The organism is Actinoplanes sp. NPDC024001 (assembly GCF_040638955.1).
Taxonomy (GTDB): Bacteria; Actinomycetota; Actinomycetes; order Mycobacteriales; family Micromonosporaceae; genus Actinoplanes.
This window is the reverse complement of sequence record NZ_JBEZZB010000048.1, coordinates 1-57,671: the sequence shown is the minus strand read 5'-3', so window position 1 is coordinate 57,671 and position 57,671 is coordinate 1. Positions and strand designations below refer to the sequence as shown.

The following is a 57,671-nucleotide window of genomic DNA, read 5'->3' as shown; positions in this document are numbered from 1 at the left end:
TACCCGCCCACCCATACCGGACACATCCTCGAATCCGCGGCTCACACAATGCAGCCATTCCCGACATCGGCAAGACTCGACGAGGCGGTCGAACAAGGCCGCACCTTACCGCCCAATATTCACCTATTTCCGCCAGATCGCGGCAGGGCCGAAGGTCCCGTCAAAGCGAACCGCTGGCCCCACCCGCGAAGGCGAGGCAGCCTCCGATGACTGCCGACGACGACGCCGCTGCCGCTTGCGCTCGATCCTGACGGACCGGGCCACGGACAGACAGCGCGTCACCGCGGAGACAAGCCTTGACGGTGCCCGCCTACGGATCTCGAGCCAGCAAGGATCTGCGCGTCGATCAGCTTGGTAACGGTGTCGTTATTGACGGCTTGACCTGCGATATGCATCCTGTCCGGTTCAGAACTCCTTCGCGGCGGACGCCGCTATCCGGCGACGGCTCCCATGCGTGGGTGCAGCTGGTTGCGGTCGTCGTACTGGTAGTCGAGCTTGTTGACGACCTCGACGACCCCGGGGATGAGCCGGGTGAGCCGGTCCGCGATGTCCGCGGTCGACCAGCGGTCGACCTGCCCGGTAAATGTGACGACGCCGGCGTCAACTACCGTCCGTACGGCGATGCCGCCGTCAAGGATGATCGGCTTCAGCACGGACGCCTGCACGTCGGCGTGGATGTCTTCGTCCGAGCGCAGATGCACCTTTAACAGGTCACTGCGGGACACGATGCCGATCAGACGGCCGAGATCATCGACCACCGGCAGCCTCTTGACCTTTTCCTGATCCATTCGGCGCGCCGCAGCCGCGATCGTCGTGCCCCGCATCGCCTCGACGACCGGAGCGGTCATCAGGTCCGCAGCGGTCTGGGCGGACGCTTTGATCCGCTCACCGCGGCGCCGCCGGCCTTCGAACGGGCGCGGCTCGTCCGCACCCGCATACTCGATTTTGCGGAGCAGGTCCGCCTCGGAGACCATGCCGATCACGCGGCCGAAGTAGTCGACGACCGGGACTGCGCTGCACCGGTGCCGGGTCAGCAGATCCACGATCTCCCGGTAAGGCGCGCTCTCGGCAACCGAGATCACCTCAGTAGTCATCACATCGTCCACACGCCAGGTCTTCATTGCCGGCCTCCTTCCACGCCGAGAGTAGGCAGCGGTTCGGTCGGCGGGTCAGGGCCGAAATACCTCCTCAGCCGGGACGGTCGGAACGCGTGCCCGACCCCGTAGGAGCTGGTAGCGCCGTTTCCGGGCCTCGTTTGCGGCCCTGCCTTGAGAGCGGTGCCGCAGGGCCGGGGACCTGAACGGCCGGGACCTTCTACCCTGCCACGAAGACATCGACCGGCATGACGATGAGAGGAGACAACGAAGTCAGGGAGGAGCCATGAGCGAGCGTCCGATCATCATCGGCGTCGACGGCACCGACATGAGTACCGCGGCACTGAGGTGGGCAGCCCGGGAGGCTGAACATCGGGGTGTGCCGCTGCGCATCGTTCACGTCCTGGACTGGGACTGGAACAGCAACCGTTACGACTTCGGCGGCACGCGGTTCGAGACCGCTCGCCGGCTCGCCGAACGTGTGCCAGCGTCCGCTGCGCGCACGGCCCTCGACGTCGCGCCGGGCATCGGGATCGAAACGGATGTGTTGATCGGCAACCCGGCGGCCCGGCTGATCGACATCGAGGACGCGGACCTGCTGGTGGTCGGCCATCGGGGACGCGGCGGATTCGCCGGGCTGCTGCTGGGCTCCGTCAGCCAACGGGCAGCCACCCACGCCTCCTGCCCGGTCGTCGTAGTCCGCGGCCGCGCTGACGTGGCCGAGGGACCGATCGTGGCCGGTGTCGACGACTCGGACTCCGCCGATGCGGCCCTGGAGACCGCCTTCGACGCGGCGGCCACCGCCGGATGCGGCCTGACCGTGATCCGAACCTACCTGCCGGCGGCCGCACTGTACCTCGCGCCCATCGCGGCGACGCAGGTGCACAGCCCAGAACAGGATGCCGAGGAACGGGACCGGCTACTGGCTCAGGTGGCGCCGTGGCGCGACAAGTACCCCGGCGTGCCGGTCGAAACGCTGCTGTCGCACGACAGCGCTGCCGCGGTCCTGACCGGGGTGTCGCACAGCGCCCGGTTGGTCATCGTCGGCAGCCATGGGCATGGCGCGCTTGCCGGCACGCTGCTCGGCTCCACCGGTCTGCAACTGCTGCACCACGCCGACTGCCCGGTCCACATCGTTCGTCGCCGACGCCAACGGTAACGACAGAACGGGTTCGATCGGGGCTCGGCCGTGCTACCGGTCCTACCAGAGGCCGCCCTCACAGATAGCCGAGGCCGGCCTCACCGCGGAACTCGCCGGCCTCAGCAAAGCAGTTGCGATCGACGGTCCGCCGTGTTCCGGCGCTCGAGTCGGACCCGGCACTGCATCGGCTTGACGGGTTGACGGCATCGCAGAGGAGTACGCCATGAACGCCAAGAAGATCGTTGTTGGTTATGACCACTCGGACGACGCCCGCGCCGCCACCGTGTGGGCGTTCGACGAGGCCGCCCGTACCGGCGTACCGGTCGAGATCGTGTACGCCCACGAACTGCCTGGCTGGCTCCCGTCGGACTACGTGAAGACGGCACCGGACGTATGGCCCGGCGGGGACTGGGAGCGAACGGTCGCCACCGCGCTCGACACGTTGCTGACGCAGGCCAAGCAGACCCATCCGACGGTGCCTGCCGAGGTCGTCACCCTGCACGCCCATCCGGCGCAGGCACTGCTCGACCGATCCTCCGACGCCGGGCTGGTCGTGGTCGGCAGTCGCGGACACAGTGCAGTGGCTGGGTTGCTCGGCTCGGTCAGCGTCGCGATCAGCGCCCACGCCCGCTGCCCTGTCGTCGTAGTCCGCGGCTCCACCACCGCGACCGCACCGGTAGTCGCCGGCGCAGACGACTCAGCAGACGCGTGGCCGGTGGTGCGTTTCGCCGCGCAGCAAGCCGCGTCCCGTGAGGCGCCGCTGCGGATAATCCGGGCCTGGCGCCCCGTGATCGGCCTGTGGGAGGACACGCCCCTGGTGACCCGGGCCGTCACCGACGAGGAACGGCGCCCGTTCGACGAACTCGTCGACCAGTGCCGCACCGAGTTCACCGCGCTGCATATTCAGTCGGAGGCCGTCGTCGCGCACCCCGCGGCCGTCCTGACAACGGCCAGCACCACCGCGCAGCTGCTGGTCGTCGGCAGCCGCGGACGCGGCGCCCTGCGCAGCCTGCTGCTCGGCTCGGTCAGCCAGCACCTGCTGCGCCACAGCGCCTGCACCGTGGCCGTCGTACACGCCGCCCAACCGTGAATCCGATCGGGCCACGCCGGTAGTAAGTCCTGGTAACCAGGCCAGCGGCGTTTCCTCACCGCGGTCCACGGAGCCGGCCCGGTGCCTTATCACCGATGGCAGCCGCCGACCTGTGCAGGCCCCTGTCCACCCGGGTGGACAGGGGCCTGCACAGGTGGGCGACCCGGCTCGCCGGACCGGGGTGTCGATCGCCGCCGTTACCACATCACTCGGCGCGCTGCTGATCGCTCGGCACCACCAGCACCGGCGAGTGAGCATGGTGCAACGTCGCCATCGCCACACTGCCGAGAGCCTTGGTTCCACCGAGCCCGCGGGATCCGACCAGCACCAGGTCCGGATGGAACTTGGCGGCCAGTTCAGCGAACCTCAGCCCATCCCCGCCGTAGGTGCGTTCCACCAGCGGCTCAGCCGTCCACCCGGCGGCCTGCGCGAGCGTCACACCCATCGCGGCGATCCGGTCCGCCTCCGCCGCTCCCTCACGTTCGGTCGCCTCGACGAACTCGTTGACCCCACCGGCCCCCTTCCACAGCCGGCGGCGCAGCGCCTCGTCCGCCATCGGCGGCGCCCACAGGTGCGTGATCCAGGCCCGCCCGGCCGGTAGCAACGCCGCGCCCACCTCAATCGCCGCGCCGGCCGGCACCGACCCGTCGTAGCCGACCATCGCCCGGGCCACTCCAGTGCCATCCATGACCGACACCTCCTTCTGCTCCGTGGTCTGGCCACCGTCACACCGCAACCAGCGGGATAGACGTCGGCGCGCAGACCGGCACGCGATCTCGCAGCCGCCGGCGATCACAAGGATCGGCCGAATACAGGCCGCCCACGCAGCGTTCACAAGTGAATCTCTGGCATTCATGTCACCACCTGCGTCACCGGCGCCACCAGGGCTGATGGGCCTGACGGACGTGCCAGTGCGCCCCAGGCCAGCAAGCAAGAATGAACCGTTCGCGGCATCCGCCCGGCAGGCCGCTGATTCCGTGGCTTCGCGCTCGACTCACCACATCCACTACGGGACACCGCGCAGCATTCGGCCTTGCCGCGCCAGACGCAGCTTTACGCGCCCCCGGTCACGCTCGGCCGATCCGCCGACGACAGGCCTTTCGGCCCTAACCACTGAACCGAGCTCCAGGCACCGTGAAGAGAAGCATTCGCAGACCGACGGGCCGGCCCGACCGCCCAAATCATCAACCTCAGGGCGTACCGGTCACTCGGACGCCCCGGCACGGGACTGCACGCCGACGCGACCAGACCCCGATATACGCCGCAACCCACCGCCACGGCCGGACCAGCCCGGCCACCGACCACCAGCAGGCGCAGCCCCGCATCCGGTTGCCGGCCCCGCTGAAGGGAGTACGAGCATGAACGGCTATGACGACACCGACCTGCTCCGAGCCGCTTCGGCGGGTGTCCGCGCCCCGTCGATGCACAACAGCCAGCCGTGGCGGTTCCGGCTCAACAGCGGCGCCATCGAGATCCTCGCCGACCCGTCACGCCAACTGCAGGTCGCCGACTCCGGCGGGTGGGCCATGCGGCTGGCATGCGGCGCGGCAACCTACAACGCACGTCTGGCACTGACCGCCGCAGGCCGCCCCGCCGACGTGCTGATGGCCCCGGACTCGGAACGGCCCGACCTGATCGCCCGTCTCACCCCCGGCCACGAACGGCCACCCACCTACACCGAACGGGACCTGTTCGCCGCCATCGAGCGCCGGCACAGTCACCGGGCACCGTTCTGGCCGGATCCGGTACCTGCCGACGTGCGGGTCCGCCTGATCGAAGCCGCCCGCAGCGAACACGCCTGGCTGGACCTGCTCGTCGGGATGACCGCGCTGGCCGGGTTCTCGCAAATCGCCCACAGCGCCGACCGGGTCCTGCGACGCGACCTGAACTACCAGGCCGAAATGATCACGTGGACTGACGCGGACGCCGCCCCGGACGGTATCCCGTCACACGCCGGCGCACCCGTCACCGAACCTCAGGATCTGCTCCCGCAACGCGCTTTCGCCGATCGGCACCGCGCTCCTGGCCGTGACTACGAGCCCGAACCCCTGGTCGGCATCCTCGGCGTCCCGAGCGATCGGCGCCTCGACCAGATCGTCGCCGGCCAGGCCCTGCAGAAGGTCCTGCTCACCGCCACCGACGCCGGCCTGTCAGCGTCGATGATCTCCCAGCCGATCGAGGTGCCAGCCGCCCGCGACCAGCTACGCCGTTCCCTGGGCCGCACAGGGTATCCGCAGATCGCCCTACGCATCGGTTACGGGCAGACGACCCGGCCGACGGCCCGCCGTGACGTCACCGAGGCCCTGGATAGGGCCGTCGACTACCAGTCCTGCTGAATCCGTCCGGCACCGCCCCTGATCCGCGCCAGTCACCACGGCGCGGGCAGGGGCGATGCATTCCCCCGCTCCTGCCCGGACGCCTCGGTTGGAGGGTGGACACAACCCGACCTCGGCTTCGGTAGCGAGTGCCATCCACGACGCCTACCGGGCATCCAGCAGCACCGTGTCGGCACCCATTCCGACTACCGGCGTCATGCCCGCCGTAGCAAGCGGTATCGGTTTCGGGCGACGGGCGATCCGCAAGCGCTTGGGACGGCGTTCTCACCGCAGGGAGCGATGCGGCCCTCGCGCGGCACCGGGTCGCGCGCAGCACACCCGCGTCGTCCGCTGGGCCGCCATGTCCGTGTGACACCGCCAGCAGTTCGAGCTCCCACCGCGAGATGCCGGCTCCCGCTCATCACAGCCCGCCGGAATCGGTGGGCCGTGGCCGTCACCGTCTCCAGATCGAAGGGACTTTGGTCCCGCCGCGACAGGCGATTGAGCACGGGCGCCGTCGCCAGCGTAAGCGCAATCTAGAACTGTAGGTATCGATGAAGGAGGCAGTGATGACAACCGTCGGCCGGAACCCTGTGGTTCACCCCGAAACCGTCGAGGCGCCCGGCCCTATGATCACTAAGAGTGCCGCGAAGGCTCTCGCCGTGCTGCGCATTAGCACCGGGTTCGTGTTCCTGTGGGCGTTCTTCGACAAGATGTTCGGGCTCGGATACGCCACCCCGACCGAACGGGCATGGATCAACGGCGGCTCTCCCACCAAGGGCTTCCTTTCCTCGGTGGAGATGGGCCCGTTCCAGGACTTCTTCCACTCGATCGCCGGGCAGACCTGGACGAACTGGCTGTTCATGCTCGGCCTGCTCGGCATCGGCCTGGCCCTGATCCTCGGCATCGGCCTGCGGATCGCAGCCGTCGCGGCAATGCTGATGATGGCCATGATGTGGCTCGCTGAACTGCCGCTGGCTCAGACCACCGCCTCCGGCGAACCGAGCGGCTCGACCAACCCGCTCGTCGACTACCACGTCGTCTACGCACTTGCCGCCATCACCGCCGCTTTTACCTACGCCGGCCACGTCTGGGGTCTCGGCCGCTGGTGGAGCAGCCTGCCTGTCGTGCGCAAGAACCGCTGGCTCATCTGAACAGCCATGCGGAGCAAGCCGGGTCGCCGATCGGCGACCCGGCCGCTCGTACAGCTGACCGCCCTGACGGAACCCGCTGTGCGGAACCGACCCGCTCGAACAGTCGCGCAGTTGCCCAGCCCCATCAAGCGAACGGCCGACGACCAAACACCCGCCAGACGCGCTATCTGTCGCCCTCGCCGGGATGCGCCTACCGCGGCCTTGATGAGCGTGGCCCGGGTTCGAGCCGCTCCGAACAGTGACGCGGCATACCCCCCGACAACGAGCCGAGCCCTCTGTCGGCCCGCTCAAGCTTCTGTAAACAGTGCTGCGCGGCCGGACTGTCGCCGACCGCGCAGCTTCGAACCATTCACGCACCGTGGCCGGTGGCTCTTGGGTCACTGGGCAGACCGATCGACGCCTGCCCTCCGCTGGTCAGGAATCACGAAGCTCGAGATCGGAGACCTTGTGCCGGACGACGGCGCATGTGACGCAGACGCGAGCGCAGCCGCTCTTGCAGCAGGTCAGTGGCTTCCTGCATCGTCTCGCCGACAGCGTGAACGTGGATACCGACTCCGTTGACATCGGCGTGTACGTCGATGCGGGGTCCGGGCGCCGCAGCGTCCAGGTTCAGCCGGATTCGCAGCAACGGAGCCGGGGCGTGGTGCAACGCCGATATCACCTTCTCTCGGGCGTAGTCCTCGGCTTCCGGCGTGACGTCGCCGTGAGTGTGCACCTGCGGCTCGATGACCAGATCGCTGACGGTCATGGTCGCCTCCTCGAGGTCGTCGTCCGTTTCCGATTCGACGGGCGTACCTCCAATATGATCGGAAGCAGCGCCGAGCAGTAGGGGCCGATGGCCCTGGTAGGTGCTGGTATCGGCACCTCGGTCCACGGCCGGCGAGGAGCCCGGTCGCTGACGGTGACGAGCGGCTCACAGTTGATCTCCTAGCCGCGATTCTGGGGCGGCCCGACAGGCGAAGAGCATGCAGGCGCGGCACCGCCGCGCTGGCTCAAGGGCCGTCAGGCGAAACGCCGCAAGCCTGCCTAAGCGATCGCGTCGATCCGATGACATCGCCCTGCCGCAGGAGCCAGCGACGGCGTGTGCCTCGGTGAGCAGGCTTTACACATGCTCATGTAACAGGCAGATCACGAGGTTCTTGAACTGACCTTTAGTTGATCATGAGCGTCTGTCAAGCTCCCGCACGGCCGCCGAATAGTGCACGAGCCGCGCTCGACCGCCACCGTTACCGGTCCACAGCGCGGAGTGATCTTGGCTGACCCGTCCGGTTGAATGACTTCCCGGCCGGGCTTCGGACTGGGGCCCGCCACCAACAGTCCAACCAGACCAGTCCATGGAGCCACCTGTGACAACCCCTCAGCACGACCAGTTCCCGCCGGCCGGTCCGAACGGCCCTGCGGCCCCCCAATACGTGGTGATGCAAGCCCCGCCGCCCAAGAAGAAGAAGTGGCCGTGGATCGTGGGCGGCATCTTCCTCGTCATGGTCCTCGGATGTGTCGGCATTTTCGCCGCCCTCGGAACCGCGGCGAATGAGGTCGTGGAAACCCTCGATGAGAACGCCGCCGGCAAGAACGCCGTCCCGGGCGAGATGGGCAAGCCCGCCCGCGACGGCAAGTTCGAGTTCACCGTCACGAAGCTGGACTGCTCCAAGTCCAGCGTCGGCAAGTCGGTCCTCGCCCAGAAGGCTCAGGGCACCTACTGCATCGTTAGCCTCACGGTGAAGAACATCGGCGAGGAGGCCCAGACGTTCGACGGCACCAGCCAGAAGGCCTACGACGCGGCGGGCACGCAGTACTCCAACGACAGCGCAGCCGAGTTGGCACTCGCCGGTGACGCGAGCACTTTCCTGGAGCAGATCAATCCCGGGAACCAGGTCAAGGGCCAGCTTGTCTACGACGTACCCAAGGGCACCGAGCTCACCGCGATCGAACTGCACGACTCGTTCCTGTCGGGCGGAGTCAAGATCCCGCTGAGCTGAGGTTCATCACACACGGCGATGCCGCCCAAGGCGAGCAGTGCCTCCGGGCGGCATCGCTACACGCCCAAGGCCCTTGCTACCGGTCGCCGGCGAGCACCCGCTGGGCTACGCGCCGATTCTCGGCACGTCATCCAGGCGGTAGCAGAACACGGCTACGGTGATCGGTCGCCGCGCCGCCGCGCTCACGCACCGGCTGGTGTTTGATCAGCCTGCGGCGCCGTACGCGGCGAGGACACGATTGACGACACTCTCGGCATAGGCGACATCGACCACAGCCCCGGAGATCGCTCTGCGGTGGAACAGGGGGCCGGCGAGCATGTCCAGGACCTCGGCCGGGTCGGTGCCGGCGGGTAGTTCCCCTCGTGCGATGCCGCGTCGGATGACCGCGACGATCACACTGTGTCGGGTGTCGGCTTCCCGGCGGTGCAGGGCGGCGAACGCGGGGTCGCGTTCGGCGGCGTCGATGAGCGCGAACATCAGGCCGGCGGCGGGCCCGGTGGACAACGATCGGGCGAGGCCGGTGAGTAGCTCCATCAGGTCGCCGTGCAGGGAGCCGGTGTCTGGGTCGGAGGGGGTTTGCAGGATGCTGCCGAACGCGTCCAGGACCAGGGCGGGCTGACTATCCCATTGGCGGTAGATGGTGGTCTTCGCGACTCCGGACTGTTCGGCGATCGCCTCTATGGTCGTGGCCGCGATGCCGCGCTCGGCGAGCAGCCGCAGCGTCGTGTTCAGCAATGTGGCGCGGCTACGCAGCACCCGTGGGTCCGTACGCCCGGTCACTATGCCCTCCTCGAGCTATCGCGGCGGCCACGATGTCCGGTGGTCGCTCACATACTGTGCCAGGGTCCTCGGCGCCCGGCCGAGCAACCGCGCCAGGGCCGGATCGACGCGTTCTGCCTGCCCGCGACGCAGGCCGGTGTGCAGGACGGTCTGCACCAGGCATTGGGCGATCGGCAGCCGCTGCCGGCGAAGATGCCGCAGGTAGCCCGCGATCGTGGCCGGCTGATAGCGGATGATGCGGCCAAGGGTCCCGGTCAGCAACCCCGCCACCGTGTCGAAATCGACGGCCTCCGGACCCGTCAAGGTATATGCGGCACCCCGGTGCACGTCGGGCGCGGCGAAGATCACCGCAGCGGCGTCGCCGATGTCGCGGGTATCAACGAAGGCGACCTTTCCGCGTCCCGCCGGCAGGTAGATCCGGTCCTGCGTGCGGATGTCGTCGGCGTACGCGTCAGCGAGGTTCTGGGCGAAGAAACCGGGCCGCAGGATCGTCCAGGCAAGGCCGCACGCGCGCAGATGCTGCTCCACCCGGTGATGCGGGACGATCCGGTTGGTGTCCGCCCCGGCGACCGATACGAACACCACGTGCACACGGGAATAGCGGGCGGCGGCATCGAGCAGCGCATTGAGCGTGGGACCGACCCGCGAGATCGCCGGTGGACGGACGAGAAACAAGCCGCTGGTACCTGCCACCGCGGCATCGAACGTCTGCGCGTCGAAGAAGTCGAGGCGTACCGTCTCGGCGCCGGGGAACCGTTCGCGGAGCCCCTCCAAGTTGGTGCCGGCCACACGAACAGGTAGGCCGGCGGCCAGCAGCGACCGAGCGGCTCCACCGCCGACGTTGCCGGTCGCGCCGGTAACCAGGATCGGACCGGTCATCGCGGGCCGTCTACGGTGAGATAGATCAGCGAGAGACCGTCGCGGCGAGCGGCCTCCTCCAGCTCGGCGAGCGTCGGGAGACGAGGCACGTTGATCCGGATGCCCAGGCGGCGGCCAGCCTTCTCGTGGCCCACCTCTTCGATGAGGTACAGGTATGTGGAGGCGACCTTCTGCGGGTCCTCCGCCAGGTCGGCCCGCGCCTGGCGGCGCTCGCCAAACATGGTGACGCCGACGTCAGTGCCGCCGCGCAGGTTGGCACGCCAGCCGGAGCTGGTCAGCACCAGCAGGCGACCGTCGGCGATGGCGCGGTAGGCCACCGGCAGGATGAATCGACGGCCGCTCTTACGGCCGACGACGTGCAATAGCAGCAGGTGCCGGCCGACGCCCTGAGCACGTCGCGGCGAGGACAACAACCACCGCATGACGCGATTGACAACACGGTACGGAGCCTTGGGTGGCTGGACGCGCTCGACGGCCGGCCTCGACGTAGTGGTCACCGTTCGAGACTACGCTACGCTTCCGTAGCGAAACTACGGTCGTTGGTCACGCCAATGCTCTCGGCCATAACCGCAGTCGCCTGCTCCCCGCCGCCCGTTCTCAACTCGCCACACGGGGGACACCGCGCAGCCCTCAGGAGGGACGAAAGACGGCGCCCGCCGATTGCCGGGCGCCGTCTGATGGACTCAGCAAAGCGCAGATGCTCGGTGTCAGGCTGCCGCCTCCGGTGCTGCAGCGAGGCTGCGAGCGAGCAGGAACTGGGCGTAGCCGATCAGGGCGATGACGACCCCGAGCCCCATCGCCATGGCGGCGATACCGAAGGAGACCACCGACGTGAACAGCGAGGCTCGCAGGAAGGAGCCGTTCATCACGGTCTGCCGGGCCGGGTCCTCACGGTCGAGTTCGGCGTACGTCTTGCCGCCGCTGGACTCCAGCGCGTGCTTCTCGATGATCTGCGCCTCCGCATACGCGGTAAGCGGGCCATCGATCTTCTCCCCGGCGAACCAGTCCGCGTCCTCGGAGACGGTGATTCGCTCGTCGGCAAGCTGAGATTGCACGGTGAACCACGTGGTGGCTCCGGCAACCACCATGACCAGGCCGGCGAGCATCAGCAGTATGGCGATCACACGGACGGGCTTGGCCGGACCAGTCCGGTTGACCTTGGCGGCCGCGGTGCTCATCTGTACTCCTCTGTGGCAGGGATTCGAGCCTCTTAAACAGGGCTTCGACCAGCGCCCGGCTTACCCCCAATCGGTGAGCACAATCCTCACCGGCTTGGAATCGACCGTTCACTTGCTTACTAAGCGTGCCCGCCTACGGACCTTGCGGATAGGGCCGACAAGGCCGGGTCGAAAGTCCCGTACTTGCATCCCTGGACGGGGCCGAATGGCCCTGCACGGCTGAGGTGCCGGCGTCGCACCATGACGGATGAGCTCAGTAGCGGGCGGTCGCACAGGGCAATGCCGCTGCCGGCCGAGAGGAGGACGACATGAGGCCACTGATTGTCGGCGTCATCCTGCTTCTACTGGCGGTCCTGATGGTTGCCGGACCTCTCTTGGAGAGCTTGCTCGACCGCATCCTGCTCCGGCATGCGCATGACGGCCCACGTCAGGGTCATCGGCACGCGGTCCGGCAGCGCCAGCGGTAACGACACCGGGGGCCTCTTGGCCTGGGCACGCCCGACCGCGATGGTGTCCGAGATGCTTCGCGAAGCCTTCACAGTGTCGCCCCGGACTTCGACGCCGGCCCGGATTCCGCGTAGGGCCACGACTCTCCGGTGGCGAAACCCTGGCCGGTGTCGTGTCTCGAGCAGAGTTCAGTCGCGTAGCTCGATTACCTGCTCAGCAGGCAGACGAGGGGTCCTGCCGGGACCGCCGGACTCCGGGTTGGGAGTGCCCAGACGCATGACGAGGTACGGCAGACCGATTTCGCCGAGCATGCGATCCAGCTGATGGCGGGTGAACGACACCTCGATCGGGCTGCTCATCGGCAGTAGAGCGGCACCGAGCTCGGTGGCGGTCAGCCACACCGCGCTGAGGGCTTCACCGGCACGGAGCCAGTCGATCGGTTCGTCGCCTGTTCCGTAGAGCACCGCGTAGTTGGCGGCGTTGTCATGCCCTGAGCCGGGCGCGAGGGTGCCGGTAGTGCCGAAATCGCGTTCAGCGACCGTGGTCTGCGGCATCGCCGCCGGCAGGTTTGCGTCGGGGATGCCGGAGCCGTCGGACCGATCACCACCGACCCAGACCGCTGTCTCGCCCCGCAGCCGCTCGTCGGCGCTCTCCGTCTTCTGGGCACGTTCCACCAAGACAGCGAGGTCGATTTCCTGGTCCCGGGTCAGCAGATGCAACCGGACGCCGACTCCTTCAGCGGCCGCGATCAGCGCATCCAGAACGGCGGGAGCGACCGGTTCGTCGCTGACCGTCCGCCGATCCGTGTGCCGCACCGGCAACTGCTCCAGCAGCCGGATCGCTGCCGGATCGGCAACAGTCCGCCCCTCGATGCGGACCACGGCCAGCGGGCCAGGAACGGTCTTGTCGACCACGCACTGCCAGCCGCCGGCGCTCAACGCAACTTGCGCGTGATGCAGGGCGGTTCCGCAGCTGATCAACAGCATCTGCCCGTCACGGTCCTGGAACTGCAACTGCCGGCGGTGCACCGGGTGCAGTTCCATCCGGTCGGCGTGAACGACCCACCGCCAGGGCTGGGTGTTGTGGATCGACGGCGCGAACCGGGCTGCGTGGGCTGCGTTCAACAGCACCTGACGGGTGTCCACATCTTCCTTCATCGGGTGTCCTCCCGTACAAGCGACAGCGTCGCGGGCCCCTGCCGGCTCCGAGCTGGCAGATACTGGCACGTCCAACCGGTCCCGGCGCGTCAGCGCAGGAGAGCCTTCGCGGCGCACCACCGTGATCACGAGTGCCCTGTAGGACGGCGGCAAAACCGGCAGATATTCCGACGGCATTGTCCGCTCGGCAAGACGCCTGCCGGTGTAACCGGCGCCAGCCGGTCGGACAGCGCTGTTCGGACGCACACCATGTCACCTAAGCAGGTTCCAGACCGGCAGGAGCGCTGATCGTGACTAACGGCCCGACCAGCGTTGACAGGCTCCCCGTACCCCGTAGGCGCCTTCCTGCGATGTCACAACCGACAGCTCTGATCACAACGCAACCACGTCGCTCGACCGGCGGGCGAGGAGCCGACGCAGACCATCTCCGGTAATCGTTGCGGTGGTAGCTGCCATCAGCAGACCGCCTACGATTCCGATTAGGGTGATCACGGCGACGGATTGTCCCGGGCGCCACAACAGCGTCGTGAAGCCGAGGAACACGCCGAGGCCCACCGTCCAGGCGACCGCGGTGATCACGATCCAACTCGCCGACCGGCGTACCACCCGCCTCAGCACAAACCACTGCCCGAACCCGATCGACGCCAGAAGCACGGTTCCGAGTACGGCCACGGCAACGGCCAGCAGCCCTGGCGGCACCTGCGACAGGCGGCCGGCGAGCATGCTGGGCAGCATCCCGATCGCGTACGCGACGACCGCGGCGGCCGCCGTCACGCCGACCCACCGCCGCGAGCTGATACCGGATATCGCTCGGCGCAACACGATCGCGTGCGACCCGCCCAGCAGCGCACCCTCCACCGCACCTGCTGCCAACACGGCGGGCAGCATCACCGCCGCAGATGCCCGCGCGGTGAAAGCTCCGACCATGGCCGAAACCGCAAAGCCGACGAACTCGCCGACGGTTACAACAGCGATTAACCGGCGCTGTAGCCGGGTACCCCGCAGCGGCACCGGATCAGGTGGCGGGCTGAATGAAGCGCAACTCCACCAGAACCCACGTACCGTCCGGACGCGCGCGGGAAAAACGCCGCCAATACACATCGAAAGCCGCAGCAGAGTCCTTCACCTGACCGATCGCAGGGTGCCAGGTGCCAGACAGCCACACCTGCACTTGCGCCGGCCGACGGAAGTGCCGCCACCACCGCTTCGTTGACGCCTGCCCGACGGCCACCACGAAAAGTGAGACCGTGAGGTGTCGTAGCGGCAGCCTGGACCGGCAGCGTGATCAGCGCCCCGGCCGACGACGTGTAGCGCAACACCACCAGCCCATCCGGCAGCAGCCCACTGAACGGCGACATCAACAGGCGTGGGATCAGACCGACACCCGCGGGCCGGGCCGGGTCCCGTGGCACTCCACCGGTATTGGTCATGCTGCGAGCATCACTGCTCGCATCGCTGGGTAGAAGAGCAACCACTACTCGATACCGGGACTTTCGTCCCGGTCGGACAACGCAGGTCGCTGCAGCAGCGACCTCGTCAAGGTCGCACGCCAGCGGGGCGCTGCTCGGCCGCTCCGAGTCCTCAGCCAGCCGGGATCGTTCCCTTCGAGCGGAAACGACCCACGGTCTATCCGCCGACTTGGAACTCCACTCCGCCGAACGCTGCCAGCCTCCGGTTGTACAAGACGGCCACCCGAGAGACCCCCCGACTCTCCGGGTGACCGTCTTGTACGCCGGCATGACTGGCTCTCCGGCTGACGCCGATCAGAGCGCAACCATGGGGTTCGCGAGGAGCCACCCGACGTTCAACCACAACAGCGTCGCATAGCAACAGCGAATCCGGGGGACGTCCAGCGGACTCGGCGGTCGCTGTCCGCCCTGCGGCCGCCGAACTCACCGACATGATCTACAGGTCCCGGATTACGGGTCTATCGGCCCTGACCGGCTGGGACACGCCGGACGACGATGGATACGCAAGCGCAAGGAAGGAGCACATCATGCGTGCCGCCGTGGTCACCGCGTTCAACCAGCCTCTGGAGATCAAGGAGGTGCCTATCCCGGAGCCGGGACCCGGCAAGATCCGTGTGCGGCTCGAAGCAAGCGGCCTGTGCCACACCGACATCCACGCCGCCCGCGGTGACTGGCCGGTCAAGCCGGCTCTGCCGTTCACCCCCGGCCACGAAGGTGTGGGCATAGTCGAGAGGGCCGGCGAAGGTGTCACCGCACCGGCCGTCGGAGACCGAGTCGCCGTGCCCTGGCTCGGCTTCGCGTGCGGAACTTGCGAGTACTGCATCACCGGCTGGGAGACGCTGTGCGAGGCACAGCTCAACACCGGCTACGCGATCGACGGCGGACACGCCGAATACCTGGTCGCCGATGCCCGCTACGTCGTCCGGGTACCCGACGGCATCGCCCCCGCCGAAGCCGCGCCGCTGACCTGCGCAGGCGTGACCACCTACAAAGCGGTCAAGGTCGGCGGGGTCACCCCCGGCGACCGGGTCGCGATCTTCGGCATCGGTGGACTCGGCCACCTTGCCCAGCAGTACGCGCAGATCTTCGGCGGGGAAACCATCGCCGTGGACGTCACGGAGGAGAAACTCGCCCTCGCCCGGCAGCTCGGCGCCGCGCACACCGTGAACGCCGCCGACACCGACCCGGTCGCGGCGATCGAAGCGCTCGGCGGCGCTGACGTCGCAGTCGTCCTCGCCGCCGACCCGCGGGTTATCGAACAGGCTCACGCGTCGCTGCGCCGCGGTGGCCGGCTCATCCTGGTGTCGCTGCCCAAGGACAACGCGATGTCGCTGCCGATCTTCCAGACCGTGCTCAAGGGCATCCGGGTCATCGGCTCGATCGTCGGCACCCGCGCCGACGTGGCCGAGGTGTTCCGGCTGCACGCCGCCGGCCGCACCGAGGTGCTGTACGAGACCCGCAAACTCGAGGACATCAACGCCTCGATCGAGGACGTGCTGGCCAGCCGCGTCCCTGCCCGCCTGGTGCTGCTCCCCTAAGCCGCAAGCCCAGGCGGCCCCGGTGTGCCGAACACAAACCCCCAGGTGTCGGGCACACCACCCCCTACGCGGGCCCTACCCGTAGTGGCCCCTCGGCGGGCCCGCGTAGGTGCGGCTGAAATGTCCCGCGACCCCCAGATCAGTTGACATAGCACCGAGCAATGTTATCCACAGCTGCACCGCCGTTATCCACAGCTGCACGCAACCGGAGGGGCGGTGTCCGGGCATGCCGGGTTCGCCGTAACGAACCACACCGGTCATCCCGCTCGGCACGGGAGTTGAGTCGTTCCTCGATCTTCCGCATCTGTCGAGGCGCCACAGCGGAGTCGGACACCGCTGCCAAAGTGAAGACCGGGCACTCTACGGCTTTCGATCAACGGCATCAGCCGTGTCAGTCGTCGTTGACGAGGAGCGATCCGATGGATCTGGTCTGGTAGCGGAGGTGAGGGTGAAAAGGAAAGTCTTCATCGTCGCCGCAACGGTGTCCGCGCTGCTGTTGGCCGGTTGCGTGACGGCCGACGATCCCGTGACCGCACCGAGCGCCGTACCCTCCGCCGCAACCTCAGCGAGCAGACAGGCCGATGGGCTTCTCGCAACCCATGGCCTTGCAGGCAAGAACACCGTCGAACTCATCGACCACCTCGACCGGCTGAGCATCGCGGAACGGCCGACCGCGCTGACAGCCTCAGTTCGATCCCACGAACTGGTGATCTCCAGCGGGACACACGAATACCAACTCGACATACCCGATGGCCAGTTCTACCTGTCCGTGGCGCCGTACGCGAACCAGACGCACCAGTGCTTCCATCACTCCCTCACCACTTGCAAGGGCGAACTCGCCGGCCAAGACGTGCAGGTGAAGATCGTGGACGAAACGAACAGCAAAGTACTGGTTGACGAGGCCCGGACCACCTTCGACAACGGGTTCGTGGGGTTCTGGCTACCCCAGGGCATCACAGCCACGCTGCGGATCACCTATGACGGCAAAACCGGGCAGACGAAAATCGCCACCGGCGAGCAGGCGCCGACCTGCCTGACCGAACTCCGACTCACGTAGGCGGCAACAAGGCCCCTCGATACGCCGCCATCGCCGGTCATCGACTCGCTATGGACCCGAGCTGACGCCTTCCGGCTTGCTCTCTTTCCGAGAACGACGACGAGTGACGCCATAACGCAGGAGACGCGTCAACCCGGCCGAGGCGCTAACCAAACGCTCGAGCCCAACACCGATTGATCCGGGCCGCGTTGCTCTGCTCGGTCATGCGCCGTCCAAGTGCTTGCACACATCGCCGGCCGCACGTTCACCGCTGACCACACACGCCGGGATGCCGACCCCGTCGAACGCTGCCCCGGCCAGCGCCAGCCCCGGCGGCAGCCCGGCCCGGACCTGCAAGATCCGGTCCCCGTGGCCGGGGGCGTATTGCGGCAGGGCGCCGCCCCAGCGCCGGAGCCAGAACTCGGCCGGCGCCGGCAGCTTGACACCGACCAGCTCGCACAACTCCGCGTGAGTCTGGAGGAAGAGCGTCTCGTCGTCGTGTTGGAGACGCTGTTCCTCACCGGCGTGGCCCAGTGAGGCCCGCACGATCACCGGTCCGTCCGGGTCGGTGAGATGCGGCCATTTACGAGTGAAGAACGTCGCGGCTTTGACTAGTGTGCCCTCGCCCGGCGGCACCAGGAAACCTGACAGGTCCGGCAAGGCGGTCCCGGGTGGCAGGGCCATCGCCATCAGCGCGACACTCGCGTACTGCAGCGCGCCGACCGCCTGCGCGGTCTCCGGCGCGGCCTCGGCCAGCAACCGGGCGGCCGGCTTCGCCGGCACCGCCAGAATCACGGCATCCACGTCGTCGGTCTGCGGAGCCGGCGCAGGCCCGAACGTCAGACGCCAACCCTTCGGGGTACGCGTGAGCTCACGCACCGGCTGCCCGAGGCAGATCCGGGCGTCACTGGCCGACGCGGCGGCCGCCACCAGACGGCTCATCCCTCCCCGGACAGCGGCGAAGACCGGCCTGCCTGGCGTTCGTTTCGACTGCGCCTGAGCGGCCCGGACGGCGTCGCGAAGGGTGTGTTCGGCTTCCGCGGTGCGGGCGAGCTGCGGCATCGTGACCCGCAGGGACAGCCGGTCGGCGCGCCCGGCGTACACCCCGCCGAGCATCGGGTCGACCAGCCGGTCCACCACCTGGTCACCGTACCGGGCGCGGACCAGCTCGCCGACCGTGATGTCCTCGCCCGGGGCGAGCAGCGGGCGGCCGGTGTCGCGGTCCGCGTCGGCCTCCGGCGACGCCGTCCCGTCCAGCGTTGCCAGGTCGCCGGGGATACCGAACATGGTCCCGGGCGGAATCGGGGTCAGTCGGCCGCCGATCGCCAGGGCGGCCGGGCGTGGCGCTGGATGCACCAGGTCGTCGCCGAGTCCGAGTCGCCGGGTCAGGGACACCGCCGCGGACTCGGCGCCGTCCGGGGCGCTGAACAGGAACGACTCGGCGCCCTGCTCGACCGCCAGTCCGGCCAGCTCACCGGTACGGAGTTTGCCGCCCAGGGCAGCGTCTCGCTCGTACAGAATGATCTCGGTGTCCGCCGGCGCTCGCTGCTGCAGCCGCACGGTGGCCGCTAGGCCAGCGATGCCGCCGCCGATGACCGCGATCCGCTTCCCCACGTAGATCACCCTCCCAGCTCGCCGCCGCGCCGTCCCACCGGGGTCCAGGTCTGTGACGCCGACCCAAGGACACCGGCCTGTGAAACGGCGCCGGCTCGCGCCTACCGCGCCGGGCTGTTTTGCTTGGCATAGCCGGCCTAGCTCGGTGGCGGAGCCAGTGCTGGCGCTGACGCTGCGCCAGGTTCCGTCGAACAGCATCAGCCCCGCCGCCAGGCTGGTGATTTGCTCAGCGAGGTGAACTGCGCGGTGCGCGTGTCAGCGATGGTTTGCAGCGTGAAGGTTCTTCACTTGCACCTCCACACCCTGCCCGTTCAGCCGGGTACACGCGTGCACGACAGCGCCGACACCGGCGGAGTCACAGACACCCACACCAGTCAGGTCGACGACGACCTGGGCGGCGCCCTGCGCCGCGTGGACGATGACGTCGTGCAGGTGGTCTGCAGCGGATTCGTCGATGTCCCCGGCGACAGCCAGGCGTACGACGCCATCGTTGACCACATGACTGCTGATCTCCAACTGTTTCCTCCCGGAGCGTGTCGGGTTGCAGTCGATCATCGCGCGTAAAGATCCGTTAGTCGCCTCGACCGCACGAAGACGGCTCGCGGTTTCGCCAGCAGCGAGCACACTGAATCCCACTCGCCTGTGGCGCTACGAAGTCCCAGCGACGTCGCTTTGCCGATTCCCCCGCTTCACCAGGCGGAGTACTCGATGATCGACCTATGGACTGGCGAAACCGAGCCATCTTGAACGAGGCCGTTCAGGCAGGCTGGCGTGGTCGACGCCCAAGTCAACGACCGTCGAACAGCAGATCACCTACAGCCGCAAGATCGGCCGCATCATGACCGACGCAGCCTTCGGTCGCGGCCATTCGCCGTTGGCGCCAGCGCCGTCGCCCGTATCGCTGACCACAGCGTTGGCGGTGCCCACGAAGCCCACCGCGCCGCCGCGGCGCTCGCTGACGTGGCGCACCGCCGCAGCCCGCAACTATCGGGTATGACCACCCCGGTCGAACTCCCCCGCGAGGCCAAGATGCGACCGTCACCGCCGTCGGCGAACCGCAACGACGTACAAGACCTGGTCAATCGTCTGCTTGCCGCTGCCCTACAAGCCAGCGCGGCTGTCGATGCCTCCGTTCACGCCGCCGAGGTCATTACAAGCCGCGCTTCTGATGCAACACCGGACATGGCCGCCACCATCATCGCCCTGGCTGCTGTCCGTGACAATCTCCTGCACGCCGCAAACCAACTCAGCGCCGCCTCACCCGACGGCCCCGGTGAGTCACCGGCATGACTGCCGGCATGCCCCTGGGCGAACCGCGCCCGTTCCCTGTGCACCCACCGGGAGCGCATCTGGCATCCAGCACGCCTGTGCTGTGTGCATCGTTTTGGCTGGCCAGAGCAAGGGCATGTCGACGAGCTGCGACAACGGCATCTGCTTGAGGCTCGAGTACGCCGCTGCCCGGTCGGTGTGGTTGCCCGCAGGGTTGGGTCTCGTCGCAGGTTCACGAAGACGGCGGCTCTATACGTCGCATCCTGTCACGCCGAGACCGCCCGTGTTGGCGCCGCCGTACGACGCCGTACGCGGTGGCAGGCCACCGGACGGCCGACTGGCGACGCTGATCGTCCCCGCGCCGTCAACAGGCCGCCAGCGCTCGTGTTCGCCCCGCGGCGGTCCGACAATGCATCTTCGAGCAACCTCACCTCTCTGCGACGGTCTCTCGCGCGGCCTCTGCGCCGCGTATGGGACGTCAGATACCGGACCAGTCCCGATGCGTTGCCGGTCCCGGCCGGGCCCGCCTGCGCGGATTCGGCGTTGCTCTTGTCTGCCTGCCCTTGCCGCGTCCGCTGTCGGCAACGATCGGGTTGGGCGGTTCGGGACGTAGGTCCTGTCCGCACCGCAAGAACTCACGTCCGGGCGCGGGTGAGCGATGGTGCACCGTGTCACGGCGATACGCGCTGCGGCCCGGCGAAACGGACAACATGATGGTCACCATGCAGCAATACATCATCGCCTCGACCGGCGACGGCGGGGAGAGGGATGCCGGATTGCAGCCATGGAGTTCGGTGGCTGCGTCGAGCCCGCTGCATTCGGTACAGCGACTGGCTGCTGCCTCCCGATTCGCCGGAGCCGGAGCGGCCCTCGCCGCAGACTTCCACACCCTCGCGAAGGCGGTTGCCGGCGCGCTCGAGGTGAAGGCCGTCGCTGTCAATCTGGTTCTGTCGGCCAGGGTATGGATCGTAGGCTCGTATGGCCTGCCAAGTCGGTTGGCCAAGGCCGGCAGCCTGCCGACGGCTTGGGCTCCCTGTACCCGGGTCGTTCTGCAGAACGGCACGGTGGTCTTCGAGGACCTGCGGGATGCCTACCGCGGCCAGGCCAATCCGGTGGTGTCCGAACACGGCATGCGGTTCTACATCGGCGTGCCGCTACGATTCCGCAGCGACGTGATCGGCACCTTGTGCGTCCTGGACGACCGGCCGGCCGCGCTGTCCGCGGAAGCGGTCACCGTGCTCGCGGCGATAGGCGACGAGGTAATGAGGGCGTTGCTCGAACAGGAACCGCACGGTGAAGGCGCCATTGATGTGCTGGGCGCCACGCCGCCGCACTGAGAATCGTCCCGGCTCGCCGGGTGCGCGCACCCGAGCCGACTTTCCCGAGTTGCCTCGATGCGAACTCAGCCGTCGAACCCGCGCTTGCGGACCGGCGTTGGCCATGCCGTCGAAGCAATGGCTCTGGCGGAGTGGCGTCGAACGCTGCCGCCACCGGCGGCCTCTACGATCGCTACCGAATAGAGCTCACGCCATCGGATGGTCGATCATGGTGGCGTCCGACGCGCAGTAAGGATGACCGACATGACAGCCGACACGTTGTCCGCGACGCTGCGGGTGCTGGTGGTCGAAGATGATCTCGGGGACGTGGCGCTGGTCGAGAGCGCCTTCGCCGGGCATCGGATCGCCACCGACTTGCATCATGTCGCGGACGGTGCTGAGGCTTTGGCGTTCCTGCGGGCCGAAGGGTCGTATGCCGGTGCGCTGCGGCCTGATCTGATTCTGCTGGATCTGAACATGCCACGCCTCGACGGCCGCAGCTCCTGCAGGTGATCAAGACCGATGCGCTGTTGAAGGCGATCCCGGTGGTGGTGTTCACGACGTCATCGACGCCGGCTGACATCACGGCCAGCTACCGGGCGCACGCGAACGCGTACGTCACCAAGCCGATCGGTCTCGACGACTTCGATCGGGTGGTGGCCGCGATCCGCAACTTCTACGGCCACACCGTCACTCTGCCCCGCCGGGCACCCTATGCCACCCGCCATGACGGATCCGCTGGTGAGCTGAGCAACTGACGGGTGATCAGCTTGTCAGCAGTCGGGCATCTTCCGATTGTCTCGGCGTGTGGGCTCGTTGGCCGGGCGGCTATGGAAGCTTCGCTACGGTCAGCAGGACAACGGCGTCCGTGAGAGCGGACAGGGTGTGCCGGGCGTCGGGCACGACGAGCAGGTCCCCGGTGTCACCGTCCCAAGATGTGTCCTGCGTGGCCAGGCGAACTCGTCCGGACAGGACGTGGACGGTGGCCTCGCCAGGATTCTCGTGTTCGTCGAGGGTTTGACCGCCGCGGAGGGCGATCAACGTCTGGCGCAGCGTGCGGGTATGCCCACCGACGACGGTGTGGGCGCTACGGCCGCTCGACGAGGTCCGAGCCACCTCGAGATGCTCAGCGGTCAGCGCCGGCAGCGATGACGTAGACACGATCCGTTCTCCTGTTCAGTCGGTCTTGGGCCGCCCGACCGTGCCCATCTTGACGGCGGTGTAGACGGCGGCGGCCAGAGCCACGTCGGACAGCAGCATCAGGCCGATCGCGTACGAGTTTTCGACGCCGTACACCCATCCCATGATCAGCGGTGGGACGAACCCGCCGAGGCCGCCAGCAGCACCGACCACACCGGTGACGGTGCCGACCTTGTCGGCCGGGGCGACCTTGCCGACGAGGGCGAAAACGGCGCCGCTGGCCGCTCCGAGCAGCGCGGACATGCCGAGGAAGGCGATGGTGGCGACCGGCATCAGCGGCGGCTGGAAGGCCTGGATGACGGCGAACACGGCGGTGCCGCTGAAGCACCAGACGAGCACCGGTACCGGGTGGAAGCGGTCGGACAGCCAGCCGCCGGTGGGCCGGGCGATCACTGCCAGGATGACGAACCCGGCGGTGCGCAGGGCGGCGTCGTTGGCGGACAGTTCGTAGGCGGTGCGCAGGTAGGCGGGCAGGTAGACGCTGAACGCGACGAACCCGCCGAACCCGACCGCATACAGCAGGCATAGTTGCCAGGTGACCGGGAGCCGGCCGACGTCGGCGGTGCGCTGCCACGCGGAACCGGCGGGGCGTTGCCGGTTCGGCGCATCCCGGATCAGCAGGAACGCGACCACGGCGTAGGCCGCGAGGATCGCGGCGACCAGCATGAACGGGGTTTTCTGCCCGTACGTGTCGGCGAGTTTGACGGTGGTGAAGTTGGAGATGGCGGTGCCGCCCATGCCGGCGCCGAAGACGCCGATCGCGAAGCCGCGCTTGGCGGGCGGGTACCAGCCGGAGACCAGGGGCACACCGACGGCGAAGGCGGTGCCGCCGATGCCGAGGAACAGCCCGGTGATGATCAGCGCCGGATACGACGACACATACGCCAATGTCAGGACCGGCACGATGGTGGCCAGCGACACGGCAGGGAACATGATCCGGGCGCCGAACCGGTCGGTGAGCGCGCCGACCGGGATCCGGCCGATCGAGCCGACCACCACCGGCACCGCGACCAGCAGCGACTGGGCAGCGAAACTGAGACCGAGGCGTTCCTTGACGCCGGGGCCAAGCGGGCCGAGCAGCGCCCACGCCCAGAAGTTGACAGTGAATCCGATGGTGGCCAGGGCCAGGTTGCGGCCGGCGCCGGCCGGCACGGCGTTCGCGGGCACCGGGGTGCTGCTCGCCCCGGTGGCGGCACTGCGTGTACTCATCAGCTGCTACCTCGCAAACGGCATCGAACCGGAAACACCAGCCGGAAGGTCTGATCCTGCGGTGGTGCCAAGGGGGTGACCAGGCAAGATCAACGGCGGCGGGCGGGCGGGCTGGTCGGCAGCTTCGGCGGGCCCTCCCAGCCGGGACGACTCGGGCGCAGCCCGGGACGGGGGTCGCGGTACCGGTAGACGACGTACGGGCGGGTGAGGTAGCCGACAGGGGCGCTGAAAGCGTGCACGAGACGGGTGAACGGCCAGAACGCGAACAGGGTGAACGCGGCCAGGATGTGGATCTGGAAGCTGGTCGGCACCGCGGCCATGATCGCCGGGTCGGGGCTGAGGTAGAACAGCGACCGGAACCACGGTGAGATCGTTTCGCGGTAGTCGTAGCCGCCGCCTGCAATGTTGGCTTTCACGGTCGCCCACAGGCCGAGCACGATGACCGCGGCCAGGACCACGTACATGGCTTTGTCGTTCTTGGTGGTCGCGGCGAACACCGGCCCGGTCAGCCGGCGCCGGGCGATCAGCAGTGCCATGCCGATCAGGGTGCAAAGCCCGGCGACGGTACCGACGAACACGGCCATCAGGTGGTAGGTGTGTTCGGTGATCCCGACGGCTTCGGTCCACGATTTCGGGATGAGCAGCCCGCCGATGTGCCCGACCAGGACCATGAGGACCCCGAAATGGAACATCGGGCTGGCCCATCGCAGCAGCGTGGTTTCGTACAGCTGGGAGGAGCGGGTGGTCCAGCCGAACTTGTCGTAGCGGTAGCGCCAGACGAGTCCGCCGATCAGGATCACGATCGACAGGTACGGGAAGACCGCCCACAGCAGGACGTCAACGGTGTTCACCTGCGGCCTCCGGTCACATCGGCGAGTCCGAACGGTTCCAGGCCGACCTGTTCGACGGGTGGGCCGGTGCGGGCCAGCCGGGCGACGGCGGCCAGGTCGGCGGGCTGGGCGGCCGGCAGCATCCGCCGGACAGCTTCGGCGGCGTGCCGGTACACCGAGCCGTCCTTGGCGAGAGATTCGGCGAGCAGGTCCAGCCCGATGCGGTTGTCGCGCAGCAGTTGCCAGCCGGCGTCGTCGGTGGCGGCGAGGTCGAGCACCGCGGGCAGGTAGTCGGGCAGTTCGCCGTCGACGAGTTCCAGGCCGACGTGTTTGTAGGTGGCGGCGAAATCGGCGAGGGCTTCGCCGCGTTTGCGGGTGTCGCCGCAGGTGTAGTAGGTCAGGTGCAGGCAGCTGCGGCGGCGGAAGTCGAACAGCTCCACGTAGTCCGCGCGCAGCCGACCCGGGTCGGTGGCCGCCCGGTGCCCGACGACCATGCGCAACGGGTCGGAGACCTCCGGCGGCAGCTCCAGCAGGGCGACGTCGATCAGCGGCAGCGCGTCCATGACGGTGTCGTCCGGGTAGCGCAGCAGCAGGGAGGCGGCGCGCGCGGCGACCGCCCGCCAGGTCGGCGCGGTGCTCATCGTGGTCCTTCCTCGGTGTCGATCACGCCCGGGCCACTGGTGGCCCCACCGTTGGCGCCGGGATCGCGGCGGGGCGGGAACAGGCCCTCGGGACGGCCGTTGCCGTCCCAGTTGAGCAGGTTCACCCGCCGCGGTTCGTCGCCTGCGTCGGTGAACCCGTCCGAGGTCTGCCGGTCGCGCAGCATGTGGAAGGTCTCCACCTGCACCGGAACCGGGGTGCCGGACGCCTCGCCGAACGGCCCGGTCTGGTACATGCCAGGCCCGCCCTCGTACTCCAGGGAGCATTCGGTGCCGAGCTGTTCGAGGCGGTGCGCGTCCTCGGCGTGCGCGGCCGGGATGACGTAGCGCTGCTCGTACTTGGCGATCGCCAGGAGCCGGTACATCTCGTTCATCTCGTCCGGTGTCATGCCGACCGCGGCCGGGATCGAGTCGTCGGGTTTCTCGCCGAGGTTGATGCGTCGCTGGTAGGAGCGCATCGCGGCAAGCCGGTTCAACGTCGCGCGCACCGGCTCGGGATCTCCGGCGGTGAACAGCCCGGCCAGGTAGTCGATCGGGATGCGCAGCGCATCGACGGCGCCGAAGAGGTTGTGCGGGTCCTCGCCGTCGTGGCCGGTGTCGCGCAGCACGTCGACGACCGGGGACAGCGGCGGGATGTACCAGACCATCGGCATGGTGCGGTACTCCGGGTGCAGCGGCAGCGCCACCTCGTACTTCATGATCAGGTCCCAGATCGGGGAGCGGCGTGCCGCGTCGATCCAGTCGGCCGGGATCCCCGCCCGCTCCGCCGCAGCAGCCACCGCCGGATCATTCGGGTCCAGGAACACCGAGCGCTGCGCGTCATACAGATCGTGCTCGTCCTTGACCGCCGCGGCTTTCGCGACCTTGTCGGCGTCGTACAGCATCAGGCCGATGTAGCGCAGCCGGCCCACGCAGGTCTCCGAGCAGATGGTCGGCTGGCCGATCTCGATGCGCGGGAAGCAGAAGGTGCACTTCTCGGCCTTGCCGGTGCGGTGGTTGAAATACACCTTCTTGTACGGGCACCCGGTCACACACATCCGCCAGCCCCGGCACCGGTCCTGATCGACGAGCACGATGCCGTCCTCGGCCCGCTTGTAGATCGCCCCGGACGGGCACGACGCGGCACAGGACGGGTTGAGGCAGTGTTCGCAGATGCGGGGGAGGAAGAACAGGAACGCCTTCTCGTAGTCCTGGCGCACCTGGTCGGACACCTTCTGCAGGATCGGGTCGCCTTGGAGGACCTCGTTGCCGCCGCCGAGCGAGTCGTCCCAGTTCGCCGACCAGGTGACTTTCGTGTCCTGGCCGGTGAGCAGGCTCTTGGGCCGGGCCACCGGAAAATCGTTCCCGGCCGGCGCGGACAGCAGGTGCTCGTAGTCGTAGGTCCACGGCTCGTAGTAGTCCTGCATCGACGGCAGTTTCGGGTTGGCGAAGATGCTGAACAGCTTCTTCACCCGGCCACCGGCGCGCGGCTTGAGCCGCCCGGTCCGGGTACGCACCCAGCCGCCCTGCCACTTCTCCTGGTCCTGGTAGGTGCGCGGGTACCCCTGCCCGGGCCGGGACTCGACGTTGTTGAACCAGACGTACTCGACGCCGGAGCGGTTGGTCCACGCCTGCTTGCAGGTCACCGAGCAGGTGTGGCAGCCGATGCACTTGTCCAGGTTCATCACCATCGCCACTTGGGCCATCACGCGCATGTCAGTACTCCACGTCCTGCGAACGGCGACGGATGACCGTGACCTCGTCGCGCTGGTTGCCGGTCGGGCCGAGGTAGTTGAACGCGAACGACAGCTGGGCGTACCCGCCGATGATGTGGGTGGGCTTGACCAGCAGCCGGGTCAGCGAGTTGTGGATGCCGCCGCGCCGACCGTTGACCTCGGCCTTCGGCACGTCGATCACGCGCTCCTGGGCGTGGTACATGTACACCGTGCCCTCGGGCATCTTGTGACTGACGATGGCCCGGCAGACCACCACGCCGTTGCGGTTGACCGCCTCGATCCAGTCGTTGTCCCGCACCTTGATCTTCGCGGCGTCCTGCTCGCTGAGCCACATGGTCGGCCCGCCTCGAGACAGCGTCAGCATGATCAGGTTGTCCTGGTACTCGGAGTGGATCGACCACTTCGAGTGCGGCGTCAGATACCGCAGGGTGATCTCCAGCTCGCCCTTCGGGCCGAGCCGTGGCTCGCCGAACAGCTTGTGCATGTCCAGCGGCGGCCGGAAGATCGGCAGCGCCTCACCGGCCTCGTGCATCCAGTCGTGGTCCAGGAAGAAGTGCTGCCGCCCGGTCAGCGTGTGCCACGGCTTGAGGCGCTCCACGTTGATGGTGAACGGCGAGTAGCGGCGCCCGCCGGTCTCGCTGCCGGACCACTCCGGGCTGGTGATCACCGGGACCGGCCGGGCCTGGGTGTCGGCGAAGGTGATCTGCTTGCCCTCGTGCTCGGCGGCCAGGTCGGCCAGCTTCACCCCGGTCCGCTTCTCCACGTCGTGGAAACCCTCGGTGGCCACCCGCCCGTTCGTGGTGCCCGACAGCGCCAGGATCGCCTCACAGCACTGGATATCCTTCGCGAGCGACGGCCGGCCGTCGGCGACCCCGCCGCGGACCGTCCCGTTCTTGTGCCGCAGATACTCGATCTCCGGGTTGACGTCGACCGAGTAGCCCTTGACCGTGGTGCCGAGCTTGTCCAGCGCCGGGCCCAAGGAGGCGAGTTTCTGGTCGATCACCCCGTAGTCGCGTTCCACCACCACGATCTTCGGCATCGTCTTGCCCGGCACCGGCACCTCACCGGTGGCCTGCCAGTCGCGGACCCGCCCGTACGGGGTGGCCATCGCGTCCGGGGTGTCGTGCAACAAGGGCGCCGCAACCAGATCCTTGCGTACCCCGAGATGGGTTTTCGCCATGGCCGAGAAACTGCGGGCAATGCCGTGGAACGCGTCGAAGTCAGTCCGGGTCTGCCACGGCGGGCTGATCGCCGGGGTGAACGCGTGCACGAACGGATGCATGTCCGTGGTGTTCAGGTCGTGCTTCTCGTACCAGGTCGCGGCGGGCAGCACCACGTCGGACAGCAGCGTCGTCGAGGTCATCCGGAAGTCCAGGCTGAGCAGCAGATCCAGCTTGCCCTCCGGTGCCTGCTCCGGCCACGCTACATCCTCCGGACGCTGGTCCGGTCCGGCTTCGGTGGCCCGCAGGTTACTGTCGGTGCCCAGCAGATGCCGCAGGAAGTACTCGTTGCCTTTCGCCGACGAGCCGAGCAGATTGGCCCGCCACACGGTCAGCACCCGCGGCCAGTTCTGCGGCGCATCCGGATCGGTGACCGCGAACTTCAGCCGTTTCTCGTGCAACGCCTGCGCGACGAAGCCGCCCGGATCCTCACCGGCCTCGTCGGCCAAATCCAGGGGATTGCGGTCGAACGTCGGCATCGACGGCATCCAGCCGGAGCGCACCGACTGGGCGTACAGGTCCATGGTGTGCTTACCGGCGAACAGCCCGTCCCCGGTGGGTGAGGCGACCGTGTCGGCGCTGTAGGTGTCGTAGCGCCACTGGTCGGTATGGGTGTACCAGAACGCGGTGCCGATCATCTGGCGCGGCGGGCGTACCCAGTCCAGCCCGAACGCGAGCTGCTGCCAGCCGGTCACCGGCCGGCACTTCTCCTGCCCGACGTAGTGCGCCCACCCGCCGCCGTTCACTCCCTGACAGCCTGTCAGCGTGACCAGGGCGAGAATGGCCCGGTACGTGGTGTCCGAGTGGAACCAGTGGTTGGTACCCGCCCCGAGCAGGATCATCGAGCGGCCGCCGGAGCGTTCCGCGTTGTCCGCGAACTCCCGCGCCACCCGCGCCACCTGCACGCCGGGTACGCCGGTGATCGGCTCTTGCCAAGCCGGCGTATAAGGGCTGGCCGGATCCTCGTAGCCGGACGGCCACTCGCCGGGCAGCCCAGCGCGGGCCACCCCGTACTGCGCCAGCATCAGATCGAACACACTGGTCACCAGCTTCCCGGCAACCGTCCGAGTCGGTACCCCGCGGCGCAAAACCGCCGGGGCATCGCCGTCGAAGCGCGGCAGCAAGACTTCGACCGGTGTTCCCCCACCGCCCTCCGAGGTCAGAGCAGGTTCGATGTCGCCGAGATTCAGGTTCCACTGGCCGGCTTCGGAACCCCAGCGGTGTCCCAGCGAGCCCCGTGGAACCGCCGGTGCGTCGGTGACCGAGTCCCACAACACCGGCTTGAACGCGCCGTTCTCCGCGACTTCGCCGAGATCCTCGGCACTGAGGAACTTGCCGGGCCGATAGCCGCCCTCGAACGGCTCCAGCGTGACCAGGTACGGCAGGTCCGTGTACTTGCGGACGTAGTCGACGAACCGTGGGGTGCGCCGCTCGACGAAGAACTCCTTGAGGACCACGTGCCCCATCGCCATCGCGAGGGCGCCATCCGTGCCCGGCTGCGCCGGCATCCACTCGTCAGCGAACTTCACGTTGTCGGCGAAGTCCGGGCTGACCACCACGACCTTCTGACCCCGGTAGCGGGCCTCGGCCATCCAATGCGCGTCCGGCGTCCGGGTCACCGGAACGTTCGAACCCCACATCATCAGGTAGGAAGCGTCCCACCAGTCGCCGGACTCGGGCACGTCGGTCTGGTCGCCGAACACCTGCGGCGAGGCGACCGGCAGATCCGCGTACCAGTCGTAGAACGACAGCATCGTCCCGCCGAGCAAGCTCATGAACCTCGCGCCGACCGCGTGCGACACCATCGACATCGCCGGAATCGGCGAGAACCCAGCCACCCGGTCCGGCCCGTACTTCTTGATCGCGTGCACGTGCGCGGCCGCGACCAACTCCTGGGCCTCGTCCCAGGAGACCCGGACCAGGCCGCCCTTGCCGCGGGCCTTCTGATAGGCGCGCCGCCGCAACGGATCGTCCTGAATGTCGGCCCACGCAGCCACCGGATCGCCCAGACGCTTCTTGGCCTCACGGAACAGTTCGAGAAGAACGCCACGGGCGTACGGGTACCGCACCCGGGTCGGGGAGTAGGTGTACCAGGAGAACGCCGCTCCACGCGGGCAGCCGCGCGGCTCGTACTCCGGCTTGTCCGGCCCGACGCTCGGATAGTCGGTCTGCTGCTGCTCCCAGGTGATGATGCCGTCCCGGACGTAGACCTTCCACGAACACGACCCGGTGCAGTTCACCCCATGTGTGGAGCGGACCACCTTGTCGTACGACCACCGGTCCCGGTAGAACGAGTCCGCCTCCCGGCCGCCGATCTGGTAAAGGCTCCGGCCGTCACCGGACACCTCAGCCCGGCGTACCAGCCCACCGATCTTCAAGAGCGCCTGCCCCGCACTGTCGGTCCCGCGCGTCATCCGCCTCAATCCCTCAGTTGGTGACCTTGATGACCACGCTCGTCCCTACCCGGTCCCGACGCAACCCGAACACGAGATTTGACGCCTTCAAACCGCTGCCACACAGGGTTTCGGAGATATCCGACATCATCGGATTGCCGCCTGCAGGGGCTTCCGGGGCACCGGAGAGCGACACGAAGCCTTCTCATCTGCTCATGAAGCTGATCTACTCGGCTCGCACGCCCTCGCCGAGCGAGCGCCGGAACTGTCGGCCAGGTTGCGGCGCCTGGCATGGCCAGCACGACGAATCTACTGCCCGCACCGGATGCCGTCTGCCGTTCGCGTCCACGCCACTTCTTCGCTGGGCCGGCTCAGGTTGCACGCATGCCGAAGCGTCGACCCAAAGTCCCTTCTACGCTGGCTGTTGAGCCTGCCGTCACGAGCTGAGCCGGCGAAGGGAGCCGAGGATGTGCGGGTCGGTATCAGCTATCAGCTTGAACGAACAGGAACGACAGTGGTGGCCGCTGCTGCGGGAGCGCCTGCGTGTACCCGGCCATCTCATGGCGTTCATGCGCGGCGTCCTCGGCGACGTGGAGATCGTCGCCGTGACGGCGGTCACGCCGCAGGGAGCCGTCACACCGGTGGCAGTACTGGCAACCCCTGACGAGATCGCCCAGGAGATACACCTGATCGACGACGTGAGACAGGGCGAACACCAGCCCGCCGATGTTCGACACGCCGAGATCGGCGGCTATGACGCCCCGGTACTCACAATCCGGCAACCCGACGGACAGGTACGCCCGATCGCCGTATTCATCACGCCCTGGATCGAGCAACACCTGCTGCTGTTCGCCCGCACCCTGTGGCGACGCTACTGATCTTCGGGACTTCGGTACACCGGAAGCCGCGCACGGCGGACCGCCGCACCGCCGCCGGCAATGACGCGGGATGGCGCGTTCTGCACCGGTCGCCAGTCAGCCCTTTACGACGCCGAGGGAAAACCACCAGACAAACGCGCCGACAGCGATCAGAGACAACGGCATGGCCGACACCGCACCGTGATCACGTCGTTGAGGTTGCCGAACTCGGATCGAACCTTCCCACTCAAGACAAGCTGGTCGGCCTCACCCCGGCAGCAGCGCCGCGGCGGCCAGCAGCGCCACTCGGCGACCGGTGGTCCATCCTTGCCTTCCTCGGACGATTCGGATCGGGGCCGTTCGCCGCTGGCCCACTGCTGCTTGCTGTGGAAGGAGGCCAACTTCGGTCAGGTGAACAGCTGGGAGCCGTATTTGGTTACTACGAGCAAGGCCAACAGGAGCAGCCAGATAGTCACGGCGATGGCGTCCAGGTCGGCCTCGATCGCGGACTTGAGCGTCGAGCGCAGCCGGAGCGGGACCGGTAGGTTGCCGTCCCGGATATTGACGTGCGTCAGGGTGGCGAACACCAGGGTGGTCGAGACCGTGACCAGCAGGCACCACGGGCAAAGCGCCCCGATATTGACCATCGACTGGTAGAACAGCCAGTAGGCGAAGATCACGCCGAGGGTGTAGACGACCTGCGCGGCGAACATGAACCATCGCGGGAATCGCACTCCGCCGAGGCTGGCGACGGCGATGGTGATCACGACCGGCTCGGCGACCAAGCCGAGGAACGCGTTCGGGAAGCCGAACAGTTCTGCCTGCCAGGAGGTCGCGACGGTGCCGCAACTGATCACCGAGTTGATGTTGCACGACAGCGCTGTGTCCGGGTCCGCGGCGAGACGGACTGCGTCGATCGACAGGACGAACGAGGCGAGCAGGCTCACACACGCGGAGAACAGCATCGTGCCGAAGATCCAGGCGTTGGAGTGCCGGATCCGCCGCAGCCCGGCCAGGGAAACGCTCATTCCTGACCCTTCGCCGCGGTGACCGCCTGGGTCAGCGGCCCGGCGGTGTAGAGGTCACCCTTGAAGACCTCTCCGTTGATCTTCACAGTGGGGGTGCCGGTGATACCGGCGTCGAACACCGCCTCGGTGGATTTCGCGATCCACGGCTCGAAGATGCGGTCGTCGAACACGTCGATGACGTCCTGGGCTATGCCGGCCTGACCGGCCAGTTCCGCGATCCGGGCATCCGACAGACCCTCCGTGCCTTCCTGCGGCTGGTTGTCGAACAACGCCTCGTTGAAGGCCGTCACCTTCTCCGGGGCCCGGTCGGCCACGGTGACGACCGCGTTCGCCGCCCGGGTGGAATACCGCGACCCCTCGGACATGCGGTCCAGGAACGCCAGCGGATACAGCTCCAGCCGCACCGTGCCATCATCGATCAGCTTGTCGATCTCGTCGCTGTTGGCCTGTTCGAACCGGCCGCAGAACGGGCACATGTAGTCCAGGTACACCTCCAGCTTCACCGGCGCGGCGGCCTGGCCGACCACCAGCGCACCGCCCGCCGTAGCACCCTTCGGAGCCACCAGCGCACCGGAACCGCCGGTGTCACGATCGCCGACCGCGTTGACCACGGCGGCCACGATCGCGATCACGAGCACCGCGATGATCACGACTCCGCCCACCACCAGCGGCCGGCGTTTGCCCCGTTGCTCGGCGATCGCCGCCTGTGCCTTGCGCAGCTCCCTGGACCGATCCCGTGCCTGCTTTCCCACAGCGCGCCACCCCTCCACTCACCAGCCGCGGCCGGATCACCGCACCATTCGTGACGCCCGTTCCAGGCGAGGTGGCGGCCCCTTTACGGTCCGTTCTTCTCCGTTCAGACTGCCCGACACCCCCATGGTCAACAAGGCAAAAGGTCCATATCTGGCAGGACCATTGGCTGTCGAGCAAACAGGGCTGAGGCGCCGCTATGCCGGCCCAGGCAGTGGTCTTGAGGGCGGCGCCTCGACCGGCGCCTCCAGCAGATGCCGCACGGTCGCGCCGATCGGCGCCCGCGCCCATGCCCATGCCCAGCCGATGGAGCCGGATGCGCCTGCCCGGTCGCCTTAGCCCAGTGCCAGCCGGGGTACGACCTGAACTCTCCGGGGCAGCCGCGATCCCATGGGATGCCCGACGACGCACGAAGGACGCCCAGAGCCGCTCGGCGGCAATCCAGGACAAACCCATGCCGAGCTCCGACAGACGGCTCCCGCACCCTGCCTGGCCGGCATCCCAGGCCTGCCGAGGATCACGCCAGCTCTGCTCGGCTTATGGCATTTCTTCGGCGGTATTCTCGAAGCTTCGGTTCAGACGGACGGCCCAACAATGACGGACAGGCCGTCTCGCCGCCATCAACAGGCCAGGCCGATCAAATAATCCCCCCGCCGAGTGATCACGATCGGTTCATTTCCCGCCCCGGCCACATTTTGATGTGCTCGATGGCTGCGGCCGCCACGGAATCGAACAAGTGAACGACAGCACGGACAAGCTGCACCCAGCCCTTCCGGATGCCGCTGCGGCACGACACCGGACCGGACACACCAGCCGCGGCAGAACGCGTGCGGATCGAGGCGGCGGCCAGCTCCGCGCCGTGCTTGGCCTCCATCAGGGTTCCATGCCATGGGCATGACAACGCCATGGGCACGCCAGGGTCGATACCCTTCCCGGCACGGCCGCCCGGCGACTCGCGCGCGGGAAAGACCTGTGGGTCGAGGTCGTCGGATGCAAACAGCACGGCCAGGATCTACCAAGCGCCTCGACCATCGGCGTGGTTATCACCTCCACGGCGACTCCCGCCGAAGATGGTTTGCCGCACGCCCGGCAATCCGGCCGAATGGAAGGCTCCGCCCGCGGCGCAGCCGCACGATCAGCCCCGCCTGCGGCGCAACCGCTCTGGTGACGACAGCGGCGGCCACACCAGGTCAAACCGCAGTACCGCCCACACCACCTTGCCGCCCGCGCCTTGCCAGCAACCCCATCGATCAGCAATACGGTCGACGATCATCAGTCCACGCCTACCACCGCGGCGATCCGGACCGCCCGCGGTCAAGGGCGCCGGCAGTGCCGGGATCACCGGGCTGCCGTCACACACTTCGATCCGAAGTTGTCCGCGATCGCGTATCACCCGTAGATTCATCATCGTCCGCGCATGCATCACCGCGTTGGTGACCAGCTCGGTGGCCACCAGACTGGCCGGGCCGAGCAGTTGCGCTAACTCCCACCCCAGACACGCCTCGGTGACGACGTCGCGTGCCCGCCGCGCAGCCCCGGTGATGGGCAGCAACACGACACCTACCGACGGCAGACCTTCTCCCTGCAAGTAACCCATTTCCACCGCCGAGAATCCGTCCGAGGCCGGCACCGCATCACAACAGTGGACTTCCCACCCTCGCAGGCAATAGTCCATCGGTCTGGCACATGCACACGACGCGCCGACGAATACTCTGCAGGACCGGTTGACATATAGTGCCGGCACACGGTCGGCGGGGACGCCTGACCCAACCACGACGTGCCCTGGCTGCTCAAGAGCCTGCTCCATTCACACCAACCGTGAAGCCGCCTCAGGTGAGAAGCAGCCAACAGCCGAACACCCCGTTCGTCTCTGCTGCATAGGTCGGCCCGAGGCGGCCCGTCACAATACCGAGGGCTCTGATCGGCGCTACGAAATCGGCTTCCGCCTGCGCGGACGCCGGTTTTCCACCGCTGTCCCCTTCGGCGTGAGCGCAACAGCTCCGGCGGCCACAGCCCCCAGCAGCAGCTCGGGCCCCTCTCGGCATGCTGTCATCGGTGTCGCGCATTGACTGATCTCGTACAGGGGGTACGGGAGAATGACCGGCATGTTGGTGGCTGGGGCGGCGTGGTCGGCGAAGGCGGACAGTCCGGAGGACACAGGGCGGCAGCCACTCGCGGTGGAGGCGGTGACGGCAACTCACGCATCCGAGCTCGTGCCGGCGGTAATCACTACGACGCCGCACGCGCGTTATCTTTCACTGCATGCGCGGGTCGCCGTCGAAGCGAACCGACGCGGGTGGTCCCGCGGTGACGGGCCTGCCTTCCGGCGGCTGCTGCGCCGGTGCGAAGTGGTCCTGGCGGCCGTCTCGTTGCACCACGAGGCCACCGATCGGGACGGGCACCGGCGCCGCGCAGGATGGCGGCGGCCGCACGGTGTAAACACCATCATCCAAGTCTTGGACGGCTCCGGCGCTGTACATCTCGATCAGCTGTCACGGGATTACAGCACGGTCGCTGACGGCTTCTTCGGCACTTACGGCGGTATCGAGGCCGCGCTGGGATTGATCACGCCTGGTGTGATCCCGCAGCCGGGCCCGGCCGCTGACCCCCAAGCGCTGACCGCCCTGGATCAAGTTGTCGAGCTCGCACAGGGCAAGGAGGTTTTGAGCGTGGCTGACCTGGACGAGGCTGTCGGTCTCTGCCTGTGCCAGGCGAGCGCGATGCCGGACGGCGAGAACCTGCGGCAGGCGTACTTCGGTACCGACGCACCCGATCCGGAACTGGCCGCCGTGCACCGTGCCAGCGCAGCAGTTTTGGCCGCAGCTGTGCGGGGATGCCCGGTCGACAGCAATATCGACCTGCTGATGGACCGTTTGTGCTGCTACACCCCGGACCTGGTGCAGTTTCTGGGCAGCTCAGACCTGGAGGAACACGCCTTGCGCTGGCGTGGGGCGTTATTGCGCAACTGGTCGGTTTGGGCGTGGCGGATGCTGTGGGCAAGACTCGTCGCCCCGCTCACCAGGCCGGGCACGCGTGAAGAGGCTGCCGGCAGTTTCGTCGACACCCTACCGGCCATCCTGGTGCGGCAAGCGCTGCGCGAGGACCTCCCGCCAACCATGGATTCCAATGGTGTGCTGCAGCCGGCAGAACACGACCTCAACGATGAGGTTGACCGCGACGGCGGTGACTGGCCTGTGCTGCAACTGCTGCGGCTGCTTGCCGTGGGTGCCCAGCGAGCCGGCGAGCTCGACGGCGCCAGCCGGGAAGCGTTCCTCCGCTACGACCAGGCCGGCATGGGACCAGAATGGTTCCGTAGCTGGATCGACGACCACGCCGACATGCCGCTGCCGGACGCGACGCGGGCACTGGCGTTCGGGTTGTTCAACCGGGCGGAGAAAGTGAGCCGGGACAAGATGCAATGGACCCGCACGGGACTGCGGATGCCCACACGGCTGCGCGTGGTCGGCGACCGACTGCGACTGGAAGGACGCGAGGGCAGTGCACCGGCATCACTTCGCCTGGACACCTTCGCCAGTGTGTTACTCCAGCTCGGCGTCCTCGAACTCACCGACAACGGCACCGCCTGGGAGCGGGGACCGTACAGCATCGAGTCGGCCAACCACGCATGAACAACGACCTGACCGGAGCGCCGCCGCCGCGGCTCCTGCACGAGTTACCGATCACAGACCCCGAGGAAATCCTCGTCCTCACCTACACCAGCGACCTGCCGTTCTTCGAAGACGTGTGCGTGCGACAGGCCCGCGCCCGCGGCGCGCGCGTCACCATCGTCTACGACGCCGGGTACGTCGAGCCGGGACTCGCCGCAGGAGGTGGACCGATCACCGACTACGTGCCCGTGCCGGTGGTCTGCCGGTCCGGCGGCGCATTCCATCCCAAGCTGCTGGTGGCCGCGTCCGCCACCGAAGCGCTGATCTCGATCGGTTCCGGGAACGCGACCTCAGCGGGATGGCACCACAACGCCGAAGTCTGGACCCACCTGCGTATCGACGGCCCGACCGTCCCCGTCCTGGTTGACGACCTGGCTGCCTGGCTTCGTCGGCTGCCCGACCAGCTGTGGATGGAGCCGCTCGGCAAGCAGCGGCTGTACCGCGTCGCCGACCTGCTCACCACCCGCCCCAGCCAGCGGGAACCGAACGAACCCCGTCTGCTTACCAACGACCGTGCACCGATCGTGGATCAACTACCCTCACCGGAGGGCCGCGTTGACCGGCTGGGGGTCGCCTCGCCGTTCTTCGACCCGCCCGCCGACGCACTGACCGCGCTGCTCACCAAGCTGCAGCCCGGCATGCTCGACGTCCTGCTGACTCGTGATGCCCAGGTTGACGCTGGCCGCTTGCGGCGGGTGTTGGACCGGGTGGGCACCGTACGCGTCATCCAGCCCACAACGTCGCGCTATCACCACGGCAAGGTGCTCGAGTGGTGGTCCGGTACCGGCGGTGTTCTGATCACTGGCAGCGCAAACTGCACCCGAGCCGCACTTCTGCGGTCGATGCACGACGATCGTGGCAACTGCGAGCTGGCGCTGCTCCAGCAGATCACCGAGTCGGTGCTAGACGCGGTCGAGGCGAAGGAGACGGACCTCGACGAACTGCCCTTACGCACACCGGAGCGAGACTCGGATGCCGCCCCGGCCGTCCGAGTGCTGACTGCGCAGATTCTCACCGAACCCGACCGGATCGAGATCACCGTTCTGGTGAACGCGGGCCCGGTGCCCGACACCCTGATCATCGACGTGGCAGGAGAACTACACACCGCAGCGCGCACTGCGACGAGCGAAGCCATTCACACCTATCGGCTCGACGGCGACCCACGCTCGCTGTCACGGACGGTGACCATACGGAGCAGCGACGGCATCCTGCTCGGAACCGCGCTCGTCACCGACGTGCACAGCGCGTTGTCGCGGGTGCGACATCCATCGCCGCTGGAACAGCAGTCACTTCCCGAACTACTCGGTGACGACGTACAGATGCAGGCGTTACTCGACGCACTGCGCAAACTCGCCGAAGTTGTACCGCCTCGACCCGACGATGAAGAAACACAGCTCCCCCGCCGGCGACGCCGCGCCCGGGTAGAAGAGGACATCCGCCGCATGGTCGGGTCCGCACTGTTGAACCTGGCCCTGGGCCGCGACCGCAAGACGACACCACCGGGCGGCCAGGACGACGGCGAACTCAAAGGCGACGACAACCCCGTCGACCGCACGGCCCGGCAACAACCGACCGCCAAGAACGCGACGCCCTCACTGAGCGCGGCAGCTGCGATCCAAGCCCAGACCGAGAATCAGCGCAGAAGGGCACGCGCCTGGTTCCACCGGCTCGTCGAGGAATCGAACGGCTGGCCGTTGGCGGCGCAGCTGGCGTCGTACCGCAGTCTGTTGATCGCTGTCGGGGGCGGCCTCTGGCCGCACCCGCAGGACTGGGCCTGGCTTGTTCACGACGGGTTGAATCACCTTTGGACCACCGAAGAGGAAGAAGCCCTGGCCGAGGAACACGCCGCTCTGGCCGCCGTCGGACTGCTGGCGCTCCGCCACGGAGTGCTTTCTCAGCCGGACGACCCGGAGCTGTTCGCCGGATTCGAGGACTGCCTCGCCGACTTCCGAGGGTGGAAGGAGTGGGCGCTCGCGGCGACGCAGGAATCGATCGAAAAGTACGCGTACCAGCTCAGCGGCTACACCCTCGGACCACGATTCACCGCAGTCAACATCCGAGCCGACCTGGCGTGGCTGCTGGATCACGACGCGATCGACGACGCCCTCGACCGCCTCGATGACATCGCCGACGCGGTTTACCGAACCGCCGACGGCACCGTGGTGATCCAAGCCAGGAAGGACCCGAAACGGACCGTCATCGACGCGCTCGACCGGTTACGCGACTTCCCGGACACCCACGTCGTCGCCTACTCCAACGGTGAGGCCCACGGCTGGTGGAACGGTCGACGCCTACTGCTGGCCTGGCCGACCCGTACCGGATTGCTAGCCTCGGTATGGCGCAACCTGTTCCTCGGTGTCGCCGGCTACGCCGGCAACCGGCCATTGCCGGCCCCTACAGGAACCGCCCTCGTCAGCAGCCCCGACGAAGCATGGATCAAGCTCGGCTCCGCGTGAGGCTCACACGGTGCACCACGAACCGGTCGACCCCGGTCACCATCCGGACAACGGGCTACCACGTCCGGCGCGCGCCGCCCGCATAGACATCCACGTCACGCCGACGGTGTTCTGGCCCGATCCGGCGACAGGGCTGCAGGTAGCTTCCGAGACCTAACCTGAGGCATGCCCGGTCGGCAGCGATCCGGCTCACAAGGCGAGCGACCAGCGGGCCCGGTAGCAATCCGGTCCGTTCCCACTCGGAACCCCGCCGGCCACCCCGCCGGACCGAACACGGCTACCATCAAACGTATGTTCGATAGCCTGCGGTAATGGAGCTCCCCGCCGACTTCACTGACCGCGTTCGGGCACTACGCGACCCGGAGCGTTTCCGGCGAGAAGTGCTCGACATGCTGCACCACCAAGAGCAGATCGACGCACGCCAGCCTGCCGTCGAGAAGCAACGACGGGCGTGGGCCGCATTGGAGCCCGAACTGGCGCGCCGATACGCCGACGCGATCGCCGCCCCCTGGGCTCAACTGCTAGCCCTTGCCCGGCCGACTCCGCAGCTGCTCGCTGAAGCCGCGGCCGCCCGCGAACGTCTCCAGCGCCGGATGGGCGGCGCTCCTGACGCGTTGGAGATTCGAGCACTGGTCCGGGTCGACCGGCAACGCAACGCCGATCGCATCGCCAGCACCCGTGAGCGGGAGAAGATTGCCATCCGGAACCGTCTTGCTGCGGCCGGCCTGCCGTTCCTGCCAGACCTCTTCCTTCCTGTAGACCGGCCAGCCGAGGAAGCGACTGTTGACCCAGGACGAGAGACTCCACCTGGTGCGCGTCGGGATCGCGGCAGGTGATTCCCTGTCGGGCCACGAACGCGGGCACTCCAGGACCCGCGTGTAGGTGGACGCCCAGCACCCACTCGTGAGGCGACCGGCCGGAATCAGCACCCCGAATGCGAGGATCGTGGCATGGTCACTTCGCTGGCGGATCATGTTGTGGACACCGGCTACGGAAGGCTGTGGGCGGTACAGCTGGACGACGGCCGGCTCGGGTTCACCGGTCAGGTGACCGTCGCTCCCGGCGAGTCACCCGCCGAAGTGACGGTCTCGGTCGACGTCCTGGTCGTCTGCGCCGACGACCTTGCCGACATCCGCCCTGCGGGCGGCGCCGGCGTCCACGTGCGGGACGCGGCTACCCTGCCCGAGGAGATCAGCGCCGCGGTCCGGACCGCCGTCGTCGCGTACCTGCACTCAGCACCGGCCAACGAACTGCTGCTCGATCACCTACGCAACATCCTGGACGACGTCAACACACTGATCGCCCGACACGGCGACGACCGGTCCGGGCACGCCCGGGCGTACCGCGGCGAGGCGATGTACCGGGCCGCCAGTCTGCTCACCGCCAACCCCGAGGTCCTCGAAGTCGTCGACCGCATGGCTAACGAATGGCAACGCTCCCCGGAGGAGCTCATCGAATCAGCGCAGCAGATCCTCCACCGACAAGGTTTCCAGCAGGGATATCAGGAAGCTGCAGCCAGCTACGCAATCGCCCTGCTCACCGACAGATACGGCAACGCCGACCCCGAACTCGTCGACGCGCTGCGCCAACACACCATCGAGCAGATCACCGCCCTGATCGGCAACGCGGCAAACGCAGAGGAACTCGCCGCCGCACTCTGACAACGTCTACGCACCTCGTGCGGCCGGTACAGCGGTGAAAGCCGCGTACAGCCAGCGCTGGCTACATTGAGGCGGCACCCGCCGCCGAACCCGAAAGTGAACAGCTACGAGCTACCCGGACGACGCGAGACGACGAGGCGGACCGGCCTGCACCGGATACGAGCCTTCAACCACCGCAGATTTCATCGCCACAGTGCGGTGAAATCGTCCCGCCAAATCCGCGCGGTGCGACAGCTCAGCACACTCCACGAACCAAGAATCACCCCGGTCGTGTAACGACGCGCACCCCCGTACCAGGAGCACCAGTGCGAATGCTCGCCCGCCCCGCTGCCCTCGGCGCCCTGCTGCTCACTCTGTCCGGTTGCGGCAGCCCTGAACCCGCGAACCCGCAACCGGCCGGTTCGACCACGGCCGCCGCAACGACAGCTGCCGCTGGATTCGGAACCGCATCCGCCGACGCGGAAGCCGCCGAATCGAAAACAGGCAAGATCCACCTCAAAGCCGGCGAGAAGGCCGAAGCGGCCGCCGAAGGCACCGCTATCGAGGTCACCGTCGCCGACCCGAAGGTCATCAAAGCGCCGGACGGCTGGGGTGACGGCAACATCATCATCGCGACCGTCACGTACAACCTGCTCGACGGGCAGGTGGAGTACGACGAGACCGCGTTCACGCTTGTGCTTGCCGACGGCGAACGGATCGACGCCAGCACCGTCGCCAGCGATACCGGACTGCCCGGCCGGGCACTTGGCTCCGGCCCGCTGACCGCACCCGACAAGGCCAAAGGCCTCATCACCTTCGATCACGACACGAAGTCCCTCGACGGGTTGCGAATCCAATGGACCGCGAGCCCGGCCGGGTTCACCTGGACCCTCAACTGACCCAAGGCCGGCAAGACAAACCGCAGAGTGGCGGCCATCAGCCGGTGGTCACCGGCGGCGCGTCCCAGCGCTCGCAAGTCGTGCATCATCTTGGTCAACGCTATCGTCGGAGGCACCCCGGGAGTCGGTCTGCGAAGGCTGCCGACACGGCCAGATCCGGGTGGTCGACGACGAGGTGCCCACCGACACACGACCCAGTGCACCGGCCGGCAGCACCGCCGCATCGGCGTCAAGTGCAGCCGCAAACCGTGCGGAGCATCCTTGTCGGTGAGCCGCCGGGGCGGCACGGGCGGCCGTCACTCGATCACACCGCCTGCTCCGGCGCACCGACGCCGCGGCCAAACGACGCCGGAGCTGGACGCCGTCCGACCTGGCACCACAGCAACCCGATGTCCAGCATGAGGTGATCCTGATCGTCACCGGGGCTGTGCGCTGCCCTGTCGGGCATACAGCATCGCGGTGATTGCCTCGGCAGGTTGCGGACGGGCGTGCCAGTACCCCTGCTGGACGGTGAAGCCGAGTTCGTCAAGCAGGCGGCTGGCGTGTTCGTCTTCGACGCCTTCAGCAACGCTGTCCATGCCAAGGCGGGCGGCGAGGTTGGCCACGGTCGCCACGATCGCGGCGACTTTGGGTTGGGCCAGCGCCGCGATGAACTGCCGGTCGAGTTTCAGTTCGTCGACGGGCAGGCCTGCCAGAAGGGCGAGGCTGGTATGGCCGGTACCGAAGTCATCAATGCTGACCCGTGCGCCGCAGTCACGGACCGCGTGTAGCAGCCGGGACGCCTGCTGCGGCTGGGCTACCACCGCCGTTTCGGTGATCTCGACCGTAAGCAGCTGCGCGGGCAGGTCCCAGCGCAGTAAATGCTGCGCGATCCGGTCCGGTAACGCGTCGTCGGTCAGGCACCGTGCGGACACGTTCACGCTGACCGTCAGCGGCACGCCTGCGGACGACCAGACGCTCCCCTGCCGGATGGCCTCCTGCATGACGTGGTCGGTGATGTCGCTGATGATCGGGCTGTGCTCCGCCGCCGGCATGAATGCCGCCGGGCTCAGCAGCCCACGACGGGGATGGCGCCACCGCACCAGCGCCTCGACTCCGATGATGTGATGGGTGTGCCGGGCCACCTGCGGCTGGAAGAACACGACCAGTTCACCGTTGTCCAGACCGGCCCGCAGCTCCGCCTGCAGGTTCAGGTCTTCGCTGCGGGCGTCGTCCAACGCCGGGGACCAAAGCTGGAAAGGCCGGCCGTCGCGTTTCGCGGCAGCCAATGCCGTCGCCGCCCGGCGCAGCAGCAGCGGCGGCGCGCTGCCGTCCGCCGCGGCGATCCCGGCGGTGAACGTGACATCCACCTGGGCACCGCCCAACCGGTACGGGCCGTGCCGGCCAGCGAGGCGCCGGAGAATGATGTCCGGCAACTCGGCGCTGGCCGGCTGTGCAAGCCAGACGGCGAACACGTCTCCGGCAATACGCGCCAGCGGTGCCCGTGGCCACACCTGCTGCAATGCGCCGGCCACCTCACGTAACAACTCGTCGCCCTGGTCCCGGCCGAGTGCGGCGTTGACGTGAGCGAATCGGTTGATGTCACACATCACCAGCGTTCCGGCCCCAGACGGGTCTGCCGCGAGGGCGGCCCGCAGTCCCTGCTCGTTCAACAGGCCGGTCAACGGGTCGTGCGTCGCCGCGTACCACACCTGCCGGACCAGACGGGCCAGCAGCACGCTCGACGTGGTCATCGCAACCGCCAGCACGGTCACGAAAAAGCCGTTCTCCCGGTTCCCCGGGTCGGTGACCGTCAACGCGGCGCCGGAGATCAGCAGGCTCCAGGCCAGATGGGCGATGAACGCCGGACGGTTGAAGAACATGGCCGCATAGGCGGTCACGAACACCGGCAGAAACGCGAACGCCGCACTGTCGACACCACCGCGGCCAACTACGGTCAAGCAGCCCGCCAGCAGGGACATCGAGCCCGCCACGCCATGCGCGACGCCCTGCCGGATACCGGGTATCAGGGCGAGAATCACGGCGGCCACGCTGGCTACCACTGCGGCAGCCACCAGCGCGGGCTCGGTCACCAGCCAGCCCGGCATCAGCGCCAGCCAGCACACCATCGCGAACACGCCGGACAGGCAGGCGAGCACGAACCGGGCATCGCCCAGACGCCCGGAAGCCACTGCCGCCAAGCCGCCGAAGCGGTTCACCGCCACGCGGGCCGGCCGCCGTGACACTCCCGTTCCTGCCTTCAACCGCGCGACCTACCTCAATCCCACGCACACACCGGCACCGGACCGCCCGCGACTATGATCGGCTTCTCGTCGGCTCGGCTGAGCAGCAACACGCCCCGCGCTCGCGGCGGCACCCCAGCAGCCGTCTCGCCAGCACCCGAAGCGGCCGACCTCTCTAGGGCGACGGCCGAGCCGACGGCGCCGAAGGCGGCTACGAGCGGGCAGTGTCCGGCCAGCGCCGCAACCAGCAGGCCAGCGCCTCATGACCGGCGCAGCTCACCGGCATTGCCTCGAACGGAGGTCTTCCGGTCTGCGTCATCATCCGGCGGACCGTACATGCGTCGCCCGCCGCTGGCGCGATGAGCAGAAGCAGGGTCGTCTTGCCTGAAGCCGGACCTCCAGGACGCGGGCAAGGATCCGCGAGCGCTGCTACGCAGGTCCAGATTGATGCACGGCTTGCGGACGGTTCAGCCATCGATTCGTAAGGGACCGCACTGCCCGGGCGCGCGCCGCCCGACTTTCTGCTGCTGCGCCCAGGTCGTGGCCGAAGTACGCGCCGTATGCCGACGTGAGAACACCGCCCGCGGTGATGCAGGTTCCGACGACGCCCGCGATACCGAGAACCGACTCGTTCACGTTGGGCTGCACGACGTCGTGCACCGATATACCGCCGACGGCCGACAACGCTGCCCTGCCATGCGAAGCGACAGAGGCGGACCGACGCAGGTCCGGCCGATCAGGGAAAACGGTCGCAACCAACTGGCTTACGTCGACATCGCGTGCCGTCGCCGACCCGTCGTCGGTGAAACACAACCGCGGTGGCTCGCCGACGGTCTTGATCCCGGCCTCAGCCATCCGGTCGAGCAGCGTGGTCACACGATCGTTCGCGTCGCGCAGGAGATCTGCCGCGACCTTGCGGCTGACCGGCAGCATCCGCGTAACGTTCTCCCGCAGCGCGGCCTCGTCGAGCAGCAGGGCCACTCCACGCAGCAGCCGCAGGTCGGCATCGATGCCGGGCTCGAGAACATGCGCGACGGTGGCAGCTGCTTCGCACGTCGCCTGGCTCAGCGCAGCGTGCGCGGCCAGCGGTATGGTGTCGGGCGCCTCCAGCAGCCGCTGCGCAGCTTGCAGGTGACCGAGGGCGCTCCCGGTCGTCTCGTCCATGAATACCAGCACGTCGTGCCACAGACGACCTCGTTGCCCGGCCGGGTCGTTCGGTGTCACCCGCCGCCAGCGGTCATCGTCGGCCAGGAAGGGCGATCCCGGTTGAGGTGCACGCCGGTACTGCTCGGCTTCGTCCTGTGAAGCAACACGTTCACGTTCCAGCACCCGGACGATGCGGCGCACCACCAACGGCGTCGAGGAATCGGGCGTTTCGACGTCCCGGAACAATCGGTCGAGCGGGATTCCCAGCGCCCCGGCGAGCAAAAACAGCGTCCGGATCGACGGGATCTTCTTCGCATGCTCGACATCGATCAGGTACCGGCGCGAAAGTCCGCTGCGTTCGGCGATCTCGTCGAGGGTCATTCCTGTCGCACGGCGCGCGGCCGCGAAGGCATGCCCGAAAGCCTCCTTCGGGAAGGGAGGCGGCTGACGGATCACCACGTAAGACAATCCGGGCAAACTCTGCGTGTCAGTGATCTGCAGAGCACCGAAGTTGCGCATACTGCTGCCTGTCGGCAGCTTCCAACGGTTCAGTCAGGTTCTGATCATTACGCCCGCATCGTCAACGACCCGGCGAACTGAGTCATCGGCCGCCGACGGACACGACATTCCTTCATCGCCGCGCGGCCGGGGCTGGCTGCGCGTCCCGGAGATCACCGCAGACACTCGTCAACACGTCAGGAGAGAGCATGGAATCCTGCACGGACACCATCCGGTTCAACGGGGAACGGTTCCGCAGCATCCGCCAAGCTCAGTGGGGCGCTTTCTTCGACCACCTACATGTCCTCTACATCTATGGCGTGGTCAGCTATCACCTGCCAGCAGGCCTGGTGTACACACCCCACTTCTGGCTCGTCGGCCAGCGACTCTGGTTTCAAGTCGGGGAAGAGGACCGCCACGACGACGACTTCGGCAGGTGGCGCACGTTCGCGTCCGCGATCCGGTCACGGCCGTACGGAGTCAAGGTCACCTACGCACCCGGCGCCAACGGCCACGACGACCCCTCCGTCATCCTCGACAAGGACTGGCGGCCGCTGGAGAGCCTCTACAGCATCGGCGGCATCCCCGACCCGGCGACGATGACAGCAACCGGACCCTCGCCGGCTTCAGCGTCGATGCAGACCTTAGGAGTCGGCGGCTATCAGTGGACGATCTGCCCGACGTGCACAAAACTCGACGCCGACCGCAACGGTCGCACGAACCATCTGCGGTGCGGACACGGCAACCATCGACGGGCTGAAGATCCCCAGGCCGATCATCCCCGCCTGCTCGACGCCTACCGATTCGCTCAGCGAACCCGCCCAGCACACGCCGTCGGCCGCTGCCTGACCTGCGGCGAAGCAGTCCACCGCGGAGATCTCATTCTGCCAGGCTCCCAGACCGGCCAGCAGGAAGATCATGCTCATTGCCACCTGCCCCGCGCGCACGACCGCAGCGGACCCGGGCAGCCACCTGCACGCCCGACCACCCGGCGGCCACCCGGCGGTCCAGGCCGCGCGGCATCCAGGCACAAGCGGCGATGACATCCGCCCGGGCCGGCAGGCATCACTCGACCATGGCCACCTCCGTAAATGAATCTGCCGGTAAGCGGGAACCGGCAGGGCCATCCAGATGCCGGCATCCAGTGCAGGTCGACCCCGACACCCGGTCACCCGAAAAGGGCATAGGCCATGATTCGGTGCTCTCCAGAGCACCGTTCGCCGGTATGGTGCAGGTCAGCCGCGGCCAATCGCTGGCCCTTCGCCTGATCGGCGTCCCGACGACTCTCGGGGTGACGCCGCCGGACGACCACACCTCCCCAGCCAGGGAATGGCACTCCCCGCCAGGGAATGGCAGATGGTTACCCGAGACAGAAGGCTTTCCATTGAACGACCTACCAGTGCGCTTCACGGGTGTCGATTTCCCCACCATCGTCCACGCCCGGTGGGCGTTGTTCTTCGAGGACCTCCGGATGTCCTGGCAGTTCAGGCCCACGACATTCGCGTTGGGCGGCGGGCACGTCTACGAACCGGACTTCTGGCTGCCGAAGCAGCGCACATGGTTCCAGGTCGGGGATCCGGATTACCTCGACGACGACTTCCGCCAGTGGCAGCAGTTCGCTGCCGCCGCCGACGAGCAGCCGTGCCCGGCACGGGAGCAGTTCACCACCGGGATGAGCTGCCCTCAGCACAGCTCGCACTCCGATCCCCCGCTGCCGGAGGAATGGCAGGCCCGCCGCCTGATCTTCACAACGGGTGGTGCCCCGGACCCTGATCGGATCACACCGACCGGACTGCAATGCTGCGGCCGCCACGGCTCCCTGTACAGCTGGTGGAGCCCGCACTTCGAGTGGACTGCATGCCCCGAGTGCGAACTCGTCGCAGCCGAGGAGAACGGTCGTGTAGATCATCTATCCTGCGGCCATCGCAGTGCCACGGCCCATCGCGCGGATGCGCCGCAACTGCTCGCCGCGTACCGGCTTGCCCGCCAGGTCATTTCCGCGCAGCTCGGCGGGACCTGCGCGCATTGCACAACGCCATTGAACCGAGGCGACCTCGCCGGCGCCGGACGCGCCGTCAAGGGCCGGCGCTGGTACCACGCCGACTGCCTCTTGGCCGCTCGCCGCCGCCGTTACCAGCTTCTGCAGGACCGGACCGAAAACGACGATCCAGACGACAGCACAGGCGAACTACTGGCCGGCTGACGGGCTTCCATCTGTCCTCATCCGCGCAGCAGGCCGCCCCGAAGTCGAAGCCTCGGCCCCCATGGCGTCATGGCAGAGGTCCGGCCAGGCTGCCTACCGCCTCGGCGTAGTAGAGAGACTCATCGAGGTGGAAGGCGATCTGCCGAACGGACCAGGCGCCATCTTGCCGGGCGTCGAGTTCGGCGTCCGAGAGTTGTTGGAGCCGAATAGTGAAGACCTGCGCCAGCCGCGTGAGTCGGCTGTTTGCTTCATCCAGATCCTCGGAGGTGAACGGTGCGAGGTCAGCGGGTGTGGTGATGGCGGATGCGTGCCAGTGATCCGGAATCGTAGGTACGCCAGCGATCAGTGCCTCAATCTGGGCCAGATGGTCGATGAGATGGTCGGTGACGCGCCGGATGGCCTTGTGTGGGCTGTAGACCCGGTCATCCACCACCCGCGGCTCGCCATCCCATCGCGTCCAGGTCCGGGCCAGTTCAAGAACCTTATGGACCATGCCAGTCACCACTTCGGCGGGGTCACGGGCATCGGTCACGGGGGTGTCGGACATCGCGGCTCCATCGTCAGGTTCGGGTGCCGAGATGGTATCGGCGCCGACCGACAGTCTCCGGCTCTTGTGATTCCGAGCCGCCCGGTCCCAGAAGAGGATTCACAGGTGAGACGGTTATGTCAGAGCCTGCCGGTAGGGTGCCGGGCGTGCCACAGCCAGCAACAGATGTCGGGTTCGCGCAGCGCGTGAAAGCGTTAGCGTGCACCGCGCCGCTCCACGACCTCGACAGTCGCAAGACGCAGGTACAGACGGCGGACTTCTCCGTATACCAGATGAGCGAGCTGGCGCTGAACGCCATCGACCTGGTGACCTTGGCGATGGACTTCGACGCTGGTGCGCCGCCGGAGAAGGTCATCACCGACCTCGCCGTCTTTGCCGGCCGGCAGGCCCCGGACCGAAGCGACGCCGAACACGTGCGGGTCGCACGGTGGATCCTGGAGAACCTGCTGAACGTCGGCTCGCTCGACCGGGGCTTCCGTGCCGTGTACGGCATGACCACAGGCGACGGCAGCTACAGCCGCTACGAGTTCGACTTCAAACTCCTGGAAGAAGTGCCCGCCGCGGACGGCAGCATCTTCCTGCGGGCCACGAACGAGGCCGTCAACGTGCTGGTCGGCGCGCTCGAACTCGACATCGAATCCGCACAGATCGCCGCTGACCTTCGGCTCGAGACCCTCATCCGGCGAGGCCGGCTGTCCGACGCCCAAGCCGCAGCGCAAGCCGCCCGGTACCGGACGATCCAATACGGCGAAAAACTGCGGCAGCGGCTCGAAGCGACCGAACGTGACGTGCGAACGGTGGACTGGCTTACCGAGATGCCGGAGTTCATTGCCGAGGCGGTCGAGCACATCGCCGCCCGGTACAAGGCGGAGAACGCAATCCTCGTCAACATCACTGAAGTTCGCGACACCGCCGACACCGCGCCGCGCAAGCTGCAGGCCGCGCAACTGGTAGAAGTCGTGCGGGACTGCCTGCGCCGGCACGAGCAGCTTCAGGCGGCATTGCAGGGCGCCGGCCGGCGGTTCCGCGCCCAGCAGGACCGGCAGACGTTCGCGCCGGGCAGCGCGGTCGCGGCGCTCGACCTGCACGCACAGCTGCTAGTCCCGGTGCTCACCCTCGCGGTCACCGACGCCGACGAAGCTCTGAACGCCTACTTCGCCCGCAGCACCGGCGTGAACGTGCCACCAGCGGTGCGGCTGCTGGACCTGTTCACCGCTCTGGTGACCCCACCACCGGAACGAGAGCTACTCGGCGGGGAACTCGACGAACCGGAAATCGACGAGGTGCCAGACGAGCCTCCGTTTCCCGCCGAGTGCTACGACCTGCTCGACGACCTGCTCGACCTGGACGTCGACGCGCCACGGCGGCTGTCCGGGCTGCTGGAGGAGGCGCGGACGCTGCACCCGGACCTTCCAGGCCTGGTCGTCGTCCGGGTCGTCGCGCTGGCCGCGCAGGAGATCAACCCGGCTCTGCGGCACAAGCAGCCGACTGTGTTCATCGCCGTGGACGACGGCACCACGCTGGACGACCCGGAGTTCGGCGGCGCCGACCTGATCGTCGCCCGCGCCGCCATCGAGCCGGTGCCGGCCGGCGACCATGCCGGCGTTGCCATGTCTGTCTCGGAAGGGGTTCCCGTATGACGACGACCGCGCAGCTGACAGCGGACGCCGCCCGTCTGGTCACCTACGGACTGCGGCCCAAGCTGGTCCCGGCCCGCGACGACACGTACCGCGACCTGGTGACGCGGGCCCGCACCGACGACGAGTTCGCCGCAACGGTCCAGGCCGTCGCGACCGGCATGGACCTGGTCGTGATGGAGATCAGCGACCGGGCCGGGATCGTGGTCGCCTCGACCGAGGAGAGCATCTTCGCCGTCAGGATGACCGAGTACGCCCGCCGGACCGGCGGGGAAGGCAGAGCCTCCGAACGGGTCCTGCACGCCCTTGCCCATCTGGGTGCGGCAACGATGGCCTTCCCGCGGCCGGCGGATCTGGGCAACGAAACGTACCTGGGGCGGATCACCGTCGAGGGGGTTGAAGCGTTCGTGCGGGAAGCCGCCAGCCGGCTGGCTGAGGCCGCCGCCCAGAACGATGCCGCGGACACGGTGGCCGGCGAGCCGGGCCTGGAGGCGGTGTGGCGGGTGTACACCCGCCGCAAGCAGACCGGCAGCACCGGCGACGGCCGGAAACTGTCCACCAGCACGACCGGGATCACCAACAAGGCACTGATGTTCTTGGCCGATCAAGGACTGCTGGTGCGGACCGGAGACGAACGCGGCGGCACGTTCCGGACCACGCCGCGGTACCGCACCCAGGTACGCGAGGCCGGTGTGGTCATGTTCGACGAGCTGCTGCGTCTCGGGATCACCGAGATCAGCGACGGCACCGCCACCATCGCGGTCGGCTGGACACCCGAGTCGCTGACCGGGCTGTAGAGGAGCCAGAAGAAACATGTACGAGCTCAACCGCATCCGGCTGTTCGGCGTAGGACCGCGTGGCGCCCGGTACACCGACGTCACCCTGGACCTCTCCGGTGTCGGCGCCAGCGTCGGCGGGCAGACCGCCCTGTTCGGGGCACCGGTCCGCCGGCCCAGCCCTTACAGCCTGCTGCTGCTCGAGAACGGCGGCGGGAAAAGCGTGCTGCTGAAGCTGCTGTTCTCGGTCGTGCTGCCCGGCAAACGCAACACGGTCGGCGGCTCGGCCGCCGTCATGGACAAGTTCGTCGTCGGTGACGACGCCGCGCACGTGGTTTTGGAATGGATGAACGTGCGCACCGGTGACCGGGTCATCACCGGCAAGACACTGCAACGCAAGCGCGGCGGCTCGGCCGCGGAGAAACTCGCCGAGCACTGGTGGTCGCTGCGCCCGCACCCGGGCGTCGAGATCGGCACCCTGCCGTTCACCACCGACGGCCGCCGGATGCGCCTGGACGGGTTCCGCGACACGTTGCAGGAGATCGACCGGACCGCACCGGTGACACAGCTGACGTGGGTCGGCTCCGAGGTCGGCGGTTGGGCGGCGCATCTGCGGTCGATAGGCATCGAACCGGACCTGTTCAGCATCCAGCGGCGGATGAACGCCGACGAGGGCGACGCAGCGACCGCGTTCAAGTTCAAGTCCAGCCGCGAGTTCGTCGAATGGCTGCTCAAGGTCGTCCTCGACCCGCAGGACGCGGTCAGCGTCGCCGAAAACTTCGACAGCTACGCCCGCACCGTCGGTGACCGGCAGGCGATGCTGCTTGAACGGGACTTCGCCGACGGCGCCGTCGGATCCCTGCGGCCTGTCGGCGCGGCGCACGACCGGCACCGTGCCTCCCGTCTGGCCCGGGAGACCGCCGAATCCGAAGGCCTTGCTCTGCTGCGACGGGTTCGTGCCCGGGAGGCGGCTGAAGCCGACGCGACCGCCCGGCTGCGGGAACTCGCGAACGAAGCCAGCGCGGCCGCCACGTCACGGGAAACGGACCGGGACCGGGCCCGGGACGTCGTCAACGAGATCGGCCGTCAGACCCTCGTCCTCGAACATGCGGCAGCCATCGAAGAGCAGCGGCAGGCGACCGCCGACCGCGACGGGGCTGACGCCGATCTGCGCGCCTGGGACCTCGCAGGCCTCCTTGAACGGAAGACTGCGGCCAACGTGTTGGCCGCCCGGTTCGCCGAAGAGATCGTCCAGGCCGAAGAGACGGCCCTCCCGGCGCTGCAGGCCCGGGACCGGGCGGCCGGTGACTTGTTGAGGAAACTGAGCGCCGAGGTCGCCGCCGCCCGCACCGAACAAAGCAAGCTCACTACCCTGTCCGCGGAACTTCTCGACCGCGCCCGCGAGATTGATGGTGAGCGAACCCAGACGATGCGGGACGCGGAACGGTGGCGCTCCGAGCAGTCGGCGATCAACACCCAGGTCACCGAAAGCCGACAACACGTGGAAGCCGCGGTCGCCGAAGGGCTGCTCACCGCCGGGCAGCCGGTCGGGCAGGCTGCCGCAGACGCACAAGAGGCGGCGGTAGCCGCCGCCGTCAAACTCAAGGACCTGGAGCACGCAGCCCGCGACGCGCAGGCCGCTGTCCGCGAAACCGGAAAGCAGGCGCAGGCCGCCCACAACGAGCTGGTCGCCACCCGTGGCCGGCACGCCGACGCAGCCCGGAACCTGCAGACGATCGTCGACCGGACCGTGCCACTGACCAGCGACGAGGTCGTCCGGGCGGCCCTGTCCACCGACACCGTCGACGTCGACCAACTCGACGAGCACATCGACAACCTGATCGGGCAGCTGCATGACGACGCGGCGTTGCGGGAACAACACCTCGACGAGCTGCGCGCGGCACACCGCGACGATCAGCGGCTGCTCAACGCCCTCGGTGACGGCGGTTTCCTGCCACCACGCACCGAGGTCGAGGCCAGCATTCAAGCCCTGCAGGCGGCGGGAATCAGCGCGCACCCAGGCTGGCGGTACCTGGCCGACAGCGTCGCCGCCGGCGAGCGTGACGAGATCATCACCGCTCACCCGCACCTCGCCGACGGTGTCATCATTGTCGACCCTGACGCGCTGCCGGCGGCCCGCGACATCCTGACCGCCGCCAGGCTGCTCCCCGCCGCCGCAGTAGCCGTCGGCACCGGTGAGCGGATGCTGACTGTCACCGGTGGCACCGACGCCCGTGGGCTGTTCGTGATCGAACCGAACCCGGCCCTGTTCGACCCGGAAGCCGCCGAACAACGCCGTGAGCAGCTTCGCGAAGCAATGAGTGCGCGCGGCACCGAGATCCAGAACGGTGCCGCCGCCCTGGCCCACCTCCGGACAGTGTCGACCGACCTGGTCGCCTGGCGCCGCGACTGCCCTCCCGGGCGGCTGGCTGAGCTCCGCGAGGACCTCGCCTGCCGGGAAACAGAGCTTGCCACAGCCACCGAAGCCGACAAAACGTCCCGGGAGGCGGCGGAAACCGCCGAAACCGCCGTCACCCGCATCGACGGTGAACTGACCGAGCTGCGCACACTTGAACGAGGTGCCGCTGACCGGTCCGCTACCCTGGCTCGGCTCGCCCAGGCTGTCGCCGCCGTCGACAAGCAGAAGCAGCGGCTGCCCGAACTCGCCGCGTGGATCAACCTCGCAGACCAAACCGAACGTGAACTGACCGAGAAACGCGACCAGGCGCAACATCAGGCGAGCGAGGCGGCCCGAGCCGCCGACCGGGCCGCCGACCGCGCCGAACGTCACCGCACCGAAATGCGCGGCATCGTCACTTCCACCGGCGAACACGCCACGCAGATCCCCGAAACCCCGGTCGGTGAGCTGCGGTCCGCATACCAAGCCGCCGCGGCCACCTACGCCGCCGTCGAAGTCGGCCAGGACATGCGTGCCGCCGCCGATGCCGCCGAGAACGAAGCCGCCCGGCTACGCGCGGAAGTCAGCCGCCAGGACACCACCGACATCGACCGTGCCCAGCAGCTGCTCGCCACCCCCGACGGTGCCGACGAAACCGGACGACAAGCCGCGATCGCCAGAACAAACGGGAACGGGAACGGTTCAACAGCGCCGTCACCGCAGCGAACACCAAGGTCGGCGAACTCAGCAGCGAGTTGAAAGCCGCTACACCTGAGAAGAGCACCACCTGGATCCACCTGCCCGACAACCGGCGTCCCACCAGCGTCGACCACGGCCGGCAGCTGCTGATCGCCGCAACCGCCGACCATCACAGCGCCCAGCAACGACATGAGGAAGCTGTCGCCCACGCCGCCGACCTGGTCAGGAAAGTGAACGAAGCCGGCGAAGCCGCACGCGCGTTCCGGGAGGTTCTTGCACCCCTGACCGCCATCCTCGACAACCCGCCCGTCGACCCCGGCGACGCCACCGAACCGTACGAAGGAACTCCGGACGCTGCCGGCACCGCCACTGGCCGGGTCCAGGACGCGCTACGCACCGCCGCGACGGCCGAACGTGAAAGCCGCAACGACGTGAGCCGGCTCGTCGACGTCGCCGTACGCCACGCCAGCCAGGCCAAGTTCGAAACGATGACGAACGTGTCCCGCCGCGCGATCGTCGCCCTCGACCGTGATCAGCTGGCTGCCCGCGCGGCCGAGTTCGCCACCCAGCTCGAGCAGCGCCTCGCGACGCTCACCACCGACCTCGACACGGCGGGTCAGCACCGCAAACTTATCGTCGATCGGCTCGCCGCCCTCGTCGTCGGCGCCCTCAAGACGTTGCGGACCGCGTCACGGCTGTCGAAACTACCCGCGGGCCTCGGCGAATGGGAGGGCAAGGAGTTCCTGCGGATCAGGTTTCCCGAACCCGACCCGACCCTGCTCGCCGCCCGCGTCGGCGAAGTCATCGACGACATGTCCACCGCTGCCAGCACCCGAACCAGCGCCGGCAGCGCGCCCAAACGTGACGGGATGACACTGCTGCTGCGCAGCATCGAAGCGGCCGTCCCGAAAGGCTTCACCGTCGACATCCTCAAACCCGACGCGGTCCTGCGCGACGAACGCGTACCGATCGAGAACATGAACGAAGTGTTCTCCGGCGGACAGGAGCTCACCGCCGCGATCGTGCTCTACTGCACGATGGCTGCGCTGAGGGCTAACGAACGCGGCCAGATGCGCACCAGGCACTCCGGTGTGCTGTTCCTCGACAACCCGATCGGCAAGGCCAGCGCCGAGTACCTGCTCGAGCTGCAGCAGGGCGTCGCCGCCGCCCTCGGCGTGCAGCTCGTGTACACGACCGGCCTGTCCGACGACCGGGCCCTGGCCGCGTTCCCGCTGTGGGTGCGGATGCGTAATGACGCCGACCTGCGCGCCGGACTCAAACACATTCGCGTCGCCGAAATCGTCCGCCGGCAGCTCCCCGACCCGTTCACCGAGGCCGAGGCGAACCCCGACGACATCGCGCCAGGAACGATCACCGCCACCCGCGTCTTCCGCCGGCCAACATGACCAGCCCCGTCGTCGGCAACTCGCTGACCCCACGCGCCGCACGTCTGGCCGCCGAACTCGAGACATGGGGCCGGCGCACGATCACCCTCGCCGAACTATGGACCCTGTACGCCCGCGCCGACCCGGCGTCGGCAACCCGTCCAACCCGGCGCGCCGACCTCGCCGCCGCCGTCACCGCACTGGCCGCCGCCGGCGTAGTGACCGCGTCGAAGACTCTCGACCGGACCGTCGCTCCCCCGCTGCCGGCCCGGCTCACCCTGCCCCCACCTACCACATCCGTGTCCGCCGCTGCCCTGGCACGATCGGTGCCGTGGCGGCCCGAACTGGCCTGGGCGGCCACCGCACGGCTGACCGTCGGGCAGGTGAGCCTGCTGCAGACCGTCAACACCTGGCTGCGTGATCGCGGCCGCGACACCGACGTCATACCCGTGCGGGAACGCTCGCTGGAACTGTTCGGCTACGAGAAAACCCTCGACACCCTCAGGGGAACCATCCTGTTCGCGGCGGGCCGCCTGACTCTCACCCTGCTGCGTACGTTCCGAGCCCATCCGCCGTTGCCGGTCCGCCGTGTCGGCGACGGCTCGATCCTGCTTGTCGTCGAGAACGCCGACACCTTCGACACCCTCCGCAAAACTCTGAACACCACAACCCACGCCGTCGGGCACATCGCATGGGGTGCCGGTGCTGCGTTCGAAGCGTCCGTGCTCAGCGTCGGTGAACTGCCCGACGTCCACGACATCGCCTACTTCGGCGACCTCGACGCCGACGGCCTGCGCATACCCGCATCCGCTGCCTTGACCGTCGCCAGCGAACACTTGCCGGCCGTACGGCCAGCTCACGGCCTGTACCGGCTGCTCGTCGAACACGGCATCCCGCAACCAGGGCAACCGCCCGTAGACGAGCAGCGGGCAGCCGACCTCGCCGGTTGGCTCGACGATACGGCCGCCAGGCCAGCGCAGGCACTGCTTACCGGCGGATCACGCATCCCGCAGGAAGCAGTGTCAGCCAAACTGCTCACCAGCGTCACCGGCGATTGGCTCGCTGACCTGAGCTAACACTCGATCGACGCAGCAAAGCATGCATCACGGGCGCAGGACACTTCGCAGCTACTGGCATGTAACCGGACGAACGACAGACTCCCACGCCTTAGCGACTACGCCTCGATCGCCTTCCGGATCTGCGCGGTCGGCTTGTACGTCCCGGTCTCGACCCGTTCGATGTGATCGCGAGTCAGCATGCGCTCGAGCGCCTTACGCAACGCGGTCTTCGCTCGGCGTTGCACATCTGCGTCCCACGCCGTGTCCACCAACTCATGAATCAGGTCTTCCACCGGCCACGCACGGCTGCCGTTCTCAACCATCAGCACAGCGACACGGACCGTCCACGGGACGCCAGAGTCCCCCCGAGACAAACTTGGAGTGCGATCCTCTTCCGCTACTTGATCAGACGACTGACGCACATCTGCGGCATCCACACTATCCGGCGCTGAAGGCGACGGTGCCCGGCCAGAACGACGGCGGCCAGATGGTGTCTCGCCAAGAGCTGACCCGAGGCCAGCACGCGTGTCCGTGCTCTGTTTCGGCAGATCAACAACATCGTGCGACCGATCAGCCAGATACTTCTCACGCAACTGCACCAAGAAGGCCATCTTGTCGCGGACTCCGCCGATCCGCTCCTCCAGCGCCGCCTTCTCTGCTGCGAGAAGGTCCAGCTCGCCCGTCAGCTGGTCGATCTCGCCTTGGAGGAAGTCAGGGAGCGCCCTGCTGGTCAACGCATCCGGCATGCGAACACGTTAACCGCCTGTTCCAGTAGACACACCCTCGCACCCGCGATGTCGCGCTAGCGGAGGCACGCCGCGAACCGAAATCACGGTCCATCCCCGCGCCTGCAACAGCGTGACCTGCTCAAACACCATAGACACGACCGGGACGTCCACAAGACACGACCGTTGATCGCCTCAAGCTCAAACCGAACACAACCGATGGGCGTTTTCGTTCGCAGGCAGGTTCTGATGATGGAAACCCGACTGGCCGAGCCGTCCCGCACCGGATTGACCAGTCCCCACATCTGGGCCTGCCCCGTTTTGACGGACATCCAAGATCAGGGGACCTGGGGTCTCCGGGAGGATGTCCAGCATCATGGAGAGTGTGGGAAAGAAG

The 57,671-nt window shown here is 67.8% G+C and carries 53 protein-coding genes (1 of these 53 running past the window's edge); 24 read left to right on the top strand and 29 right to left on the bottom strand.

The features are described 5' to 3' along the window. Together AB0F81_RS20395 and AB0F81_RS20390 are read right to left on the bottom strand one after the other, a co-directional pair. On the bottom strand, positions 1–96 hold the beginning of the coding sequence (locus tag AB0F81_RS20395; protein ID WP_360199421.1) for a DUF305 domain-containing protein. The gene continues 606 nt to the left of window position 1, outside the view; the window shows 96 of its 702 coding nt (coding positions 1–96); the start codon lies at positions 94–96; the stop codon falls past the left edge of the window. A gap of 335 nt (positions 97–431) precedes the next feature. Further along, positions 432–1,094, bottom strand: coding sequence for a CBS domain-containing protein (locus AB0F81_RS20390; protein WP_360199425.1), 663 nt, complete (start codon positions 1,092–1,094; stop codon positions 432–434). 286 nt (positions 1,095–1,380) lie between these two features. Between AB0F81_RS20390 and AB0F81_RS20385 the strand changes: the two genes are divergently transcribed. Together AB0F81_RS20385 and AB0F81_RS20380 are read left to right on the top strand one after the other, a co-directional pair. After that, positions 1,381–2,253, top strand: coding sequence for a universal stress protein (locus AB0F81_RS20385; RefSeq protein ID WP_360199419.1), 873 nt, complete (start codon positions 1,381–1,383; stop codon positions 2,251–2,253). Positions 2,254–2,458: 205 nt separating this feature from the next. After that, entirely contained in the window at positions 2,459–3,325 is an 867-nt protein-coding gene (locus AB0F81_RS20380) for a universal stress protein (protein WP_360199417.1), read from the top strand. Positions 3,326–3,530: 205 nt separating this feature from the next. Here the strand turns inward: AB0F81_RS20380 and AB0F81_RS20375 are convergent, their stop codons facing one another. Next, on the bottom strand, positions 3,531–4,013 hold the full coding sequence (locus tag AB0F81_RS20375; RefSeq protein WP_328465791.1) for a universal stress protein: 483 nt from the start codon (positions 4,011–4,013) through the stop codon (positions 3,531–3,533). 670 nt (positions 4,014–4,683) lie between these two features. On the opposite strand from AB0F81_RS20375, the gene AB0F81_RS20370 reads away from it, so the two are divergent. Together AB0F81_RS20370 and AB0F81_RS20365 are read left to right on the top strand one after the other, a co-directional pair. Continuing rightward, a complete protein-coding gene (locus AB0F81_RS20370) occupies positions 4,684–5,661 on the top strand; it encodes a nitroreductase (protein WP_328465789.1) in 978 nt (325 codons plus the stop codon). Positions 5,662–6,209: 548 nt separating this feature from the next. After that, entirely contained in the window at positions 6,210–6,794 is a 585-nt protein-coding gene (locus tag AB0F81_RS20365) for a DoxX family membrane protein (protein WP_328465787.1), read from the top strand. 421 nt (positions 6,795–7,215) lie between these two features. Here the strand turns inward: AB0F81_RS20365 and AB0F81_RS20360 are convergent, their stop codons facing one another. After that, on the bottom strand, positions 7,216–7,542 hold the full coding sequence (locus tag AB0F81_RS20360; protein ID WP_328465785.1) for an HPF/RaiA family ribosome-associated protein: 327 nt from the start codon (positions 7,540–7,542) through the stop codon (positions 7,216–7,218). Positions 7,543–8,140: 598 nt separating this feature from the next. On the opposite strand from AB0F81_RS20360, the gene AB0F81_RS20355 reads away from it, so the two are divergent. Continuing rightward, complete coding sequence (locus AB0F81_RS20355) at positions 8,141–8,773, top strand: DUF4352 domain-containing protein (protein ID WP_360199413.1); 633 nt, start codon at positions 8,141–8,143, stop codon at positions 8,771–8,773. A 204-nt stretch (positions 8,774–8,977) separates the two neighbouring features. Here AB0F81_RS20355 and AB0F81_RS20350 read toward each other — a convergent pair whose 3' ends face one another. The 6 genes from AB0F81_RS20350 to AB0F81_RS20325 form a co-directional block, all read right to left on the bottom strand. Then, on the bottom strand, positions 8,978–9,529 hold the full coding sequence (locus AB0F81_RS20350; RefSeq protein ID WP_360199411.1) for a TetR/AcrR family transcriptional regulator: 552 nt from the start codon (positions 9,527–9,529) through the stop codon (positions 8,978–8,980). A gap of 39 nt (positions 9,530–9,568) precedes the next feature. Further along, positions 9,569–10,432 (bottom strand): SDR family oxidoreductase, encoded by an 864-nt coding sequence (locus AB0F81_RS20345; RefSeq protein ID WP_360199409.1) that lies wholly within the window; start codon positions 10,430–10,432, stop codon positions 9,569–9,571. Next, positions 10,429–10,929: a nitroreductase/quinone reductase family protein gene (locus AB0F81_RS20340; RefSeq protein WP_360199407.1), complete on the bottom strand. Its 501-nt coding sequence runs from the start codon at positions 10,927–10,929 to the stop codon at positions 10,429–10,431. The genes AB0F81_RS20345 and AB0F81_RS20340 overlap by 4 nt, the downstream gene beginning before the upstream one ends. Positions 10,930–11,139: 210 nt before the next feature. Continuing rightward, on the bottom strand, positions 11,140–11,610 hold the full coding sequence (locus tag AB0F81_RS20335) for an aromatic ring-opening dioxygenase LigA (protein WP_360199405.1): 471 nt from the start codon (positions 11,608–11,610) through the stop codon (positions 11,140–11,142). Positions 11,611–12,245: 635 nt separating this feature from the next. Continuing rightward, positions 12,246–13,214, bottom strand: a complete 969-nt coding sequence (locus AB0F81_RS20330) for a nitroreductase (protein ID WP_360199403.1) — start codon at positions 13,212–13,214, stop codon at positions 12,246–12,248. Between the two features lie 372 nt (positions 13,215–13,586). Then, positions 13,587–14,225: a hypothetical protein gene (locus tag AB0F81_RS20325; RefSeq protein ID WP_360199401.1), complete on the bottom strand. Its 639-nt coding sequence runs from the start codon at positions 14,223–14,225 to the stop codon at positions 13,587–13,589. A gap of 985 nt (positions 14,226–15,210) precedes the next feature. On the opposite strand from AB0F81_RS20325, the gene AB0F81_RS20320 reads away from it, so the two are divergent. Both AB0F81_RS20320 and AB0F81_RS20315 read left to right on the top strand, forming a co-directional pair. Further along, positions 15,211–16,221 (top strand): zinc-dependent alcohol dehydrogenase, encoded by a 1,011-nt coding sequence (locus AB0F81_RS20320; protein ID WP_360199399.1) that lies wholly within the window; start codon positions 15,211–15,213, stop codon positions 16,219–16,221. Between the two features lie 448 nt (positions 16,222–16,669). After that, complete coding sequence (locus AB0F81_RS20315) at positions 16,670–17,278, top strand: CueP family metal-binding protein (protein WP_360199397.1); 609 nt, start codon at positions 16,670–16,672, stop codon at positions 17,276–17,278. Positions 17,279–17,479: 201 nt separating this feature from the next. Here the strand turns inward: AB0F81_RS20315 and hemG are convergent, their stop codons facing one another. Both hemG and AB0F81_RS20305 read right to left on the bottom strand, forming a co-directional pair. Then, a complete protein-coding gene (gene hemG, locus AB0F81_RS20310) occupies positions 17,480–18,880 on the bottom strand; it encodes a protoporphyrinogen oxidase (protein ID WP_360199395.1) in 1,401 nt (466 codons plus the stop codon). Positions 18,881–19,126: 246 nt separating this feature from the next. Continuing rightward, complete coding sequence (locus tag AB0F81_RS20305; protein WP_360199393.1) at positions 19,127–19,426, bottom strand: STAS domain-containing protein; 300 nt, start codon at positions 19,424–19,426, stop codon at positions 19,127–19,129. A gap of 438 nt (positions 19,427–19,864) precedes the next feature. On the opposite strand from AB0F81_RS20305, the gene AB0F81_RS20300 reads away from it, so the two are divergent. The 4 genes from AB0F81_RS20300 to AB0F81_RS20285 all read left to right on the top strand — a co-directional run bounded on the left by AB0F81_RS20300 (position 19,865) and on the right by AB0F81_RS20285 (position 22,214). Continuing rightward, on the top strand, positions 19,865–20,161 hold the full coding sequence (locus AB0F81_RS20300) for a hypothetical protein (RefSeq protein ID WP_360199391.1): 297 nt from the start codon (positions 19,865–19,867) through the stop codon (positions 20,159–20,161). Positions 20,162–20,808: 647 nt separating this feature from the next. Continuing rightward, positions 20,809–21,477: a GAF domain-containing protein gene (locus tag AB0F81_RS20295; RefSeq protein WP_360199389.1), complete on the top strand. Its 669-nt coding sequence runs from the start codon at positions 20,809–20,811 to the stop codon at positions 21,475–21,477. Positions 21,478–21,720: 243 nt separating this feature from the next. Beyond that, positions 21,721–21,969, top strand: coding sequence for a response regulator (locus AB0F81_RS20290; protein WP_360199387.1), 249 nt, complete (start codon positions 21,721–21,723; stop codon positions 21,967–21,969). Then, positions 21,966–22,214 (top strand): hypothetical protein, encoded by a 249-nt coding sequence (locus AB0F81_RS20285; RefSeq protein ID WP_360199385.1) that lies wholly within the window; start codon positions 21,966–21,968, stop codon positions 22,212–22,214. Before AB0F81_RS20290 ends, AB0F81_RS20285 begins: the two co-directional genes overlap by 4 nt. Before the next feature lie 70 nt (positions 22,215–22,284). Here AB0F81_RS20285 and AB0F81_RS20280 read toward each other — a convergent pair whose 3' ends face one another. From AB0F81_RS20280 to AB0F81_RS20250, 7 genes are all read right to left on the bottom strand, one after another. After that, positions 22,285–22,617: a cupin domain-containing protein gene (locus AB0F81_RS20280; RefSeq protein ID WP_360199383.1), complete on the bottom strand. Its 333-nt coding sequence runs from the start codon at positions 22,615–22,617 to the stop codon at positions 22,285–22,287. Positions 22,618–22,632: 15 nt separating this feature from the next. Next, positions 22,633–23,865, bottom strand: a complete 1,233-nt coding sequence (locus AB0F81_RS20275) for an MFS transporter (protein WP_360199381.1) — start codon at positions 23,863–23,865, stop codon at positions 22,633–22,635. A gap of 89 nt (positions 23,866–23,954) precedes the next feature. Next, a complete protein-coding gene (gene narI / locus AB0F81_RS20270) occupies positions 23,955–24,716 on the bottom strand; it encodes a respiratory nitrate reductase subunit gamma (RefSeq protein ID WP_360199379.1) in 762 nt (253 codons plus the stop codon). Continuing rightward, positions 24,713–25,336 (bottom strand): nitrate reductase molybdenum cofactor assembly chaperone, encoded by a 624-nt coding sequence (gene narJ / locus AB0F81_RS20265; protein WP_360199377.1) that lies wholly within the window; start codon positions 25,334–25,336, stop codon positions 24,713–24,715. The genes narI and narJ overlap by 4 nt, the downstream gene beginning before the upstream one ends. After that, positions 25,333–27,048 carry a nitrate reductase subunit beta gene (narH, locus tag AB0F81_RS20260; RefSeq protein ID WP_360199375.1) on the bottom strand — a complete coding sequence of 572 codons (1,716 nt, stop codon included), beginning with the start codon at positions 27,046–27,048 and terminating at the stop codon, positions 25,333–25,335. Before narH ends, narJ begins: the two co-directional genes overlap by 4 nt. Before the next feature lies 1 nt (position 27,049). Next, positions 27,050–30,703, bottom strand: coding sequence for a nitrate reductase subunit alpha (locus AB0F81_RS20255; protein ID WP_360199373.1), 3,654 nt, complete (start codon positions 30,701–30,703; stop codon positions 27,050–27,052). 13 nt (positions 30,704–30,716) lie between these two features. Continuing rightward, positions 30,717–30,878 carry a hypothetical protein gene (locus AB0F81_RS20250; protein WP_360199371.1) on the bottom strand — a complete coding sequence of 54 codons (162 nt, stop codon included), beginning with the start codon at positions 30,876–30,878 and terminating at the stop codon, positions 30,717–30,719. A gap of 298 nt (positions 30,879–31,176) precedes the next feature. Here AB0F81_RS20250 and AB0F81_RS20245 point away from each other — a divergent pair, with 298 nt between their 5' ends. Beyond that, positions 31,177–31,560, top strand: a complete 384-nt coding sequence (locus AB0F81_RS20245; RefSeq protein ID WP_360199369.1) for a hypothetical protein — start codon at positions 31,177–31,179, stop codon at positions 31,558–31,560. Positions 31,561–31,946: 386 nt separating this feature from the next. On the opposite strand, the gene AB0F81_RS20240 is transcribed toward AB0F81_RS20245, so the two are convergent. The 4 genes from AB0F81_RS20240 to AB0F81_RS20225 form a co-directional block, all read right to left on the bottom strand. After that, positions 31,947–32,567, bottom strand: a complete 621-nt coding sequence (locus AB0F81_RS20240) for a vitamin K epoxide reductase family protein (RefSeq protein WP_360199367.1) — start codon at positions 32,565–32,567, stop codon at positions 31,947–31,949. Then, positions 32,564–33,319 carry a DsbA family protein gene (locus tag AB0F81_RS20235; RefSeq protein WP_328465734.1) on the bottom strand — a complete coding sequence of 252 codons (756 nt, stop codon included), beginning with the start codon at positions 33,317–33,319 and terminating at the stop codon, positions 32,564–32,566. Before AB0F81_RS20235 ends, AB0F81_RS20240 begins: the two co-directional genes overlap by 4 nt. Positions 33,320–33,978: 659 nt before the next feature. After that, positions 33,979–34,320 carry a hypothetical protein gene (locus tag AB0F81_RS20230; RefSeq protein ID WP_328465732.1) on the bottom strand — a complete coding sequence of 114 codons (342 nt, stop codon included), beginning with the start codon at positions 34,318–34,320 and terminating at the stop codon, positions 33,979–33,981. Between the two features lie 132 nt (positions 34,321–34,452). Further along, the gene (locus tag AB0F81_RS20225) at positions 34,453–34,872 is read right to left on the bottom strand and encodes an ATP-binding protein (RefSeq protein WP_360199364.1); all 420 of its coding nucleotides are present in this window, start codon (positions 34,870–34,872) and stop codon (positions 34,453–34,455) included. Between the two features lie 541 nt (positions 34,873–35,413). Between AB0F81_RS20225 and AB0F81_RS20220 the strand changes: the two genes are divergently transcribed. The 5 genes from AB0F81_RS20220 to AB0F81_RS20200 all read left to right on the top strand — a co-directional run bounded on the left by AB0F81_RS20220 (position 35,414) and on the right by AB0F81_RS20200 (position 41,980). Next, entirely contained in the window at positions 35,414–36,946 is a 1,533-nt protein-coding gene (locus AB0F81_RS20220) for a hypothetical protein (protein ID WP_328465728.1), read from the top strand. Continuing rightward, positions 36,943–39,441, top strand: coding sequence for a hypothetical protein (locus AB0F81_RS20215; protein ID WP_328465726.1), 2,499 nt, complete (start codon positions 36,943–36,945; stop codon positions 39,439–39,441). Before AB0F81_RS20220 ends, AB0F81_RS20215 begins: the two co-directional genes overlap by 4 nt. A gap of 311 nt (positions 39,442–39,752) precedes the next feature. Beyond that, positions 39,753–40,277, top strand: coding sequence for a hypothetical protein (locus tag AB0F81_RS20210; RefSeq protein ID WP_360199361.1), 525 nt, complete (start codon positions 39,753–39,755; stop codon positions 40,275–40,277). Between the two features lie 114 nt (positions 40,278–40,391). Beyond that, complete coding sequence (locus AB0F81_RS20205) at positions 40,392–41,102, top strand: hypothetical protein (RefSeq protein WP_328465722.1); 711 nt, start codon at positions 40,392–40,394, stop codon at positions 41,100–41,102. Positions 41,103–41,407: 305 nt separating this feature from the next. After that, on the top strand, positions 41,408–41,980 hold the full coding sequence (locus AB0F81_RS20200; RefSeq protein WP_360199359.1) for a hypothetical protein: 573 nt from the start codon (positions 41,408–41,410) through the stop codon (positions 41,978–41,980). 416 nt (positions 41,981–42,396) lie between these two features. Here the strand turns inward: AB0F81_RS20200 and AB0F81_RS20195 are convergent, their stop codons facing one another. Together AB0F81_RS20195 and AB0F81_RS20190 are read right to left on the bottom strand one after the other, a co-directional pair. Then, positions 42,397–44,184 carry an EAL domain-containing protein gene (locus AB0F81_RS20195; protein ID WP_360199357.1) on the bottom strand — a complete coding sequence of 596 codons (1,788 nt, stop codon included), beginning with the start codon at positions 44,182–44,184 and terminating at the stop codon, positions 42,397–42,399. Between the two features lie 447 nt (positions 44,185–44,631). Beyond that, positions 44,632–45,867, bottom strand: coding sequence for a helix-turn-helix domain-containing protein (locus tag AB0F81_RS20190; protein WP_328465716.1), 1,236 nt, complete (start codon positions 45,865–45,867; stop codon positions 44,632–44,634). A gap of 188 nt (positions 45,868–46,055) precedes the next feature. Between AB0F81_RS20190 and AB0F81_RS20185 the strand changes: the two genes are divergently transcribed. Together AB0F81_RS20185 and AB0F81_RS20180 are read left to right on the top strand one after the other, a co-directional pair. After that, entirely contained in the window at positions 46,056–46,889 is an 834-nt protein-coding gene (locus AB0F81_RS20185; RefSeq protein ID WP_328465714.1) for a hypothetical protein, read from the top strand. A gap of 182 nt (positions 46,890–47,071) precedes the next feature. Continuing rightward, the gene (locus AB0F81_RS20180) at positions 47,072–48,049 is read left to right on the top strand and encodes a hypothetical protein (protein WP_360199354.1); all 978 of its coding nucleotides are present in this window, start codon (positions 47,072–47,074) and stop codon (positions 48,047–48,049) included. Between the two features lie 67 nt (positions 48,050–48,116). On the opposite strand, the gene AB0F81_RS20175 is transcribed toward AB0F81_RS20180, so the two are convergent. Continuing rightward, positions 48,117–48,596, bottom strand: a complete 480-nt coding sequence (locus AB0F81_RS20175; RefSeq protein WP_360199352.1) for a hypothetical protein — start codon at positions 48,594–48,596, stop codon at positions 48,117–48,119. Between the two features lie 116 nt (positions 48,597–48,712). On the opposite strand from AB0F81_RS20175, the gene AB0F81_RS20170 reads away from it, so the two are divergent. Beyond that, a complete protein-coding gene (locus AB0F81_RS20170) occupies positions 48,713–50,236 on the top strand; it encodes a hypothetical protein (protein ID WP_360199350.1) in 1,524 nt (507 codons plus the stop codon). Then, entirely contained in the window at positions 50,233–51,030 is a 798-nt protein-coding gene (locus AB0F81_RS20165; RefSeq protein WP_328465706.1) for a hypothetical protein, read from the top strand. The genes AB0F81_RS20170 and AB0F81_RS20165 overlap by 4 nt, the downstream gene beginning before the upstream one ends. Positions 51,031–51,192: 162 nt before the next feature. On the opposite strand, the gene AB0F81_RS20160 is transcribed toward AB0F81_RS20165, so the two are convergent. Next, positions 51,193–51,486: a hypothetical protein gene (locus AB0F81_RS20160; RefSeq protein ID WP_360199348.1), complete on the bottom strand. Its 294-nt coding sequence runs from the start codon at positions 51,484–51,486 to the stop codon at positions 51,193–51,195. A gap of 28 nt (positions 51,487–51,514) precedes the next feature. On the opposite strand from AB0F81_RS20160, the gene AB0F81_RS20155 reads away from it, so the two are divergent. The 3 genes from AB0F81_RS20155 (at position 51,515) to AB0F81_RS20145 (ending at position 56,567) form a co-directional block, all read left to right on the top strand. Continuing rightward, on the top strand, positions 51,515–54,166 hold the full coding sequence (locus AB0F81_RS20155; protein ID WP_360199346.1) for a hypothetical protein: 2,652 nt from the start codon (positions 51,515–51,517) through the stop codon (positions 54,164–54,166). 170 nt (positions 54,167–54,336) lie between these two features. Further along, positions 54,337–55,512, top strand: coding sequence for a hypothetical protein (locus AB0F81_RS20150; protein WP_360199344.1), 1,176 nt, complete (start codon positions 54,337–54,339; stop codon positions 55,510–55,512). Further along, positions 55,509–56,567: a Wadjet anti-phage system protein JetD domain-containing protein gene (locus AB0F81_RS20145; protein ID WP_360199342.1), complete on the top strand. Its 1,059-nt coding sequence runs from the start codon at positions 55,509–55,511 to the stop codon at positions 56,565–56,567. The genes AB0F81_RS20150 and AB0F81_RS20145 overlap by 4 nt, the downstream gene beginning before the upstream one ends. Positions 56,568–56,665: 98 nt before the next feature. Here AB0F81_RS20145 and AB0F81_RS20140 read toward each other — a convergent pair whose 3' ends face one another. Together AB0F81_RS20140 and AB0F81_RS20135 are read right to left on the bottom strand one after the other, a co-directional pair. Then, the gene (locus tag AB0F81_RS20140; RefSeq protein ID WP_360199340.1) at positions 56,666–57,295 is read right to left on the bottom strand and encodes a hypothetical protein; all 630 of its coding nucleotides are present in this window, start codon (positions 57,293–57,295) and stop codon (positions 56,666–56,668) included. A gap of 180 nt (positions 57,296–57,475) precedes the next feature. Next, positions 57,476–57,671: hypothetical protein (locus tag AB0F81_RS20135; protein WP_360199338.1), on the bottom strand; the 196-nt coding region annotated here is incomplete at its 5' end.

Excerpts from the sequence above, each read along its gene's own strand:
- AB0F81_RS20390 (WP_360199425.1), bottom strand. The coding sequence starts at position 1,094 with ATGACTACTGAGGTGATCTCGGTTGCCGAGAGCGCGCCTTACCGGGAG.
- AB0F81_RS20385 (WP_360199419.1), top strand. The coding sequence starts at position 1,381 with ATGAGCGAGCGTCCGATCATCATCGGCGTCGACGGCACCGACATGAGT.
- AB0F81_RS20380 (WP_360199417.1), top strand. The coding sequence starts at position 2,459 with ATGAACGCCAAGAAGATCGTTGTTGGTTATGACCACTCGGACGACGCC.
- AB0F81_RS20375 (WP_328465791.1), bottom strand. The coding sequence starts at position 4,013 with ATGGATGGCACTGGAGTGGCCCGGGCGATGGTCGGCTACGACGGGTCG.
- AB0F81_RS20370 (WP_328465789.1), top strand. The coding sequence starts at position 4,684 with ATGAACGGCTATGACGACACCGACCTGCTCCGAGCCGCTTCGGCGGGT.
- AB0F81_RS20365 (WP_328465787.1), top strand. The coding sequence starts at position 6,210 with ATGACAACCGTCGGCCGGAACCCTGTGGTTCACCCCGAAACCGTCGAG.
- AB0F81_RS20360 (WP_328465785.1), bottom strand. The coding sequence starts at position 7,542 with ATGACCGTCAGCGATCTGGTCATCGAGCCGCAGGTGCACACTCACGGC.
- AB0F81_RS20345 (WP_360199409.1), bottom strand. The coding sequence starts at position 10,432 with ATGACCGGTCCGATCCTGGTTACCGGCGCGACCGGCAACGTCGGCGGT.
- AB0F81_RS20335 (WP_360199405.1), bottom strand. The coding sequence starts at position 11,610 with ATGAGCACCGCGGCCGCCAAGGTCAACCGGACTGGTCCGGCCAAGCCC.
- AB0F81_RS20330 (WP_360199403.1), bottom strand. The coding sequence starts at position 13,214 with ATGAAGGAAGATGTGGACACCCGTCAGGTGCTGTTGAACGCAGCCCAC.
- AB0F81_RS20320 (WP_360199399.1), top strand. The coding sequence starts at position 15,211 with ATGCGTGCCGCCGTGGTCACCGCGTTCAACCAGCCTCTGGAGATCAAG.
- AB0F81_RS20305 (WP_360199393.1), bottom strand. The coding sequence starts at position 19,426 with ATGATCGACTGCAACCCGACACGCTCCGGGAGGAAACAGTTGGAGATC.
- AB0F81_RS20300 (WP_360199391.1), top strand. The coding sequence starts at position 19,865 with ATGACCACCCCGGTCGAACTCCCCCGCGAGGCCAAGATGCGACCGTCA.
- AB0F81_RS20290 (WP_360199387.1), top strand. The coding sequence starts at position 21,721 with ATGACAGCCGACACGTTGTCCGCGACGCTGCGGGTGCTGGTGGTCGAA.
- AB0F81_RS20275 (WP_360199381.1), bottom strand. The coding sequence starts at position 23,865 with ATGAGTACACGCAGTGCCGCCACCGGGGCGAGCAGCACCCCGGTGCCC.
- narJ (WP_360199377.1), bottom strand. The coding sequence starts at position 25,336 with ATGAGCACCGCGCCGACCTGGCGGGCGGTCGCCGCGCGCGCCGCCTCC.
- narH (WP_360199375.1), bottom strand. The coding sequence starts at position 27,048 with ATGCGCGTGATGGCCCAAGTGGCGATGGTGATGAACCTGGACAAGTGC.
- AB0F81_RS20255 (WP_360199373.1), bottom strand. The coding sequence starts at position 30,703 with ATGACGCGCGGGACCGACAGTGCGGGGCAGGCGCTCTTGAAGATCGGT.
- AB0F81_RS20240 (WP_360199367.1), bottom strand. The coding sequence starts at position 32,567 with ATGAGCGTTTCCCTGGCCGGGCTGCGGCGGATCCGGCACTCCAACGCC.
- AB0F81_RS20220 (WP_328465728.1), top strand. The coding sequence starts at position 35,414 with ATGACCGGCATGTTGGTGGCTGGGGCGGCGTGGTCGGCGAAGGCGGAC.
- AB0F81_RS20215 (WP_328465726.1), top strand. The coding sequence starts at position 36,943 with ATGAACAACGACCTGACCGGAGCGCCGCCGCCGCGGCTCCTGCACGAG.
- AB0F81_RS20210 (WP_360199361.1), top strand. The coding sequence starts at position 39,753 with ATGGAGCTCCCCGCCGACTTCACTGACCGCGTTCGGGCACTACGCGAC.
- AB0F81_RS20205 (WP_328465722.1), top strand. The coding sequence starts at position 40,392 with ATGGTCACTTCGCTGGCGGATCATGTTGTGGACACCGGCTACGGAAGG.
- AB0F81_RS20190 (WP_328465716.1), bottom strand. The coding sequence starts at position 45,867 with ATGCGCAACTTCGGTGCTCTGCAGATCACTGACACGCAGAGTTTGCCC.
- AB0F81_RS20185 (WP_328465714.1), top strand. The coding sequence starts at position 46,056 with ATGGAATCCTGCACGGACACCATCCGGTTCAACGGGGAACGGTTCCGC.
- AB0F81_RS20180 (WP_360199354.1), top strand. The coding sequence starts at position 47,072 with ATGGTGCAGGTCAGCCGCGGCCAATCGCTGGCCCTTCGCCTGATCGGC.
- AB0F81_RS20175 (WP_360199352.1), bottom strand. The coding sequence starts at position 48,596 with ATGTCCGACACCCCCGTGACCGATGCCCGTGACCCCGCCGAAGTGGTG.
- AB0F81_RS20170 (WP_360199350.1), top strand. The coding sequence starts at position 48,713 with ATGTCAGAGCCTGCCGGTAGGGTGCCGGGCGTGCCACAGCCAGCAACA.
- AB0F81_RS20165 (WP_328465706.1), top strand. The coding sequence starts at position 50,233 with ATGACGACGACCGCGCAGCTGACAGCGGACGCCGCCCGTCTGGTCACC.
- AB0F81_RS20155 (WP_360199346.1), top strand. The coding sequence starts at position 51,515 with ATGCGCCTGGACGGGTTCCGCGACACGTTGCAGGAGATCGACCGGACC.
- AB0F81_RS20145 (WP_360199342.1), top strand. The coding sequence starts at position 55,509 with ATGACCAGCCCCGTCGTCGGCAACTCGCTGACCCCACGCGCCGCACGT.
- AB0F81_RS20140 (WP_360199340.1), bottom strand. The coding sequence starts at position 57,295 with ATGCCGGATGCGTTGACCAGCAGGGCGCTCCCTGACTTCCTCCAAGGC.